Source organism: Citrobacter sp. SX206 (assembly GCF_024181025.1).
Classification (GTDB): domain Bacteria; phylum Pseudomonadota; class Gammaproteobacteria; order Enterobacterales; family Enterobacteriaceae; genus Citrobacter; species Citrobacter youngae.
Genome location: NZ_CP049738.1, coordinates 4,605,212 through 4,651,948 on the forward strand (window position 1 = coordinate 4,605,212; position 46,737 = coordinate 4,651,948).

General features: G+C 51.7%; 43 protein-coding genes and 1 rRNA gene (1 of these 44 running past the window's edge). 25 read left to right on the forward strand and 19 right to left on the reverse strand.

Features of this window, described 5'->3' with window-relative positions; translation table 11 throughout:
• Positions 1–460 (reverse strand): 16S ribosomal RNA (locus G8S19_RS22200) (it extends 1,082 nt beyond the left edge of the window).
• Positions 461–938: 478 nt separating this feature from the next.
• Here G8S19_RS22200 and G8S19_RS22205 point away from each other — a divergent pair.
• Positions 939–1,643: a FadR/GntR family transcriptional regulator gene (locus G8S19_RS22205; protein ID WP_048213796.1), complete on the forward strand. Its 705-nt coding sequence runs from the start codon at positions 939–941 to the stop codon at positions 1,641–1,643.
• 3 nt (positions 1,644–1,646) lie between these two features.
• Positions 1,647–3,074, forward strand: a complete 1,428-nt coding sequence (gene mdtD / locus G8S19_RS22210; protein WP_101742140.1) for a multidrug transporter subunit MdtD — start codon at positions 1,647–1,649, stop codon at positions 3,072–3,074.
• Here the strand turns inward: mdtD and rbsR are convergent.
• The 7 genes from rbsR to kup form a co-directional block, all read right to left on the reverse strand.
• Complete coding sequence (gene rbsR / locus G8S19_RS22215) at positions 3,040–4,032, reverse strand: ribose operon transcriptional repressor RbsR (RefSeq protein ID WP_101742139.1); 993 nt, start codon at positions 4,030–4,032, stop codon at positions 3,040–3,042. The genes mdtD and rbsR overlap by 35 nt on opposite strands.
• Positions 4,033–4,035: 3 nt before the next feature.
• Positions 4,036–4,965 carry a ribokinase gene (rbsK, locus tag G8S19_RS22220; RefSeq protein ID WP_115601252.1) on the reverse strand — a complete coding sequence of 310 codons (930 nt, stop codon included), beginning with the start codon at positions 4,963–4,965 and terminating at the stop codon, positions 4,036–4,038.
• A gap of 141 nt (positions 4,966–5,106) precedes the next feature.
• Complete coding sequence (gene rbsB, locus G8S19_RS22225) at positions 5,107–5,997, reverse strand: ribose ABC transporter substrate-binding protein RbsB (protein ID WP_003023760.1); 891 nt, start codon at positions 5,995–5,997, stop codon at positions 5,107–5,109.
• A 24-nt stretch (positions 5,998–6,021) separates the two neighbouring features.
• Positions 6,022–6,987, reverse strand: a complete 966-nt coding sequence (rbsC, locus tag G8S19_RS22230; protein ID WP_003826999.1) for a ribose ABC transporter permease — start codon at positions 6,985–6,987, stop codon at positions 6,022–6,024.
• A gap of 5 nt (positions 6,988–6,992) precedes the next feature.
• Positions 6,993–8,498, reverse strand: coding sequence for a ribose ABC transporter ATP-binding protein RbsA (gene rbsA, locus G8S19_RS22235; protein ID WP_003023764.1), 1,506 nt, complete (start codon positions 8,496–8,498; stop codon positions 6,993–6,995).
• A gap of 7 nt (positions 8,499–8,505) precedes the next feature.
• Positions 8,506–8,925 carry a D-ribose pyranase gene (rbsD, locus tag G8S19_RS22240; protein ID WP_003023766.1) on the reverse strand — a complete coding sequence of 140 codons (420 nt, stop codon included), beginning with the start codon at positions 8,923–8,925 and terminating at the stop codon, positions 8,506–8,508.
• Between the two features lie 192 nt (positions 8,926–9,117).
• Positions 9,118–10,986 carry a low affinity potassium transporter Kup gene (gene kup / locus G8S19_RS22245; protein WP_048213793.1) on the reverse strand — a complete coding sequence of 623 codons (1,869 nt, stop codon included), beginning with the start codon at positions 10,984–10,986 and terminating at the stop codon, positions 9,118–9,120.
• A gap of 331 nt (positions 10,987–11,317) precedes the next feature.
• On the opposite strand from kup, the gene ravA reads away from it, so the two are divergent.
• Together ravA and viaA are read left to right on the forward strand one after the other, a co-directional pair.
• Positions 11,318–12,814, forward strand: a complete 1,497-nt coding sequence (gene ravA, locus G8S19_RS22250) for an ATPase RavA (protein ID WP_124021880.1) — start codon at positions 11,318–11,320, stop codon at positions 12,812–12,814.
• A complete protein-coding gene (gene viaA / locus G8S19_RS22255) occupies positions 12,808–14,259 on the forward strand; it encodes an ATPase RavA stimulator ViaA (RefSeq protein WP_061066900.1) in 1,452 nt (483 codons plus the stop codon). Before ravA ends, viaA begins: the two co-directional genes overlap by 7 nt.
• A gap of 3 nt (positions 14,260–14,262) precedes the next feature.
• Here viaA and asnA read toward each other — a convergent pair whose 3' ends face one another.
• Entirely contained in the window at positions 14,263–15,255 is a 993-nt protein-coding gene (asnA, locus tag G8S19_RS22260) for an aspartate--ammonia ligase (RefSeq protein ID WP_101742136.1), read from the reverse strand.
• 151 nt (positions 15,256–15,406) lie between these two features.
• Between asnA and asnC the strand changes: the two genes are divergently transcribed.
• The 20 genes from asnC to phoU all read left to right on the forward strand — a co-directional run bounded on the left by asnC (position 15,407) and on the right by phoU (position 36,133).
• Positions 15,407–15,865 carry a transcriptional regulator AsnC gene (gene asnC / locus G8S19_RS22265; protein WP_003023780.1) on the forward strand — a complete coding sequence of 153 codons (459 nt, stop codon included), beginning with the start codon at positions 15,407–15,409 and terminating at the stop codon, positions 15,863–15,865.
• 88 nt (positions 15,866–15,953) lie between these two features.
• Positions 15,954–16,403, forward strand: coding sequence for an FMN-binding protein MioC (mioC, locus tag G8S19_RS22270; protein ID WP_048213790.1), 450 nt, complete (start codon positions 15,954–15,956; stop codon positions 16,401–16,403).
• Between the two features lie 372 nt (positions 16,404–16,775).
• Positions 16,776–18,665: a tRNA uridine-5-carboxymethylaminomethyl(34) synthesis enzyme MnmG gene (gene mnmG, locus G8S19_RS22275; RefSeq protein WP_061066899.1), complete on the forward strand. Its 1,890-nt coding sequence runs from the start codon at positions 16,776–16,778 to the stop codon at positions 18,663–18,665.
• 102 nt (positions 18,666–18,767) lie between these two features.
• Positions 18,768–19,391, forward strand: coding sequence for a 16S rRNA (guanine(527)-N(7))-methyltransferase RsmG (rsmG, locus tag G8S19_RS22280; protein WP_048213788.1), 624 nt, complete (start codon positions 18,768–18,770; stop codon positions 19,389–19,391).
• A gap of 614 nt (positions 19,392–20,005) precedes the next feature.
• The gene (gene atpI, locus G8S19_RS22285; RefSeq protein ID WP_124021881.1) at positions 20,006–20,386 is read left to right on the forward strand and encodes a F0F1 ATP synthase subunit I; all 381 of its coding nucleotides are present in this window, start codon (positions 20,006–20,008) and stop codon (positions 20,384–20,386) included.
• A gap of 8 nt (positions 20,387–20,394) precedes the next feature.
• Positions 20,395–21,210: a F0F1 ATP synthase subunit A gene (gene atpB, locus G8S19_RS22290; RefSeq protein ID WP_005121454.1), complete on the forward strand. Its 816-nt coding sequence runs from the start codon at positions 20,395–20,397 to the stop codon at positions 21,208–21,210.
• A gap of 46 nt (positions 21,211–21,256) precedes the next feature.
• Positions 21,257–21,496, forward strand: a complete 240-nt coding sequence (atpE, locus tag G8S19_RS22295) for a F0F1 ATP synthase subunit C (RefSeq protein ID WP_000429386.1) — start codon at positions 21,257–21,259, stop codon at positions 21,494–21,496.
• A 59-nt stretch (positions 21,497–21,555) separates the two neighbouring features.
• The gene (atpF, locus tag G8S19_RS22300) at positions 21,556–22,026 is read left to right on the forward strand and encodes a F0F1 ATP synthase subunit B (protein ID WP_040232304.1); all 471 of its coding nucleotides are present in this window, start codon (positions 21,556–21,558) and stop codon (positions 22,024–22,026) included.
• 14 nt (positions 22,027–22,040) lie between these two features.
• Positions 22,041–22,574: a F0F1 ATP synthase subunit delta gene (gene atpH / locus G8S19_RS22305; RefSeq protein WP_048213786.1), complete on the forward strand. Its 534-nt coding sequence runs from the start codon at positions 22,041–22,043 to the stop codon at positions 22,572–22,574.
• A gap of 12 nt (positions 22,575–22,586) precedes the next feature.
• Positions 22,587–24,128: a F0F1 ATP synthase subunit alpha gene (gene atpA, locus G8S19_RS22310; protein WP_003827026.1), complete on the forward strand. Its 1,542-nt coding sequence runs from the start codon at positions 22,587–22,589 to the stop codon at positions 24,126–24,128.
• Between the two features lie 50 nt (positions 24,129–24,178).
• Positions 24,179–25,042 (forward strand): F0F1 ATP synthase subunit gamma, encoded by an 864-nt coding sequence (gene atpG / locus G8S19_RS22315; RefSeq protein WP_005121458.1) that lies wholly within the window; start codon positions 24,179–24,181, stop codon positions 25,040–25,042.
• Positions 25,043–25,068: 26 nt separating this feature from the next.
• Positions 25,069–26,451 (forward strand): F0F1 ATP synthase subunit beta, encoded by a 1,383-nt coding sequence (gene atpD, locus G8S19_RS22320; RefSeq protein WP_003023806.1) that lies wholly within the window; start codon positions 25,069–25,071, stop codon positions 26,449–26,451.
• Positions 26,452–26,471: 20 nt separating this feature from the next.
• Positions 26,472–26,891: a F0F1 ATP synthase subunit epsilon gene (locus G8S19_RS22325; RefSeq protein WP_005121460.1), complete on the forward strand. Its 420-nt coding sequence runs from the start codon at positions 26,472–26,474 to the stop codon at positions 26,889–26,891.
• 648 nt (positions 26,892–27,539) lie between these two features.
• Positions 27,540–28,910, forward strand: coding sequence for a bifunctional UDP-N-acetylglucosamine diphosphorylase/glucosamine-1-phosphate N-acetyltransferase GlmU (gene glmU, locus G8S19_RS22330; protein ID WP_048213785.1), 1,371 nt, complete (start codon positions 27,540–27,542; stop codon positions 28,908–28,910).
• A gap of 346 nt (positions 28,911–29,256) precedes the next feature.
• Complete coding sequence (glmS, locus tag G8S19_RS22335) at positions 29,257–31,086, forward strand: glutamine--fructose-6-phosphate transaminase (isomerizing) (RefSeq protein WP_048213784.1); 1,830 nt, start codon at positions 29,257–29,259, stop codon at positions 31,084–31,086.
• Positions 31,087–31,420: 334 nt separating this feature from the next.
• The gene (pstS, locus tag G8S19_RS22340; protein WP_048213783.1) at positions 31,421–32,461 is read left to right on the forward strand and encodes a phosphate ABC transporter substrate-binding protein PstS; all 1,041 of its coding nucleotides are present in this window, start codon (positions 31,421–31,423) and stop codon (positions 32,459–32,461) included.
• Between the two features lie 262 nt (positions 32,462–32,723).
• Complete coding sequence (gene pstC, locus G8S19_RS22345; RefSeq protein WP_048213782.1) at positions 32,724–33,683, forward strand: phosphate ABC transporter permease PstC; 960 nt, start codon at positions 32,724–32,726, stop codon at positions 33,681–33,683.
• Positions 33,683–34,573, forward strand: a complete 891-nt coding sequence (gene pstA / locus G8S19_RS22350; RefSeq protein ID WP_101742132.1) for a phosphate ABC transporter permease PstA — start codon at positions 33,683–33,685, stop codon at positions 34,571–34,573. Before pstC ends, pstA begins: the two co-directional genes overlap by 1 nt.
• Positions 34,574–34,619: 46 nt before the next feature.
• Positions 34,620–35,393: a phosphate ABC transporter ATP-binding protein PstB gene (gene pstB, locus G8S19_RS22355; RefSeq protein ID WP_003023821.1), complete on the forward strand. Its 774-nt coding sequence runs from the start codon at positions 34,620–34,622 to the stop codon at positions 35,391–35,393.
• A 14-nt stretch (positions 35,394–35,407) separates the two neighbouring features.
• Positions 35,408–36,133: a phosphate signaling complex protein PhoU gene (phoU, locus tag G8S19_RS22360; RefSeq protein WP_003023824.1), complete on the forward strand. Its 726-nt coding sequence runs from the start codon at positions 35,408–35,410 to the stop codon at positions 36,131–36,133.
• A 114-nt stretch (positions 36,134–36,247) separates the two neighbouring features.
• Here phoU and yieH read toward each other — a convergent pair whose 3' ends face one another.
• Complete coding sequence (gene yieH, locus G8S19_RS22365; protein WP_115644232.1) at positions 36,248–36,913, reverse strand: 6-phosphogluconate phosphatase; 666 nt, start codon at positions 36,911–36,913, stop codon at positions 36,248–36,250.
• 166 nt (positions 36,914–37,079) lie between these two features.
• Here yieH and adeP point away from each other — a divergent pair, with 166 nt between their 5' ends.
• Positions 37,080–38,417: an adenine permease AdeP gene (gene adeP, locus G8S19_RS22370; protein ID WP_048213779.1), complete on the forward strand. Its 1,338-nt coding sequence runs from the start codon at positions 37,080–37,082 to the stop codon at positions 38,415–38,417.
• A 54-nt stretch (positions 38,418–38,471) separates the two neighbouring features.
• On the opposite strand, the gene G8S19_RS22375 is transcribed toward adeP, so the two are convergent.
• The 9 genes from G8S19_RS22375 to rpmH all read right to left on the reverse strand — a co-directional run bounded on the left by G8S19_RS22375 (position 38,472) and on the right by rpmH (position 46,131).
• Positions 38,472–39,038 (reverse strand): NADPH-dependent FMN reductase, encoded by a 567-nt coding sequence (locus G8S19_RS22375; RefSeq protein WP_048213778.1) that lies wholly within the window; start codon positions 39,036–39,038, stop codon positions 38,472–38,474.
• 30 nt (positions 39,039–39,068) lie between these two features.
• Positions 39,069–39,815, reverse strand: a complete 747-nt coding sequence (locus tag G8S19_RS22380; protein ID WP_253685887.1) for a 4'-phosphopantetheinyl transferase superfamily protein — start codon at positions 39,813–39,815, stop codon at positions 39,069–39,071.
• Between the two features lie 166 nt (positions 39,816–39,981).
• Positions 39,982–40,941: an HTH-type transcriptional regulator YidZ gene (yidZ, locus tag G8S19_RS22385; RefSeq protein ID WP_253685889.1), complete on the reverse strand. Its 960-nt coding sequence runs from the start codon at positions 40,939–40,941 to the stop codon at positions 39,982–39,984.
• A complete protein-coding gene (locus G8S19_RS22390; protein WP_101742129.1) occupies positions 40,910–42,091 on the reverse strand; it encodes an MFS transporter in 1,182 nt (393 codons plus the stop codon). The genes yidZ and G8S19_RS22390 overlap by 32 nt, the downstream gene beginning before the upstream one ends.
• Before the next feature lie 182 nt (positions 42,092–42,273).
• Positions 42,274–43,638, reverse strand: coding sequence for a tRNA uridine-5-carboxymethylaminomethyl(34) synthesis GTPase MnmE (gene mnmE, locus G8S19_RS22395; protein WP_003844431.1), 1,365 nt, complete (start codon positions 43,636–43,638; stop codon positions 42,274–42,276).
• Between the two features lie 105 nt (positions 43,639–43,743).
• A complete protein-coding gene (gene yidC / locus G8S19_RS22400) occupies positions 43,744–45,390 on the reverse strand; it encodes a membrane protein insertase YidC (protein ID WP_048213774.1) in 1,647 nt (548 codons plus the stop codon).
• 2 nt (positions 45,391–45,392) lie between these two features.
• Positions 45,393–45,650: a membrane protein insertion efficiency factor YidD gene (gene yidD / locus G8S19_RS22405; RefSeq protein WP_003023846.1), complete on the reverse strand. Its 258-nt coding sequence runs from the start codon at positions 45,648–45,650 to the stop codon at positions 45,393–45,395.
• On the reverse strand, positions 45,614–45,973 hold the full coding sequence (rnpA, locus tag G8S19_RS22410; protein ID WP_003844432.1) for a ribonuclease P protein component: 360 nt from the start codon (positions 45,971–45,973) through the stop codon (positions 45,614–45,616). The genes yidD and rnpA overlap by 37 nt, the downstream gene beginning before the upstream one ends.
• A 17-nt stretch (positions 45,974–45,990) precedes the next feature.
• The gene (gene rpmH, locus G8S19_RS22415; RefSeq protein ID WP_003023858.1) at positions 45,991–46,131 is read right to left on the reverse strand and encodes a 50S ribosomal protein L34; all 141 of its coding nucleotides are present in this window, start codon (positions 46,129–46,131) and stop codon (positions 45,991–45,993) included.
• Positions 46,132–46,737 lie beyond the last annotated feature (606 nt).

Sequence of the window (46,737 nt, forward strand, 5' to 3'; positions counted from 1 at the left end):
TCAACACCTTCCTCCTCGCTGAAAGTACTTTACAACCCGAAGGCCTTCTTCATACACGCGGCATGGCTGCATCAGGCTTGCGCCCATTGTGCAATATTCCCCACTGCTGCCTCCCGTAGGAGTCTGGACCGTGTCTCAGTTCCAGTGTGGCTGGTCATCCTCTCAGACCAGCTAGGGATCGTCGCCTAGGTGAGCCGTTACCCCACCTACTAGCTAATCCCATCTGGGCACATCCGATGGCAAGAGGCCCGAAGGTCCCCCTCTTTGGTCTTGCGACATTATGCGGTATTAGCTACCGTTTCCAGTAGTTATCCCCCTCCATCGGGCAGTTTCCCAGACATTACTCACCCGTCCGCCACTCGTCACCCAAGGAGCAAGCTCCTCTGTGCTACCGTTCGACTTGCATGTGTTAGGCCTGCCGCCAGCGTTCAATCTGAGCCATGATCAAACTCTTCAATTTAAGTTTGATGCTCGTGAATTAAACTTCGTAATGAATTACGTATGTTCACTCAGAGACTTGGTATTCATTTTTCGTCTTGCGACGTTAAGAATCCGTATCTTCGAGTGCCCACACAGATTGTCTGATAAATTGTTAAAGAGCAGTGCCGCTTCGCTTTTTCTCAGCGGCGCGGGGTGTGCATATTACGCCATCCCGCTACGAAGTCAAGCATTTAATTTCGCCTTCTTCGCCGGAGTTCTCAGTGGAACCCCGCTGACCCGGCGGCTTGCGTGCCGTTGTTCCGTGTCAGTGGAGGCGCATTATAGGGAGTTATTTCAGGCTGACAAGGGGAAATTTAAAATAACTTTCCGAATGCGTATTTTTTCACCAAAACCACCATTAACATGCCATAAAATAAGCAATTTGCCGTTTTTGCAGCCGCAATCACACTCCCTGATGGCATACTAATGAATAAGAAAAAGCGTAAGGAAGAACATTCATGCCTTTAAATGCCCAACAGATAGCTGCCCAAAAGAATCTTTCCTATGTTCTGGCAGAAAAACTGGCTCAGAGAATATTAAAAGGTGAATACGCACCCGGCGCTATCCTGCCAGGTGAAATTGAGCTGGGCGATCAGTTTGGCGTAAGCCGAACTGCGGTAAGAGAGGCAGTTAAGACATTAACGGCTAAAGGTATGGTATTACCGCGCCCACGTATTGGTACACGCGTTATGCCGCAGGCAAACTGGAACTTCCTCGATCAGGAGCTGCTCACCTGGTGGATGACGGAAGATAATTTTCCACAGGTCATTAAACACTTTCTGGTGATGCGTATTAGCCTGGAGCCTCAAGCCTGTTCACTGGCGGCGACGATTGGTACGGCAGAGCAGAAAGCCCATCTCAATACATTAATGGAAGAGATGGTCGAGCTGAAAAGAAACTTCAGACGCGAACGTTGGATTGAAGTTGATATTGCCTGGCATGAGCACATTTATGAAATGAGCGCGAATCCATTCCTGATATCCTTCGCATCATTGTTCCATTCCGTTTATCAGACCTACTTTACGTCGATTACCTATAACGATGTGGTCAAGCTGGATTTGCACCAGGCCATTGTCGATGCAATAGAAGATAGCGATGGCGAACGCGCTTTTGCCGCCTGTCAGGCATTGCTGATAGCACCGAACGAGCTCCCGGATAAATAATCTATGTCAGAAAAGAAATCGCGCAGTATGGCTGGATTGCCATGGATAGCCGCCATGGCCTTTTTTATGCAGGCATTAGATGCCACTATCCTCAACACGGCCTTACCCGCAATAGCACATAGTCTTAACCGCTCCCCGCTTGCTATGCAATCAGCCATTATCAGCTATACCCTGACAGTCGCTATGCTGATCCCGGTGAGTGGATGGTTGGCTGACAGATTCGGGACCCGGCGTGTATTTATGATTGCCGTTAGCCTGTTTACGTTGGGATCGTTGGCTTGTGCACTTTCCAGCTCATTAAGTGAACTGGTGGTTTTCCGCGTGATACAGGGTATCGGTGGCGCAATGATGATGCCTGTTGCCCGTCTGGCATTATTGCGTGCTTACCCGCGCAGCGAACTGCTCCCCGTACTTAATTTCGTGACCATGCCCGGTCTTGTTGGACCGATTTTAGGTCCGGTACTGGGTGGCGTGCTGGTAACGTGGGCCAGTTGGCACTGGATCTTCCTGATTAATATTCCCATCGGCATAGCCGGTATCTTCTATGCCCGCAAATATATGCCGAACTTCACCACACCACGCCGCGGCTTCGATATGACCGGTTTCTTTCTCTTTGGTCTAAGCCTGGTACTGTTTTCCAGCGGTGTTGAGCTGTTTGGCGAGAAACTTGTTGCCAGTTGGGTCGCACTTGGCATTATTCTCGCCAGCATTGTGCTACTGCTCGCCTACATTCGTCATGCGCGTCTCCATCCGACACCATTGATTGCGCTTCCTATTTTTAAAACGCGAACCTTTTCTGTTGGCATCGCCGGAAACCTTGCTACTCGCCTGGGAACGGGATGCGTACCTTTCTTAATGCCACTGATGCTGCAGGTAGGCTTTGGATACCCGGCACTCATTGCCGGTTGCATGATGGCTCCGACAGCGCTGGGCTCAATTCTGGCGAAATCGATGGTGACGCAGGTACTGCGCCGACTCGGCTACCGGACCACGCTGGTCGGTATTACAGTGTTTATCGGCCTGATGATTGCACAGTTCTCTTTGCAGTCTCCCGCCATGCCGGTCTGGATGCTAATTCTGCCACTGTTCATTTTAGGTATGGCGATGTCCACCCAGTTTACCTCAATGAATACCATTACTCTGGCCGATTTAACTGATGAGAATGCCAGCAGCGGAAACAGTGTTTTAGCCGTTACGCAGCAGCTGTCTATTAGTTTAGGGGTTGCCATTAGTGCCGCGGTTCTGCGTATCTACGAAGGTATGGAAGGAACCAATACGGTTGAACAGTTCCACTATACCTTTATTACAATGGGCGCGATCACCGTCGTATCGGCGCTGATGTTTATGCTGTTAAGAGCCAAAGATGGGCGCAATCTGATCAAAGATCGACATAAGCCTAAACCGACCCCCGCTCCATCAGAACAGGAGTAAGCTGCAAGCGCTGTTGCTGCAATTCGGGCTGTGCCATACGGTGGATTAACACATCAATGGCCAGTTCACCCAACTCATCTTTCGGTTGGTGAATAGTTGTCAGCGGCGGCGTCATATAGCGCGCCAGTTCTATATCATCATAACCGACTACCGCTATATCCTGTGGGATACGCAATCCAGACTGATATAAAGCCTGATATGCTCCAACCGCCATCGCGTCATTGCCGGTAAAAACAGCCTGTGGGCGGTCTTTATGCGACAACAGCGTTTGCATAGCTTCAAACCCACCGCCAAACTCGAAGTCACCGGTGATCTCGTAACCATCCGGGATAGCCAGCCCTGCACGCTTCATTGCCGCGCGATACCCTTCCAGGCGCAGACGCGCCGGTGTTTTATCCAGAGGGCCCGTGATGCAGGCAATGCGCGTAAACCCTTTTTCGATCAGATGTTGAGTGGCTAAATCCCCACCTAACAGGGAGTTATCCTGAATCAGATCGCTTTCACCATCAAAAGGCGACCAGTCCATCATCACGGTCGGTATAGAAGGGTAACGCTGCATGATTTCTCTGGAAGGCTGATGTGTTTCCGTGCAGAGCAGCAGCAAGCCGTCTACCCGCTTTTGCATCAACGTTTCCAGATTACGGTTCATACGCTGCTCGTCACCTTCGGTGTTGCACAGCACCAGGCTGTAACCGCGCTCAAAGCAGCTACGTTCAACACCACGAACCAGCTCAGAGTAAAAGGGATTAGTACTGGCTGTAATTAACATGCCAATAGTGCGGGTCTGATTCAGTTTGAGACTACGCGCCAACGCGGAAGGCGCATAGTTAAGCTCTTTGATTGCCGCATCAACTTTGTCAGTGATCGCCTCACTGACAAAGCGATCTTTATTAATGACGTGAGAAACCGTCGACGTGGAAACACCCGCCAGGCGGGCAACGTCCTTCATTGTAGCCAAGCGTTACCTCTGTTGACTTAAAAACGCTTCGATTTCTTCACGCCATGGAACGGAAGGCTGTGCACCTTTACGTGTGACCGCAATCGCTGCGGCAGCATGTGCAAAACGGATGGCTTCCGATAGCGGAGTCTCTTCCAGTAACGCTGTGATTAACGCACCGTTAAAGGTATCTCCGGCAGCGATAGTATCAACCGCGTCAACTTTAAAACCCGGTACTCGCTGACCTTCACCGTTTACACTGGCCCACACACCGCGACTCCCTAAGGTAATCAGTACAGTATGGATCCCTTTCGCGTGCAATGCCTGCGCCGCTTTAGCTGCATCTTCATCGTTTTCTACCCGGATCCCCGTCAGCTTTTCAGCCTCGGTTTCATTCGGGGTAATAATATCCACCAGCGCCAGCAGCTCGTCGGATAGTTCACGTGCCGGAGCTGGGTTAAGGGCGACCAGAGTCTTATTCTGATGCGCAATCTTTGCCGCAGCCTGTACGCTTTCGATCGGTGATTCTAATTGCATCAGTAACGCAGACGCCTGAGCAATACGGTCACGCTGTGCTTCTACCAACGCCGGAGAAAGAGCAGCATTCGCGCCGGCATGAATACCGATAACGTTCTCACCTTCGGCATTCACAAAAATCAGTGCCACACCGGTCGATTCACCCGAAATAACGCTAATCGGGGCAATATCAATATTATCGCGAGCTAACTGTTTACGAACACTTTCGCCAATATCGTCATCACCCGTACAGGCAATGAACGCGATATTCGCGCCACTACGCCCTGCAGCAACCGCCTGATTCGCGCCTTTACCGCCAAACGCCACCTGATATTGACTACCGGTTACGGTTTCACCCGGTGTCGGGAAAGAGTTAAGGTTGAGGATGTGATCGGCATTAATGCTGCCAAGAACAACGAGGTTGCCTGCGGTTTTCATGTTAGGTATTCCAAGTCAAAGTGCGCCACCGGGTTAGGGTGGCGCGTGCCCTGCTTTTCTTTTTACGCTTTCATCCTCAGAACAAGCTCCAGGGATGGCGTATTTATGTCTCCATCAGGTCGCGAGCGGCCTGAATCGGTATTACTGCTTGATAACCAGCTTCAGGTCAACCGGATATTTAGCCTGAACCTTCTCGCCTTTCAGGACTTTATCCGCAGTCTCAACGCCTTTCGCGCCGATCTGATCCGGCAGCTGAGCAATGGTCGCAGCCAGTTTGCCATCATTTACTGCTTTTTCGCCATCTGGAGTGCCGTCAAATCCAACCACCATCACATCAGATTTACCCGCCGTTTGCAGCGCACGCAGCGCACCCAGCGCCATTTCATCGTTCTGGGCAAATACGGCCTGCACGTCAGGATGCGCGGTCAGCAGGTTCTGCATAACGTTCAGACCTTTAGTGCGGTCGAAGTCTGCCGGCTGGCTGGCCAGTACGTTAAATTTGTGTGCCGCAACGGCCTGCTGGAAACCTTCGCCACGCTCACGCGCCGCAGACGTTCCGGCAATGCCCTGCAGTTCGATAACTTTCGCGCCTTCACCGGCTTTTTTCGCGATGTAATCACCCGCAATTTTTCCGCCCAGCACGTTATCAGACGCAATATGGCTTACCACTTCACCTTTAGACGCTACGCGGTCAAGGGTGATAACCGGAATCTTCGCCTGGTTAGCCATCTTCACGGCGTTACCCACGGCATCGGAGTCAGTTGGGTTGATCAGCAGGATTTTAGTCCCGCGAACCGTTAAGTCCTGAACGTTAGCCAGCTCTTTCGCCGGGTTGTTCTGCGAGTCCAGAATCACCAGGTTGTAACCCAGCTTATCTGCCTCTTTTTGCGCCCCATCCTTCAGGGAGACAAAGAACGGGTTATTAAGCGTGGAGACCACCAGCGCAATGGTATCTTTCGCCATCGCATTCGCGCTCACGGTGGCGCTCAGCGCAACAGCAGAAACCAGGGTAGCCAGTTTTTTCATGTTCATATTTAAGATGTCCTGTAATCGTTGTTACTGCTTTTTGTTGTCTACCAGTACCGCCAGCAAAATCACCACCGCTTTGACGATCATCTGGTAATAGGAGGATACACCTAACAAATTCAAACCATTATTGAGGAAACCAAGAATCAATGCGCCGATCAGCGTCCCAACAATGCGGCCTTTACCACCCGCCAGGCTGGTACCACCTAATACCACCGCGGCGATAGCATCCAGCTCATAGCCTGTACCTGCCGTCGGTTGTGCAGAGGAAAGACGCGCCACTTCAATGATGCCCGCCAGCGAAGCCAGCAGCCCACAGAGTGAATAGACGATAATTTTGATTTTACTGACGCTGATTCCGGACAGACGCGTTGCCGCTTCGTTACCGCCCAGCGCATAGATATAACGACCCAGACGCGTGTGGTGCAGCATGTACCACGCCGCGAGGAAAACAATCCCCATAATCCACACCGGCGTAGGGATGCCTAATGGACGACCAATCCCGAACCAGCCAAACAGATCGGCATTATCAGTAAAACCGGTGTTTACCGGACTGCCGTTGGTGTAGACCATGGTCACACCGCGCAGCAGCAGCATCATCACCAGGGTCGCGATAAACGCCTGCACGCGACCTTTCGCGACAATCACCCCGGTTACCGCGCCAATGGCAGCGCCGAGCGCCAGAGCAGCAGCAACAGCCACCAGCGCATTGACTTCAATCCCTACAATGGAAGCCGCAACCGCGCCGGTCAGCGCCAGTAAGGAACCGACGGACAGATCGATACCCGACGTCAGGATGACCAGAGTCATGCCGACCGCCATGATGGCGTTCACCGACGTTTGCTGAAGAATGTTGAACAGGTTATTAACGGTAAAAAAGTTGGGGCTCATGGTGGAAACAATCGCGATCAGCACTAACAGAGCGATAAGCGACTTTTGCTCCAGAAGCCATGCTTTAGTGAAATAACGGCGACCAGAAACAGCCTGGGTAGTCATCTTTTTTACTCCTGATTCACGCGATTAAGCTTGCCCACAGCGGCAGCCATTAATACTTCCTGAGTGGCCTGCTCGCGAGTGAATTCACCGCCGAGATGCCCTTCATGCATAACGATAATTCGATCGCTCATGCCCAATACTTCTGGCATCTCAGAAGAGACCAGAATGATACTCAGCCCATCAGCCTTAAACTGGTTGATAAGCTGATAGATTTCTTTCTTGGCCCCAACGTCAACGCCGCGCGTTGGTTCATCAAGGATCAGCACTTTTGGACGGGTCATCAGACCGCGCGCTATCGCTACTTTCTGCTGGTTACCGCCGGAGAGCAGGCCGATAGCCTGTTCCATCGATGGCGTTTTAACATTGAACAGGCGAATAAAATCTCCCACCGCCTGCTGCTCATCTTTATGTTTTAGGCTTCCGCCTGCACGGCTGAAATAGCGCAGCGCGGTCAGTGACATGTTCTCTTTCACCGACATACCGAGCACTAAACCATCGCGTTTACGGTCTTCAGAAATATAGACGATGCCGTTAGCCAGTCCATCCTGCGGCGAACGGGTAACCACTTCATGGCCATCAAGCGTGACGTAGCCGCTGGTGCGTGGCAATGCGCCGTACAACACTTTCATCAGCTCGGTACGTCCTGCACCCATCAACCCCGATACGCCAAGGATCTCGCCTTTACGCAGCGTGAATGACACATCGTTTACGCCAGGGCCGCACAAATTATCGACTTTCAGGCGAATATCACCCGGCGCTTTTTCCAGACGCGGGTACTGATCTTCCAGTTTACGTCCCACCATCATTTCAATCAGCGAGTCTTCGGTAAGCGATGCGACTTCACGCTCGGCAATAAACTGCCCGTCGCGAAAGACGGTTACGTCATCGCAAATCTCGAAGATCTCTTTCATGCGGTGAGAAATATAGACAATGCCGCGTCCCTGGGATTTCAGTTCGCGAATGACGCGGAACAGGGATTCGGTTTCAGTATCGGTGAGGGCATCCGTCGGTTCATCCATAATGATGACCTTCGATTCAAAGCTCAGCACTTTGGCGATTTCAACCATCTGCTGATCGCCTATCGACAGCTCACCGACCAGCCTGTCGCTTTTAAAGCGCAGATTGAGTTTGGCGAGCAGCAGATCGGCTTCGGCGTACATCTTCTTCCAGTCTATTTTGCCAAAGCGATTCACAAACTCGCGACCGAGAAAAATGTTCTCGGCAATAGTGAGTTGCGGGATCAGGTTCAGCTCCTGGTGGATGATACCGATTCCGGCTTCCTGGGAGGATTTCGGGCCGTTAAAGGTGGTCTCTTTACCCAGCCACAATAAGGAACCGGCATCACGGGTGTAGATTCCGGTCAGCACCTTCATCATGGTGGATTTGCCCGCGCCGTTTTCGCCCACCAGCGCCATTACGCGGCCTGGGTAGACATTCAGCGCGGCGCCGGATAGCGCTTTTACGCCCGGGAACGCTTTATCGATCCCTTTGAGTTGCAGTAATGCGTTCATGATGGCCTCAGAACGTGACGCCAGCACAGAGAATGATATTCGCATACGGAGAACATTCTCCGCTGCGAATTACCGCCTGACTGTCTGCGGTTTGTTTTTTGAATTGTTCATGCGTGGTGTAACGAATTTCTATGGTGTTTCCCTGGTGTTGTTGCAGTTGCTCAATGTGACTGAGCAACGTTTCGTGGAGTTGCGGATTATGTTGTTTAATTTCCGACGCGAGAATGGCCGCCTCGACCTGCATTTCACGTGTAACCACATCCAATACCTGCATAAAAGAAGGTACGCCCTGGGTTAATGCCATATCGATACGCGTTGTGCTGTTCGGGATGGGTAAACCTGCATCACACACCACCAGCGTATCGGTATGCCCCAGACGGGAGATCACCGATGAAATTTCAGAGTTGAGTACCGTGCCTTTCTTCATTTTCTTTCCCCACTAGCGAAACGTTTCGCTGAAGATAAGTGTAGTTCGAAGAGTGGACAGAAAACCACCGCGACGTTACGAAAATGTGATCACCATCGAAACGTTTCGCAAGGATTATCATGAGATGAAAAGAAAACTGAGAGGGGTCAAACAAAACGCCCCCTTTCACGATGAAAGAGGGCGTTAACAACATTAAATCTCGACCTGCGTACCGAGTTCAATAACCCGGTTCGGTGGGATTTCAAACTGGTCCGGCGCGCGCAGCGCATTGCGCTGTAGCAGCAGATACAGCTTGCCACGCAGGCGCAGATACCATGGTCGTTTGCCGACAATCAACGACTCGTGCGACATGAAGAAGGAGGTTTCCATCATCCGACAGCTTAAGCCTTCCAGACCGCAGCGGTGGAACACTTCTTCAACGTTTGGCGTTTCACGCCAACCGTAGCTGGCCACCACGCGCCAGAAGGTAGGCGACAATTGCTCAATCTGCACTCTACGTACATTGTGTACATAGGGCGCGTCTTCCGTACGCAGCGTCAGCAGAATAACGCGTTCATGCAGCACCTTGTTATGTTTCAGGTTATGCAGCAGCGCAAACGGGATGACGTTCAACGCACGGGACATATACACCGCCGTTCCTGGCACTCGCACCGGTGGGGATTTCTCCAGCGACGCAATCATCGCCTCCAGAGAGTTACCGTGCTCATGCATGCGACGCAACAGACGGAAGCGTTCGCTTTTCCAGGTCGTCATAATAGTGAACATCACCAGACCCAGCGAGAGCGGCAACCAGCCGCCTGAAACGAGCTTATCGAGGTTTGCAGAGAACAACGGAACATCGATGCACAGGAACGCAACCAGGATCAGGAAGACGAAGTATTTATTCCAGTGCCAGTTTTGCCGCGCCACGGTCGTCGACAGAATGGACGTCAGTACCATCGTTCCCGTTACCGCAATACCGTACGCAGCAGCCAGATTACTGGAGTGCTCAAAGCTCACGATCACAATAACCACGGCGAAATAAAGCATCCAGTTTACGAAAGGAATATAGATCTGACCCGATTCCATTTCTGAAGTATGGATAATCCGCATCGGCGATAAATACCCCAGACGCACAGCCTGGCGCGTCAGTGAGAATACGCCGGAAATAACCGCCTGCGAAGCGATTACCGTCGCCAGCGCGGCAAGGATCAGCAGCGGAATCAGCGCCCAGTCCGGTGCCAGCAGGAAGAACGGGTTTTTGATCGCTTCGGGATGCTTTAACAGCAATGCACCCTGACCAAAATAGTTCAAAACCAGCGAAGGCAATACGACGGAGAACCATGCAAGGCGAATCGGTAACTTACCGAAGTGGCCCATATCCGCATACAGCGCTTCAACACCGGTAATCGACAGCACCACCGCGCCCAGCGCAATAAAGGACAGCGTTTTGAATTCCAGGAAGAAATGAACAGCCCAATACGGATTTAGGGCATGCAACACTTCCGGATTTGCAATAATGCTGCGTACACCCAGCACGGCAAGTACCAGGAACCATATCAGCATAATCGGCGCAAACAGCTTACCGACCATGCCGGTACCGTGTTTTTGAATCAAAAACAGCAGGGTAAGTACGATTATAGAGAGAGGAACAATCCAGGTGTCCAGTTGTGGAGCAATAATCTCCAGACCTTCAATCGCCGACATCACCGAAATGGCTGGCGTAATCACCACCTCGCCATAGAAAAAGCTGCCGCCAATCAATCCCATAATCACCAGCATCGAGGTCGTTCGCGCCGACGTATTACGCCCGGCCAACGACATCAACGTCAGGATCCCACCTTCCCCGGCGTTATCAGCACGCATAACAAATGACAGATACTTAACGGAAACAACCAGAATCAGCAGCCAGAAAATCAGCGAGAGAAAACCAAACACGGCATCACGTTCAACGCCAAAACCAAACTGCCCGGACAAACATTCACGAAGCGTATAAAGTGGGCTGGTACCAATATCACCGTAGACAACCCCAATGGCCGCGAGGGTAATCGCAGACAATGATTGCTTATTATCAGTGCTCATAGACTCGTCTTTCGTTTATACACATCATCGTTCAAGCTACCTCCGCGTTGGCTGCATTCGTTATTCCGCCCATCCCAGGGAATAACTCCATTGCCGCCTTGGTGCAGCTTGATTGATATGGTGTATATATAAGAAATGTGTGCGTCGTCCCTTGGCCCACAAAAAGGCGCACAGTATGCACGATTAATCGCAAAATCGTACCCCTAAATGAGACCAGATTAATCTGGCTCAAAGAAAAATAAACGCGCCTTCAGTCTATTACAGCCCAGGGGCTAAACATCTATACTCGCTGTTTAACGCGGTACATTTGGCGAAAGGACGCCACTTCATTATGGCTCACCCACATTTATTAGCGGAAAGAATTTCCCGTCTGAGCAATGCGCTGGAAAAGGGACTTTATGAACGTAGTCACGCCATTCGCCTTTGTCTGCTGGCCGCGCTCAGCGGCGAGAGCGTCTTCTTATTAGGCCCTCCAGGGATAGCGAAAAGCTTAATCGCTCGCCGACTGAAGTTTGCCTTTAAAAATGCCCGTGCTTTCGAATATCTGATGACGCGCTTCTCGACACCTGAAGAGGTCTTTGGCCCGCTATCCATTCAGGCGCTTAAAGACGAAGGTCGATATGAGCGCTTAACAGCAGGCTATCTTCCTGAAGCCGAAATTGTTTTTCTCGATGAAATCTGGAAAGCAGGCCCGGCCATTCTCAACACCCTGCTGACCGCCATTAACGAACGCCACTTCCGCAACGGCGCACACGAGGAGAAAATCCCGATGCGCCTGCTGGTCGCGGCCTCCAACGAACTACCTGAAGCAGACAGCAGCCTGGAAGCATTGTACGACCGTATGCTGATTCGCCTGTGGCTGGATAAAGTACAGGACAAGGCCAACTTCCGGTCCATGCTGTTAAGCCAGCAGGATGAAAGTGACAACCCCGTTCCAACAACGTTACAAGTTACCGATGAAGAGTACTACCAGTGGCAAAAAGACATTGGCAAAATCACGCTTCCCGATCGTGTATTTGAATTGATTTTCACCCTGCGCCAGCAACTGGATGCGCTACCGAACGCCCCCTACGTATCTGACCGTCGCTGGAAAAAAGCAATCCGCTTACTCCAGGCCAGCGCCTTCTTTAGCGGGCGCGATGCCGTTGCGCCTATCGACCTTATTCTGCTGAAAGATTGCCTGTGGTATGACGCGCAAAGCCTGAATCTGATGCAGCAACAAATCGAAATATTGATGACCGGGCACGCCTGGCAGCAGCAGGCAATGTTGACTCGCCTTGGGGCAATAATGCAGCGTCGCATCCAGCTACAGCAGCAGCAAAGTGATAAAACGGCCTTCACGGTAATTCGTCAGGGTGGAATGTTCAGCCGCCGTCCTCATTATGATTTACCGCCGGAAGCCAACACTTCCGTACTGACGCTGCTACTGCAAAAACCCCTAAAACTGCACGATATGGAGGTTATCCATATTGCCTTTGAACGCGGCGCTCTGGAGCAGTGGCTGACTAAAGGCGGTGAGATCCGCGGAAAATTAAACGGTATCGGATTTGCCCAGACGCTGAATATGGAAGTCGACAGCGCTCAGCACCTGGTCGTGCGCGACGTCAGTTTGCAAGGTTCTCGCCTGGCACTAACCGGCGCATCAGAAGAAAGCATGCCCAGTGAGATAAAGCAGCAACTTGAAGCGCTCGACAACGAATGGCACCAGCAGCACAGCGAATTTAGTGAACAGCAAAAATGTCTGTTTATTCATAGTGACTGGTTAGGCCGCATTGAAGCCAGCCTGCAGGACGTCGGTACACAGATCCGACAGGCACAACAATGCTGACCCTTGATACGCTAAATATCATGCTGGCGGTCGGCGAAGAGGGGATGATTGAAGAGATGATCATCGCACTGCTGGCTTCCCCGCAGATGGCGGTCTTTTTCAAAAAATTTCCCCGGCTAAAAAAAGCGATTACTGACGATGTTCCCCGCTGGCGCGAAGCGTTACGTAACCGCCTCAAAGATACCCACGTACCGCCGGAGCTCACAGAAGAGGTCATGTGCTATCAGCAAAGTCAGCTCCTCTCCACTCCGCAGTTTATCGTCCAGCTACCGCAAATCTTAGCGCTCCTGCACCGACTCCACTCGCCATGGGCTGGGCAAGCGCAGCAACTGGTTGATGACAACAGTACTTTTACGCCTGCACTGCATACACTCTTTCTCCAGCGCTGGCGCCTGAGCCTGGTGGTGCAAACCACCACGCTTAATCAGCAGCTACTGGAAGAAGAACGCGAACAGTTGCTCAGTGAAGTGCAGGAACGGATGACGCTCAGTGGCCAACTGGAACCTGTGCTGGCGGAAAATGACAACGCAGCGGGTCGTTTGTGGGACATGAGCGCAGGTCAAATCAAGCGCGGTGATTATCAGCTAATGGTGAAATACGGTGAATTTCTGACGCAACAACCCGAACTCCAGCGCCTGGCCGAGCAGTTAGGTCGTTCCAGAGAGGCGAAATCCGTGCCGCGTAAAGATGCGCCAATGGAAACCTTCCGTACCCTGGTGCGCGAACCGGCAACCGTCCCGGAGCAGGTGGATGGCATCCAGCAAAGTGACGATATCCTGCGCCTGCTACCGCCAGAACTGGCCACGTTGGGCATTACCGAACTGGAATACGAGTTCTACCGCCGGCTGGTGGAAAAGCAACTGCTGACCTACCGCCTGCACGGCGAAGCATGGCGTGAGAAGGTAACAGAACGTCCGGTGGTGCATCAGGATTTTGACGAGCAGCCGCGCGGACCTTTTATCGTCTGCGTTGATACATCAGGATCGATGGGCGGATTTAATGAGCAGTGTGCGAAAGCCTTTTGCCTGGCGCTAATGCGCGTCGCCCTTGCCGATAACCGGCGCTGTTTCATTATGCTGTTTTCAACAGAAGTCGTGCGCTATGAGCTATCCGGTCCGGAGGGTATCGAACAGGCGATCCGCTTTTTAAGTCAGCGCTTTCGTGGCGGTACAGATATCGCCAGCTGTTTTCGCGCCATTATTGAACGCATGCAGGGTCGGGAATGGTTTGATGCCGATGCGGTGGTGATCTCAGATTTTATCGCTCAGCGATTACCTGATGAAGTTGTCAATAAAGTGGGGGAATTGCAGCGAGTGCACCAGCATCGTTTTCATGCTGTGGCGATGTCTGCACATGGCAAACCCGGCATCATGCGCATTTTCGATCATATCTGGCGCTTTGATACCGGGATGCGAAGCCGCCTGCTCAGACGCTGGCGGCGTTAATTTTTACAGCAGAGATGCGACGCTTTCACGGACCTGTGCAGGCCACACACCGCACTGAACCTGGCCAATGTGCGGCAACTGCAGCAGCAGCATCGTCAGGCGTGATTGCCCAATACCGCCACCAATGGTCTGCGGCATTTCACCGCGCAGCAGTGCCTGGTGCCACTCCAGACTCAGGCGATCTTCATCACCGGTCAGAGCAAGCTGGTGTTTCAGCGCATCGGCATCCACGCGGATCCCCATAGAAGACAGCTCAAACGCATCTTCCAGAACCGGGTTCCAGACCAGAATATCACCGTTCAGACCGGCATGACCCAGTTCGGACGCTGAACTCCAGTCATCATAATCCGGAGCACGAACGTCATGACGGTGGCCGTCACTAAGTTTGCCGCCGATCCCGACCAGGAACACCGCGCCCAGCTCTTTTGCGATCGCACGTTCACGACCTTTTGCGTCAAGCTCCGGATAACGAGATAACAGCTCCTGGCTATGCACAAAGTGGATCTGCTCTGGCAGGAACGGTGCCAGACCAAATTCTTTGCTTACCGCAGCTTCGGTGGCCTTAATTCCCGCCCAGATAGCCTCTACCGTGCTTTTCAGAGTGGAAAATTGACGCTCACCGTCGCCCATCACGCGCTCCCAGTCCCACTGATCAACATACACTGAGTGCAGCGGGGAGAGGCGATCTTCATCGGGACGCAGGGCCTTCATGTGCGTGTACAGCCCTTCGCCTGCGCTAAAGTCGTGTTGTCCTAACGTTTGACGCTTCCACTTCGCCAGGGAATGAACCACTTCGAATTGAGCGTCCGGCAATGCTTTAACCTTCACCTGCACCGCTTTTTCACAGCCCGACAAGTTATCCTGCGTGCCATCTCCTACGCGGCTGAGGATCGGTGCCTGAACTTCGATCAGACCTAAACGCTCTTCCAGCTGGCGAGAAAAATGAGATTTTACGAAGCTAATTTGACGTTGTTTGGCAATGTAAGCGGTTTTCATTATGTGTACTCCTGTGTCCTGTTGCCTATGATTAAGCAACAGAATGGAGGTAATATTCAATAATCCACAAACAAAAAGCCGACTTCAATTTTGATTCGTTAAAAATAACGTCTAAAATAGAGTGAATCATTAATCTACATAAGAAAAACCTATGGAAAATTATCAGATCGACAATCTGGACCGCGGCATTCTTGACGCCCTGATGGAAAATGCCCGTACCGCCTACGCTGAATTAGCTAAACAGTTCGGCGTCAGCCCGGGGACAATTCACGTTCGTGTAGAAAAGATGAAGCAGGCTGGGATTATTACCGGTGCGCGAATTGATGTCAGTCCAAAACAACTGGGCTATGACGTCGGCTGCTTTATCGGCATTATCCTGAAAAGTGCAAAAGACTATCCGTCAGCGCTGGCCAGACTGGAAAGTCTCGATGAAGTGACCGAGGCGTATTACACCACCGGGCACTACAGCATCTTTATTAAGGTAATGTGTAAATCTATCGATGCCCTGCAACAGGTACTTATCAACAAGATCCAAACAATTGATGAAATTCAGTCCACTGAAACCTTGATCGTCTTGCAGAACCCTATCATGCGTACCATCAAGCCCTGATCGCTTTTTTTAATCCCCTATTTTTCCACAGGTAGATCCCAACTCGCTCACAGCGTACAATGCTGCCTCTTCATCGAGGTAGCGATCAATGGCAGATATCACTCTTATCAGCGGCAGCACGCTTGGCAGTGCGGAATATGTAGCAGAACATCTGGCAGAAAAGCTGGATGACGCCGGTTTTTCCAGCGAAATACTGCATGGACCGATGCTCGACGAGGTTCCGACTCAAGGGGTTTGGCTGGTTATCAGCTCAACGCACGGTGCGGGAGACATTCCGGATAACCTGCAACCTTTATATGACGCATTGCGTGAGCAGAAACCGGATCTTTCGCAGGTACGCTTTGGTGCCATCGGCATTGGTAGCCGCGAATATGACACGTTCTGCGGTGCGATTGACAAGCTGGAAGCTGAACTGAAGGCCTGCGGGGCGAAACAGATCGGTGAAACGCTCAGGATCAACGTACTGGAACATGAGATTCCGGAAGATCCGGCAGAGATTTGGCTGGGATCCTGGCATCCATTGCTCAGAGATTTGTAAAGATCGTACTTTTTTATGTGGATAACTCTGGTTAAAAGCTTGGATCAACCGGTAGTTATCCAAAGAATAACTGTTGTTCAGTTTTTGAGTTGTGTATAACCCTTCATTCTGATCCCAGCTTATACGGACCAGGATCACCGATCATTCACAGCTAATGATCCTCAACAACCCGTTGATCTCATTCAAAGGATCGCCCTTATCCACAGATAGTTGCGATCCTAATAAGAGATCACAATAAAACAGATCTCTAAATAAAAAGATCTTCTTTTTAATACCCAGGATCCGAGGTCTTTCTCCATCGACTAAAGTTGAGTAGAATCCACGGCCCGGGCTTCAATCCATTTTCACACCGCGTTATGCGAGGCAATTACCATGTTTTATCAGGATCCTTTTGACGTCATCATCATTGGCGGGGGTCATGCAGGCACCGAGGCTGCAATGGCCGCGGCGCGAATGGGTCAACAGACCCTGCTGTTGACACACAATATCGACACTCTGGGACAGATGAGCTGTAACCCGGCGATTGGCGGCATTGGGAAGGGACACCTGGTAAAAGAAGTGGATGCACTTGGCGGCCTGATGGCAACCGCAATTGACCATGCTGGTATCCAGTTTAGAATACTAAACGCCAGCAAAGGCCCGGCAGTTCGCGCCACCCGTGCTCAGGCGGATCGCGTGCTCTATCGTCAGGCTGTACGTACTGCGTTGGAGAACCAGCCGAATCTGATGATCTTCCAGCAAGCGGTTGAAGATCTGATTGTTGAAAACGATCGTGTCGTGGGCGCAGTGACCCAAATGGGTCTGAAGTTCCGTGCCAAAGCGGTTGTATTAACCGTAGGGACTTTCCTCGACGGGAAAATTCACATTGGTCTGGACAACTACAGCGGTGGCCGTGCTGGCGATCCGCCGTCTATCCCACTGTCACGTCGCCTGCGTGAGCTACCGCTACGCGTTAGCCGTCTGAAAACCGGCACACCGCCGCGTATAGATGCGCGTACCATCGATTTCAGCGTACTTGGCCAGCAAAACAGCGATAACCCAATGCCGGTCTTTTCGTTCCTGGGCGATGTATCTCAACATCCGCGCCAGATGCCGTGCTACATCACGCATACTAACGAGAAAACCCATGATGTGATCCGTAATAACCTCGATCGTAGCCCGATGTATGCTGGCGTGATCGAAGGTATCGGCCCACGTTACTGCCCGTCGATCGAAGACAAAGTGATGCGCTTTGCCGATCGTAACCAGCACCAGATCTTCCTTGAACCGGAAGGACTGACGTCTAACGAAATTTACCCGAACGGTATTTCCACCAGCCTGCCGTTTGACGTGCAGATGCAAATTGTCCGCTCCATGCAGGGGATGGAAAATGCCAAAATTGTCCGTCCTGGCTATGCTATTGAATATGATTTCTTCGATCCACGCGATCTGAAGCCAACCCTGGAAAGTAAGTTCATTCAAGGTCTGTTCTTTGCTGGTCAGATTAACGGTACAACCGGTTACGAAGAAGCCGCTGCGCAAGGTTTGCTGGCGGGTCTGAACGCCGCACGCTTGTCCGCTGACAAAGAGGGGTGGGCACCTGCGCGTTCTCAGGCCTATCTTGGTGTGCTGGTGGATGACCTGTGTACGCTGGGCACCAAAGAACCGTACCGCATGTTTACTTCGCGTGCAGAATACCGTTTGATGCTGCGCGAAGATAACGCCGATCTCCGTCTGACCGAAATTGGTCGTGAACTGGGTCTGGTGGGGGATGAACGCTGGGCGCGCTTCAATGAAAAACTGGAACGCATCGAACAAGAACGCCAGCGTCTGAAATCTACCTGGGTGAACCCGCTTGCCGAATCTGCAGCAGAAGTGAATGCTCACCTTGCGACACCTCTGTCACGCGAGGCCAGTGGTGAAGATCTGCTGCGTCGTCCGGACATGACCTATGCACAGCTGACGTCATTGTCTGTATTTGCACCCGCGCTTGATGATCCTCAGGCGGCTGAACAGGTTGAAATTCAGGTTAAGTACGAAGGTTATATTGCCCGTCAGCAGGATGAAATCGAAAGACAACAGCGTAACGAGAATACGTTGCTGCCTGCGACTCTGGATTATCGTCAGGTTTCCGGTTTGTCGAATGAAGTTATTGCCAAGCTGAACGATCACAAACCGGTATCAATCGGCCAGGCATCGCGCATTTCAGGTGTCACGCCTGCCGCCATCTCCATTCTGCTGGTTTGGCTGAAAAAACAAGGTATGCTGCGCCGTAGCGCTTAATCACACTATTTGGGCGGGGGCGTTTCGCTTGCCCGCCCTGCAAATTTGTCGACCCGATAAGCTATAGCGTATCGGGTCATTGATTATTAACAGGTAACGACCGTGCTCAACAAACTCTCTCGTCTGCTGGCTGATGCTGGTATTTCTCTTACCGATCACCAGAAAAATCAGCTGATTGCGTATGTCGATATGCTGCATAAATGGAATAAAGCGTACAACCTGACATCGGTGCGGGATCCCAACGAAATGCTGGTGCGCCATATTCTGGACAGCATTGTTGTCGCCCCCCATCTGCAAGGCGAGCGTTTTATTGATGTCGGCACGGGACCGGGCTTACCAGGAATTCCTCTTTCTATCGTGCGTCCTGAGGCGCATTTTACTCTGCTGGATAGTCTGGGAAAACGCGTACGTTTTCTGCGTCAGGTACAACATGAACTTAAACTGGATAACATCACTCCAGTGCAAAGCAGGGTAGAAGAATTCCCTTCCGAGCCGCCTTTTGATGGCGTGATAAGTCGTGCTTTTGCGTCTCTTAACGACATGCTGAGCTGGTGCCACCATTTACCTGGTCAAAACGGGCGTTTTTATGCTTTAAAAGGGCAATTACCGGAAGATGAGATCGCCACATTGCCTGCGGCGTTCAGCGTCGAATCAGTTGTAAAATTACGGGTTCCACAACTGGATGGTGAGCGTCATTTGGTAGTTATTAAGCCAAACAAAATTTAATTTTTATCAAAAAAAATAGAAAAAAAACGGCTCTTCAGGTGTTAAAAGTCATAGGGAATAGTGTGGTTAAATGTCGTTACATTTCACTAATGTCTTACGGTTTTGCATCATAACTATAACGTACCGTTTTTTGTTAAAAGTGAAACAAGTCAACTGTGAAAATATCAGCCTGCTAAAAATAGAATCAAAGAATCACCGCTTGTGTTAATTTTTTATTATAAATGTCAATGGGTGGTTTTTTTGTTGTTATTCGCTATTTTTAAAACAGTAACGGATTTTAGGCTTAAATATCAAAAAGTTGAAATGGCATCATTTGCCAAGTAAATAAATAGTGCAGGGGCGAATATGCTTAATATGTGATCTGGTGCACGCTTTGCAGCCAGTGTTTACGCGGCTTTTGCAGTTTTGCATGATCGTTCACAGTTTGCCGAAAAGTAATAAATGTGGCCTGGAGAAAAATATTTAAACATTTATTCACTTTTTAGCTACTTATTGTTTGAAATCACGAAGCCGCACCGTATAATTTGACCGCTTTTTGATGCTTGACTCTAAGCCATAAAGAACGTTTTATACGACACGCGGCATACCTCGAAGGGAGCAGGAGTAAAAACGTGATGTCTATGTCGCTCTTGAGTCGAAACGTTGCTCGTAAGCTTTTGCTCACACAGCTTCTGGCGGTAATAGCAAGTGGATTGCTGTTTAGCCTCAAAGACCCTTTCTGGGGCGTCTCCGCATTGTGCGGGGGATTGGCAGTGTTACTGCCTAATATGTTGTTTATGATATTTGCCTGGCGTCACCAGGCACATACACCAGCAAAGGGCCGAGTGGCCTGGACGTTCGCTTTCGGCGAAGCCTTCAAGGTGTTAGCTATGCTGGTTTTGCTTGTGGTGGCGTTGGCGGTTTTGAAGGCGGTGTTCTTACCGCTGATCGTTACGTGGGTTTTGGTGCTGGTGGTTCAGATACTGGCACCGGCTGTAATTAACAACAAAGGGTAAAAGGCATCATGGCTTCTGAAAATATGACGCCGCAGGAATACATAGGGCACCATCTGAATAACCTTCAGTTGGACCTGCGTACTTTCTCGCTGGTAGATCCGCATAACCCCCCAGCCACCTTCTGGACGCTCAATATTGACTCCATGTTCTTCTCGGTGGTGCTGGGTCTGTTGTTCCTGCTTATGTTCCGTAGCGTTGCTAAAAAGGCAACCAGCGGCGTACCAGGGAAATTTCAGACCGCGATTGAGTTGGTAATCGGCTTTGTTCATGGCAGTGTCAAAGACATGTACCATGGCAAAAGCAAGGTTATCGCACCGCTTGCCCTGACGATCTTCGTTTGGGTCTTCCTGATGAACCTGATGGATTTACTGCCAATCGACCTGCTGCCGTATATTGCTGAGCATATACTGGGCCTGCCGGCGCTGCGCGTGGTTCCGTCTGCGGACGTAAACATCACCCTGTCGATGGCGCTGGGCGTGTTTATCCTGATTCTGTTCTACAGCATCAAAATGAAAGGCATCGGCGGCTTCGCGAAAGAGTTGACGCTGCAGCCGTTCAATCACTGGGCGTTCATTCCTGTCAACTTAATCCTTGAAGGGGTAAGCCTACTGTCCAAACCAGTTTCTCTTGGTCTGCGACTGTTCGGCAACATGTACGCTGGTGAGCTGATTTTCATTCTGATTGCTGGTCTGTTGCCGTGGTGGTCACAGTGGATTCTGAATGTGCCGTGGGCCATTTTCCACATACTGATTATCACGCTGCAAGCCTTCATCTTCATGGTTCTGACGATTGTCTATCTGTCGATGGCGTCTGAAGAGCATTAATTTACCAACACTACTACGTTTTAACTGAAACAAACTGGAGACTGTCATGGAAAACCTGAATATGGATCTGCTGTACATGGCTGCCGCTGTGATGATGGGTCTGGCGGCAATCGGTGCTGCGATCGGTATCGGCATCCTCGGGGGTAAATTCCTGGAAGGCGCAGCGCGTCAACCTGATCTGATTCCTCTGCTGCGTACTCAGTTCTTTATCGTTATGGGTCTGGTGGATGCTATCCCGATGATCGCTGTAGGTCTGGGTCTGTACGTGATGTTCGCTGTCGCGTAGTAAGCGTTGCTTGAATTAAGAGCAATATCAGAACGTTAACTAGATAGAGGCATTGTGCTGTGAATCTTAACGCAACAATCCTCGGCCAGGCCATCGCGTTTGTCCTGTTCGTTCTGTTCTGCATGAAGTACGTATGGCCGCCATTAATGGCAGCCATCGAAAAACGTCAAAAAGAAATTGCTGACGGTCTTGCTTCTGCTGAACGAGCACATAAGGATCTTGACCTTGCAAAGGCCAGCGCGACTGACCAGCTGAAAAAAGCGAAGGCGGAAGCTCAGGTAATTATCGAGCAGGCAAACAAACGCCGTGCTCAGATCCTGGACGAAGCTAAAACTGAAGCAGAGCAGGAACGTACTAAAATCGTGGCACAAGCGCAGGCGGAAATTGACGCCGAGCGTAAACGTGCTCGCGAAGAGCTGCGTAAGCAAGTTGCTGTCCTGGCTGTTGCTGGCGCCGAGAAGATCATCGAACGTTCCGTGGATGAAGCTGCTAACAGCGACATCGTGGACAAACTTGTCGCTGAACTGTAAGGAGGGAGGGGCTGATGTCTGAATTTATTACGGTAGCTCGCCCCTACGCCAAAGCAGCTTTTGACTTTGCCGTTGAGCACCAAAGCGTTGACCGTTGGCAGGATATGCTGACGTTTGCCGCTGAGGTGACGAAGAACGAACAAATGGCAGAGCTTCTCTCTGGCGCGCTGGCGCCGGAAACGCTCGCTGAGTCGTTTATCGCAATCTGCGGTGAGCAGTTGGACGAAAATGGCCAGAACCTGATTAAGGTAATGGCTGAAAATAACCGTCTTAATGCGCTCCCGGATGTTCTTGAGCAGTTTATTCACCTGCGTGCAGCCAGTGAGGCTATCTCTGAGGTAGAAGTCACTTCTGCCAATGCACTGAGTGATGAACAGCTTACGAAGATTAGTGCAGCGATGGAAAAACGTCTGTCACGCAAAGTTAAGCTGAATTGCAAAATCGATAAGTCTGTAATGGCAGGCGTAATCATCCGTGCGGGTGATATGGTCATTGATGGCAGCGTACGCGGCCGTCTTGAGCGCCTTGCAGACGTCTTGCAGTCTTAAGGGGACTGGAGCATGCAACTGAATTCCACCGAAATCAGCGAACTGATCAAGCAGCGCATTGCTCAGTTCAGTGTTGTGAGTGAAGCTCACAACGAAGGTACTATTGTTTCTGTAAGTGACGGTGTTATCCGCATCCACGGTCTTGCTGACTGTATGCAGGGGGAAATGATCTCTCTGCCGGGTAACCGTTATGCTATCGCACTGAACCTGGAGCGCGACTCCGTAGGTGCAGTTGTGATGGGTCCATACGCTGACCTCGCCGAAGGCATGAAGGTTAAGTGTACGGGTCGTATTCTGGAAGTTCCGGTTGGCCGTGGCCTGCTGGGTCGTGTGGTGAACACTCTGGGTTCCCCAATTGACGGTAAAGGTCCGGTTGATAACGATGGCTTCTCGCCAATCGAAGTTATCGCACCAGGCGTAATCGAACGTCAGTCCGTAGATCAGCCGGTACAGACCGGTTATAAATCCGTTGATGCCATGATCCCAATCGGTCGTGGTCAGCGTGAGTTGATCATCGGTGACCGTCAGACCGGTAAAACCGCGATGGCAATCGATGCCATCATCAACCAGCGTGACTCCGGCATCAAATGTGTGTACGTGGCTATCGGCCAGAAAGCGTCCACCATTTCTAACGTGGTTCGTAAACTGGAAGAACACGGCGCACTGTCCAACACCATCGTTGTTGTGGCGACCGCGTCTGAATCTGCTGCACTGCAATATCTGGCACCTTATGCTGGTTGCGCAATGGGCGAATACTTCCGTGACCGCGGTGAAGATGCACTGATCGTTTATGATGACCTGTCCAAACAGGCTGTTGCTTACCGTCAGGTTTCCCTGCTGCTCCGTCGTCCACCAGGACGTGAAGCATTCCCGGGCGACGTATTTTACCTCCACTCCCGTCTGCTTGAACGTGCTTCCCGCGTTAACGCGGAATACGTTGAGAAATTCACCAATGGTGAAGTTAAAGGTAAAACTGGCTCCCTGACCGCTCTGCCGATTATCGAAACCCAGGCGGGTGACGTTTCCGCGTTCGTTCCGACCAACGTAATTTCCATTACCGATGGTCAGATCTTCCTGGAAACCAACCTGTTCAACTCCGGTATTCGTCCGGCAGTTAACCCGGGTATCTCCGTATCCCGTGTAGGTGGCGCAGCGCAGACCAAGATCATCAAGAAACTGTCCGGTGGTATCCGTACCGCGCTGGCACAGTATCGTGAACTGGCAGCGTTTTCTCAGTTCGCTTCCGACCTTGACGAAGCTACGCGTAAGCAGCTGAGCCACGGTCAGAAAGTAACTGAACTGCTGAAGCAGAAACAGTATGCCCCAATGTCTGTTGCACAGCAGGGCGTGGTGCTGTTTGCGGCTGAACGCGGTTACCTCGAAGATGTGGAACTGGCGAAAATCGGTAGCTTCGAAGCCGCTTTGCTGGCTTACGTTGACCGTGATCACGCTCCGCTGATGCAAGAGATTAACCAGTCCGGTGGCTATAACGATGAAATCGAAGGCAAGCTGAAAGCTATCCTCGATTCCTTCAAAGCAACCCAGTCCTGGTAACGTCTGGCGGTCTGTCTTAGGGCGGACCGCAAGGCATTGAGGAGAAGCTCATGGCCGGCGCAAAAGAGATACGTAGTAAGATCGCAAGCGTCCAGAACACGCAGAAGATCACTAAAGCGATGGAGATGGTCGCCGCTTCCAAAATGCGTAAATCGCAGGATCGCATGGCGGCCAGCCGTCCTTATGCAGAGACCATGCGCAAAGTGATTGGTCACCTTGCGAATGGTAATCTGGAATATAAGCACCCTTACCTGGAAGAACGCGACGTTAAGCGCGTGGGCTACCTGGTGGTGTCGACCGACCGTGGTCTGTGCGGTGGCTTGAACATTAACCTGTTCAAAAAGCTGCTGGCGGATATGAAAACATGGTCCGATAAAGGCGTTCAGTGCGACATCGCAATGATCGGCTCTAAGGGCGTGTCTTTCTTTAATTCCGTAGGCGGTAACGTGGTTGCTCAGGTAACCGGTATGGGGGATAACCCTTCCCTGTCCGAACTGATCGGCCCGGTTAAAGTGATGCTGCAGGCCTACGATGAAGGTCGTCTGGACAGACTGTACGTTGTCAGCAACAAATTTATTAACACCATGTCTCAGGTTCCTACTCTCACTCAACTGCTGCCTTTACCGGCTTCAGAAGATGAAGAGTTAAAACAAAAAGCCTGGGATTACCTGTATGAACCAGACCCGAAACCGCTGCTGGATACCCTGCTGCGTCGTTACGTTGAATCTCAGGTTTATCAGGGCGTGGTAGAAAACCTGGCCAGCGAGCAGGCCGCACGTATGGTGGCGATGAAAGCCGCGACCGACAATGGCGGCAGCCTGATTAAAGAGCTGCAGTTGGTATACAACAAAGCTCGTCAGGCCAGCATTACTCAGGAACTCACCGAAATCGTCGGTGGTGCATCCGCGGTATAACCAGGTTAATTCGTAGAGGATTCAAGATGGCTACTGGAAAAATTGTCCAGGTAATCGGCGCCGTGGTTGACGTCGAATTCCCTCAGGATGCCGTACCGCGCGTGTACGATGCTCTTGAGGTTATGAATGGTAAAGAGAGCCTGGTGCTGGAAGTTCAGCAGCAGCTCGGCGGCGGTATCGTACGTACCATCGCCATGGGTTCTTCCGACGGTCTGCGTCGTGGTCTGGAAGTTAAAGACCTCGAGCACCCGATCGAAGTCCCGGTAGGTAAAGCAACGCTGGGTCGTATCATGAACGTTCTGGGTCACCCGATCGACATGAAAGGCGATATCGGAGAAGAAGAGCGTTGGGCTATTCACCGCGCAGCACCTTCCTATGAAGAGCTGTCCAGCTCTCAGGAACTGCTGGAAACCGGCATCAAAGTTATCGACCTGATGTGTCCGTTCGCTAAGGGCGGTAAAGTTGGTCTGTTCGGTGGTGCGGGTGTAGGTAAAACCGTAAACATGATGGAGCTTATTCGTAACATCGCGATCGAGCACTCCGGTTACTCTGTGTTTGCGGGTGTAGGTGAACGTACTCGTGAGGGTAACGACTTCTACCACGAAATGACCGATTCCAACGTTCTGGATAAAGTATCCCTGGTTTATGGCCAGATGAACGAGCCGCCGGGAAACCGTCTGCGCGTTGCGCTGACCGGTCTGACCATGGCTGAGAAATTCCGTGACGAAGGTCGTGACGTACTGCTGTTCGTCGATAACATCTATCGTTATACCCTGGCCGGTACGGAAGTATCCGCACTGCTGGGTCGTATGCCATCAGCGGTAGGTTACCAGCCGACCCTGGCGGAAGAGATGGGTGTTCTGCAGGAACGTATCACTTCTACCAAAACCGGTTCTATCACCTCCGTTCAGGCGGTATACGTACCTGCGGATGACTTGACTGACCCATCCCCAGCAACCACCTTTGCTCACTTAGATGCAACCGTGGTACTGAGCCGTCAGATCGCATCTCTGGGTATCTACCCGGCAGTTGACCCGCTGGACTCCACCAGCCGTCAGCTGGATCCGCTGGTTGTTGGTCAGGAACACTACGACACCGCGCGTGGCGTACAGTCCCTGCTGCAGCGTTATCAGGAACTGAAAGACATCATCGCCATCCTGGGTATGGATGAACTGTCTGAAGAAGATAAACTGGTGGTAGCACGTGCGCGTAAAATTCAGCGCTTCCTGTCCCAGCCGTTCTTCGTTGCGGAAGTATTCACCGGTTCTCCGGGCAAATACGTTTCCCTGAAAGACACCATCCGTGGCTTTAAAGGCATCATGGAAGGCGAATACGACCACCTGCCAGAGCAGGCGTTCTACATGGTTGGTTCTATCGACGAAGCCGTAGAAAAAGCCAAAAAACTTTAACGCCTTAATCGGAGGGTGATATGGCAATGACTTACCACCTGGACGTCGTCAGCGCAGAGCAACAAATGTTCTCTGGTCTGGTCGAAAAAATCCAGGTAACGGGTAGTGAAGGTGAACTGGGTATTTTCCCGGGTCACGCACCGCTACTCACCGCCATTAAGCCTGGTATGATCCGCATCGTTAAACAGTTCGGTCATGAAGAGTTTATCTATCTGTCCGGCGGCATTCTTGAAGTGCAGCCTGGCAACGTGACCGTACTGGCTGATACCGCGATTCGCGGGCAGGATCTCGATGAAGCGAGAGCCCTGGAAGCGAAACGTAAGGCTGAAGAGCATATTAAGAGCTCTCATGGTGACGTGGATTACGCTCAGGCATCTGCGGAACTGGCCAAAGCGATCGCGAAACTGCGCGTTATCGAGTTGACCAAAAAAGCGATGTAACACCGGCTTGAAAAGCACAAAAGCCAGTCTGGTTTCCAGGCTGGCTTTTTTTGTTTTGTTGCATAAAACATTTAAAGTGAAATCTGTTTTGTGATTTAGATCAAAAAAAGTTGATTGGTTAAAAAATGCGGCGTAGACTCTTTTTATGTGATGAATATCACATAATTAACTCAAATAAAAAGAGATGCCAACATGAAATTACTCAATAAAATCATCGCCATGTTCAGCAATATGAGCTTTTAGCTTTTACCTGCCCGTCCTGTGGCGCGATGCTTGATACGGTTTATCAGTCAGCGCCACTTGTTGTTATAGATCCTCTCTTCCTCCTCTTCTCCCTCAACTTTTTATTTTCGCGTACGCATTTTCGGTTTCTTACTGAATCACATAAATAAAATCGGACTTTGCATGTGTAACTCTTTATTCATGCGGTAAAAAAATAGCAAAAACATTAACCTAAGGCTTTAATAAGAGCATGCTCCTGGTTTTTGGGAGACAAAAGGCGCCGATATAGTCGAAAATAGTGAGTTAATAGTTAGGGATTTTCCCCTATTGAACGTTTTATCTTCGGCCCATTTCATGATGAAAAAAATGTAGTATTTTCAATATGAAAGGGTATAAATTCGTTCTCAAATGACAGTCAGGATGTGTATGTTGAATAATGCTATGAGCGTCGTGATCCTTGCCGCAGGCAAAGGTACACGTATGTATTCCGATCTTCCTAAAGTGCTGCACACTCTCGCAGGAAAAGCGATGGTGCAGCATGTTATTGATGCCGCTAATGAATTAGGCGCAACTCATGTACACCTGGTCTACGGGCACGGTGGTGATTTGCTTCAGCAGACGTTGAAAGATGGCAATCTGAACTGGGTTCTGCAGGCAGAGCAGTTGGGAACCGGTCATGCTATGCAGCAGGCTGCACCGTTCTTTGGTGATGACGAAGACATTTTAATGCTCTATGGCGATGTGCCGTTAATCTCCACTGAAACGTTACGCCGCCTGCGCGATGCTAAACCTCAGGGGGGTATTGGCTTATTAACCGTAAAACTGGACGACCCAACCGGCTATGGGCGCATTACGCGTGATAACGGCAGCGTTACTGGCATCGTTGAGCATAAAGATGCGACCGACGAGCAACGCAAGATCCAGGAAATTAACACCGGCATCCTGATTGCCAATGGCGCTGATATGAAGCGCTGGTTATCTAAACTGACCAACAACAACGTGCAGGGTGAATATTACATCACCGATATCATTGCGATGGCGTACCAGGAAGGTCGTGAAATTGCTGCGGTACATCCGGCACGTATTAGCGAAACCGAAGGGGTGAACAACCGCCTTCAGTTATCCCGTCTTGAACGTGTCTATCAGTCCGAACAAGCAGAGAAACTGCTGTTAGCTGGCGTTATGTTACGCGATCCCGCACGTTTTGATCTTCGCGGTTCGCTTATTCACGGGCGCGATGTTGAAATTGATACTAACGTTATCATTGAAGGTAACGTAACCCTTGGCGATCGCGTCAAGATTGGTACTGGCTGCATTATCAAAAATAGCGTAATTGGCGATGGCTGTGAGCTTAGCCCGTACAGCGTGGTGGAAGATGCCCATCTGGAAGCGGCCTGTACTATCGGGCCTTTTGCGCGTCTGCGTCCGGGTGCTGAGCTGCAGGAAGGCGCACACGTGGGCAACTTCGTCGAAATGAAAAAAGCGCGTCTGGGTAAAGGTTCTAAAGCCGGTCATCTGACCTATCTGGGCGATGCTGAAATTGGCGATAACGTGAACATCGGCGCGGGGACGATCACCTGCAATTACGATGGTGCTAATAAATTTAAAACCATTATTGGTGATGATGTGTTTGTGGGTTCGGATACTCAACTGGTGGCGCCTGTCACCGTGGGTAAAGGCGCGACGATCGCCGCTGGAACCACAGTGACGCGTAATATCGCTGATAACGAACTGGTATTAAGCCGTGTACCGCAGGTCCATAAACAAGGTTGGCAGCGCCCGGTTAAGAAAAAGTAAGTGATTTTTGCCGGATGGCGGCCTACGTGCGATGACGTTCTGTAGGCCTGATAAGCGTGAGTGCCATCAGGCAGACAAGAGATGAGGGGATAACATAATCCTCCGCTCAACAAGCAGTACCATAAAAATAACCCCACTCTCTACAAGGCTCGGGGCGCCCGGAAAGGGTATTACCCAAAGTATTTCGCGCTGTAGCAAGGCGGCAAGCTTGGGAATCTACGGGAGCTTACTAAAGTAAGTGACCGTAGTGAGCAAGCGTAGCCAACGTAGCTGCGGAGTGAAAGACGAAGGGGAAACAGGTCAGCGACAACGACAGGCATAATGCCTAAATTCGGAATCAAAAAATATGTGTGGAATTGTTGGCGCTATCGCGCAGCGTGATGTAGCTGAAATCCTTCTCGAAGGTTTACGTCGTCTGGAATATCGTGGTTATGACTCAGCCGGTCTGGCCGTCGTCGATGCTGAAGGTAACATGACCCGTCTGCGTCGTCTGGGTAAAGTGCAGATGCTGACTGCTGCTGCGGAAGAACATCCGTTGCATGGTGGTACAGGTATCGCTCATACCCGTTGGGCGACACACGGTGAACCTTCAGAAGCGAACGCGCATCCTCATGTTTCTGAACACATTGTGGTGGTGCATAACGGCATCATCGAAAACCATGAACCACTGCGTGAGCTGTTGAAAACGCGTGGCTATACCTTTGTTTCTGAAACCGACACCGAAGTGATTGCTCACCTGGTGCATTGGGAGCTGGAACAGGGCGGTACACTGCGTGAGGCGGTATTGCGTACTATTCCGCAGCTGCGCGGTGCCTACGGCACAGTGATCATGGATACCCGTAATCCAGAAACTCTGCTGGCGGCGCGTTCTGGTAGCCCGCTGGTTATCGGTCTGGGCATGGGTGAAAACTTTATCGCTTCCGACCAGCTGGCTCTGCTGCCGGTAACCCGTCGCTTTATCTTCCTGGAAGAGGGCGATATCGCCGAGGTAACGCGTCGTTCAGTCTCTATTTTTGACAAGACTGGCGCGGAAGTTAAACGTCAGGATATTGAATCTAATCTGCAATACGACGCGGGCGAAAAAGGTATTTATCGCCACTACATGCAGAAAGAGATCTATGAGCAACCGAACGCGATAAAAAATACGCTGACCGGGCGTATCAGTCATGGCGAAGTGGATTTAAGTGAGCTTGGCCCTAATGCCAATGCGTTGCTGTCTCAGGTCGAGCATATCCAGATTATTGCCTGCGGCACCTCATACAACTCAGGCATGGTATCCCGCTACTGGTTTGAGTCGCTGGCCGGCATTCCTTGTGATGTGGAAATTGCTTCTGAGTTCCGTTATCGCAAATCCGCTGTGCGTCGTAACAGTTTGATGATTACCCTGTCTCAGTCCGGTGAAACGGCGGATACCCTGGCGGGTCTGCGCTTATCTAAAGAGCTGGGCTATCTGGGGTCGCTGGCAATCTGTAACGTTCCAGGCTCTTCTCTGGTACGTGAATCTGACCTGGCGATGATGACCAATGCCGGGACCGAAATCGGCGTGGCCTCCACGAAAGCATTTACCACCCAACTGACTGTTCTGCTAATGCTGGTGGCGAAGCTGGCTCGTCTGAAAGGTCTGGATGCGACTATTGAACAAGAGATTGTTCACGGGTTACAGGCGCTGCCGAGCCGTATTGAGCAGATGCTGTCACAGGACAAGCGTATTGCCGCACTGGCGGAAGACTTCTCTGACAAACACCATGCACTGTTCCTTGGTCGTGGCGATCAGTACCCCATTGCGCTGGAAGGCGCCCTGAAGCTGAAAGAGATTTCTTATATTCACGCAGAAGCGTATGCCGCTGGTGAGCTGAAGCACGGTCCGCTGGCGCTGATTGACGCGGATATGCCGGTTATCGTGGTTGCACCGAACAACGAGTTGCTGGAAAAACTGAAATCCAACATTGAAGAAGTGCGTGCCCGTGGCGGCCAGTTGTACGTCTTCGCCGATCAGGATGCAGGATTTATCAGTAATGAAAATATGCATATCATCGAGATGCCGCATGTGGAAGAGGTGATTGCACCGATCTTCTATACCGTTCCGCTGCAACTGCTGGCGTATCATGTGGCGCTGATTAAAGGTACTGACGTGGACCAGCCGCGTAACCTGGCGAAGTCGGTTACCGTGGAATAAGCGATACCTCGCTGAACTGAAAATGCCCTGCTCAAAGCGGGGCATTTTTTTAAACGCGTTCTGTTTTTAATCAATTATCCCGCCTGTTTTATGTGACAAACCGTCATCTTCAGCTACTGTTTTCAGTGTCATAAAAAGAAAATTTTGCCGAAATATGATTGTCATACAATCTGTTAACTTACTGTTTTTATACAATTTTTAATTGTTCTTGGCGCATTATTTTTCATTGTCATAAAATTGTCATATTTCGTACATTTAACTGTCACCTGTTTGTCCTATTTTGCTCACAGTAGCAACTCAAACAACAATTTACGAAAACCGTGCAGGAGACATTATGAAAGTTATGCGTACCACTGTCGCAACTGTTGTCGCCGCGACCTTATCTATGAGCGCGTTCTCTGCCTTTGCTGCAGCGAGCCTGACAGGTGCTGGTGCAACTTTTCCTGCGCCAGTGTATGCCAAATGGGCTGATACTTATCAGAAAGAGACCGGTAGCAAAGTAAACTACCAGGGTATCGGCTCCTCCGGTGGTGTAAAACAAATTACCGCAAATACCGTTGATTTCGGTGCATCTGATGCGCCGTTATCTGACGAGAAGCTGGCTCAGGAAGGTCTGTTCCAGTTCCCGACAGTGATCGGCGGTGTGGTGCTGGCGGTGAATATCCCGGGCCTGAAGTCCGGAGAGCTGGTGCTTGATGGTAAAACTCTGGGCGATATCTACCTCGGCAAAATTAAGAAGTGGGATGATGAAGCCATCACCAAACTGAACCCGGGTCTGAAGCTGCCTTCTCAGAACATTGCCGTTGTACGTCGTGCAGATGGTTCCGGTACCTCCTTCGTCTTCACCAGCTACCTGGCGAAAGTGAACGAAGAGTGGAAATCTAAAATTGGCGCAGGCTCTACTGTGAACTGGCCGACCGGTCTGGGCGGTAAAGGTAACGACGGTATCGCTGCGTTCGTCCAGCGTCTGCCAGGCTCTATCGGCTACGTTGAGTACGCTTATGCTAAGCAGAACAACCTGGCATACACCAAACTGGTTACTGCTGATGGTAAGCCGGTAAGCCCGACAGAAGAAAACTTTGCTAATGCAGCTAAAGGCGCTGACTGGAGCAAAACCTTCGCTCAGGATCTGACTAACCAGAAAGGTGACAATGCGTGGCCAATCACTTCCACCACCTTCATCCTGGTTCACAAAGAGCAGAAGAAGCCTGAGCAGGGCGTTGAAGTGCTGAAGTTCTTTGACTGGGCGTACAAAAATGGCGGCAAACAGGCCAACGACCTGGATTACGCCAGCCTGCCGGACAGCGTGGTTGAGCAGATTCGTGCTGCATGGAAGACCAACGTGAAAGACAGCAGCGGTAAAGCGCTGTACTAAATACCCGTCATACTTCGAGCCGCAGCTGTGTTGGCTGCGCTTGTTCACTCCAGTCACATAGTAAATCTATGCTCCTGGGGATGAATGAGGGACATCCTTGTCCCTCACCGAAGGCAGCCTCCGGCTGTTCAAATTCGTTCCTGACGAATTTGTCACAAGCTTGCCGCCTTGCTGCAACTCGAATTATTTAGGGTATGGCATTACGTTAGCTGGGAAGCACGATAAAATGCGCGCTTCCTGGCCCAAACTTAAAGAGTGATTTATGGCTGCAACCAAGCCTGCTTTTAACCCACCGGGTAAAAAGGGTGACATGATCTTCAGCGCGCTGGTAAAACTGGCTGCGCTGATTGTGCTATTGATGTTGGGTGGCATTATTGTCTCTCTGATCATCTCCTCCTGGCCAAGCATCCAGAAATTTGGTTTCTCATTCCTTTGGACCAAAGACTGGGATGCGCCAAATGATATCTACGGCGCACTGGTACCGATTTACGGTACGCTGGTCACCTCACTTATCGCACTGCTGATCGCCGTCCCGGTGAGTTTCGGCATTGCTTTGTTCCTGACGGAACTTGCACCTGGCTGGCTGAGACGTCCGCTGGGTATCGCTATTGAACTGCTGGCGGCGATCCCGAGTATCGTTTACGGCATGTGGGGCCTGTTTATCTTTGCCCCGCTGTTTGCGACGTATTTCCAGGAGCCGGTCGGTAATATTCTTTCCAACATTCCGTTTGTTGGCGCACTGTTTGCTGGCCCGGCATTTGGTATCGGTATTCTGGCTGCTGGCGTGATCCTCGCCATCATGATCATCCCGTACATTGCGGCAGTTATGCGTGATGTGTTCGAACAAACGCCGGTGCTGATGAAAGAGTCGGCCTACGGCATCGGATGTACCACTTGGGAAGTTATCTGGCGTATCGTTCTGCCGTTCACTAAAAATGGTGTCATTGGCGGCGTAATGCTGGGTCTGGGTCGCGCGCTGGGTGAAACCATGGCGGTGACCTTTATCATCGGTAACACCTACCAGCTCGATAGCGCCTCGCTGTACATGCCGGGCAACAGTATTACCTCTGCGCTGGCGAATGAATTTGCCGAAGCGGAATCTGGGCTGCACGTTGCCGCGTTGATGGAGCTCGGTCTGATTCTGTTTGTGATCACCTTCATCGTGCTGGCGGCATCTAAGTTCATGATCATGCGCCTTGCGAAGAACGAGGGGGCACGCTAATGGCTACGCTTGAAATGCAAAACACCGCTCAGCTTGCGGAATCCCGCCGTAAAATGCAGGCGCGTCGTCGTCTGAAAAACCGCATCGCGCTGACGCTCTCTATGGCGACCATGGCGTTCGGTCTGTTCTGGCTCATTTGGATCCTGATGTCCACGATCACCCGCGGTATTGACGGTATGTCGCTGGCGCTGTTCACCGAAATGACGCCGCCGCCGAATACGGCAGGTGGTGGTCTGGCGAACGCCCTGGCCGGTAGCGGTCTGTTGATTCTGTGGGCGACCGTGTTTGGTACCCCGCTCGGTATTATGGCGGGTATCTACCTGGCTGAGTATGGGCGTAAGTCCTGGCTGGCTGAGGTCATCCGTTTTATCAACGACATTCTGCTTTCTGCACCATCCATCGTGGTCGGTCTGTTCGTTTACACCATCGTGGTAGCAAAAATGGAACACTTCTCCGGCTGGGCGGGCGTGATTGCGCTGGCGTTGCTGCAGGTACCTATCGTTATTCGTACCACTGAGAACATGCTCAAACTGGTTCCGGATAGCCTGCGTGAAGCCGCCTATGCGCTGGGTACGCCGAAGTGGAAGATGATTTCTGCAATCACCCTGAAGGCGTCTGTATCGGGCATTATTACCGGTATTCTGCTGGCAATTGCCCGTATTGCAGGTGAAACGGCTCCGCTGCTGTTTACGTCGCTCTCCAACCAGTTCTGGAGCACTGACATGATGCAGCCTATAGCCAACCTGCCGGTCACTATCTTTAAGTTTGCGATGAGCCCGTTTGCTGAGTGGCAGCAACTGGCCTGGGCCGGGGTACTGATTATTACCCTGTGCGTACTGCTGCTGAACATTCTGGCGCGAGTCATTTTCGCGAAGAAGAAACACGGTTAATTTTTACGGCGTGGCTGATGCGGCGCCGGATGAGGAAAAGATTGAAATGAGTATGGTTGATACTGCCCCGGGTAAAATTCAGGTTCGTGATTTGAACTTCTACTATGGCAAATTCCATGCCCTGAAGAACATCAACCTGGATATCGCGAAAAACCAGGTCACGGCGTTTATCGGGCCTTCTGGCTGTGGTAAATCGACGCTGCTGCGTACCTTCAACAAAATGTTTGAACTGTACCCGGAGCAGCGTGCGGAAGGTGAAATCCTGCTGGATGGTGACAATATTCTCACCAACACCCAGGACATCGCGCTGCTGCGTGCCAAAGTCGGCATGGTGTTCCAGAAGCCGACGCCGTTCCCAATGTCTATCTACGACAACATCGCGTTTGGCGTACGTTTGTTTGAGAAACTCTCGCGTGCGGATATGGACGAACGTGTGCAGTGGGCATTGACCAAGGCCGCACTGTGGAATGAAACCAAAGATAAATTACACCAGAGCGGGTACTCTCTCTCCGGTGGTCAGCAGCAGCGTCTGTGTATTGCGCGTGGTATCGCCATTCGCCCGGAAGTGCTACTGCTTGATGAGCCATGTTCAGCGCTCGACCCGATTTCTACCGGGCGTATTGAAGAGCTGATCACTGAGCTGAAAGAAGATTACACCGTTGTTATCGTTACCCACAACATGCAACAGGCAGCGCGTTGTTCCGATCACACGGCATTTATGTACCTGGGCGAGTTGATTGAGTTCAGCAACACGGACGATCTGTTCACCAAGCCCGCGAAGAAACAAACTGAAGACTACATCACCGGTCGTTACGGCTGATTCAGGAGCTTGTTGTGGATAACCTTAACCTTAATAAACATATTTCCGGCCAGTTCAATGCAGAGCTGGAAAGCATCCGTACCCAGGTGATGACTATGGGTGGCATGGTAGAGCAGCAGCTTTCTGATGCGATTACCGCCATGCATAATCAGGACAGCGAACTGGCGAAGCGCGTCATTGAAGGCGATAAAAACGTCAACATGATGGAAGTGGCGATCGATGAAGCCTGCGTGCGTATCATCGCCAAGCGTCAACCTACCGCCAGCGACCTGCGTCTGGTGATGGCGATTATCAAAACTATCGCTGAGCTGGAGCGTATTGGTGATGTGGCGGACAAAATTTGCCGCACCGCGCTGGAGAAGTTCTCGCAACAGCATCAGCCGCTGCTGGTAAGTCTGGAATCGCTGGGTCGTCACACCGTACAAATGCTGCATGACGTGCTGGATGCGTTTGCGCGTATGGATCTCGACGAAGCGGTACGTATTTATCGCGAAGATAAGAAAGTCGACCAGGAATATGAAGGCATTGTGCGCCAGCTGATGACCTACATGATGGAAGACCCGCGTACCATTCCAAGTGTGCTGACTGCGCTGTTCTGCGCACGTTCTATCGAGCGTATTGGTGACCGCTGCCAGAATATCTGCGAATACATCTTCTATTTCGTGAAGGGACAAGACTTCCGTCATGTGGGCGGCGATGAGCTGGATAAGCTGCTGGCGGGCAAAGATCCTAAAGAATAAGCGGTCCGCCGGGAACCCCCGGCGCCGCTGTTGTAGGCCGGATAAGGCGTTACGCCGCCATCCGGCATTCTGCGTAATGCTGCCTGATGGCGCTCCGCTTATCAGGCCTACGGTTTAACCGACGATGTTCCAACCCCGCGCCTTCCACAATTCCGGCAACTGTGCCAGATCGGTAAAGGTCGTGACTTTTGGGTTTTCGATCGGTTTATTATGCGGATCGGCACAGAAGTAGAACACTTCCATCCCGGCGGCAATTCCCGCCTGCGCGCCTGCGCTGGAATCATCAACCAGAATGCAGTTCTCAACGTTAACGTCCATTGCTTTTGCCGCATGGAACATCAGGGCCGGATCGGGCTTCCAGCGTTGGATATCGTAGCCGCTGAATAGTAAATCAGGAAAATGGTGCAGCATGCCCAGCTTACCCAGCGAATGCTGCATTTTGCTGACCGGACCGTTTGAGACCACGCACATTGGCACTGTCATGCTGTCCAGCAGAGCATTTGCCCCAGCGATAACCTCCAGTTCCGAGTCGAACAGGCGTGCGACCTCTGCGCGGTAAACGGGCTCTAAATCGGCTTTCGCCAGCGTAACGCCGTGCTCTTCGTTGATGATATCGATGATTTCGTAGAGTTTTACGCCTTTAAAGCGTTTAAACACCTCTTCGAGATCGAGTTTGATACCAAACTCCTGGAACATGGCGACATACGCCCGGGAACAGATCACTTCACTATCGACCAGCGTACCGTCGCAGTCAAAAAATACCGCTTCTATCTGGGACATGCCTTCCTCTTATCGCTAGTTTAACGTTTACGTCATGCTTATTTACGCCACGCAATCGTTGCCGTATAAGCAAAATCAATGAAAAAAGTTGCTCATAACCCAACCCTATTGTCGCATTTTGGTATAGGATAGCGACGAATTTTCCCTCCTTGTTCGGAAATTGATAATGAGTCAACAACACACAACCCAGGCTTCTGGCCAGGGGATGCTGGAACGCGTGTTCAAACTGCGCGAGCATGGCACAACGGCACGGACCGAAGTGATCGCCGGTTTAACCACCTTCCTGACGATGGTGTATATCGTTTTTGTTAACCCGCAAATTCTTGGCGTGGCTGGCATGGATACCAGCGCCGTCTTTGTTACCACCTGCCTTATTGCTGCATTTGGTAGCATCCTGATGGGGCTTTTTGCCAATCTGCCGGTTGCGCTGGCACCTGCTATGGGCCTGAACGCATTCTTTGCCTTCGTGGTCGTTGGCGCGATGGGCCTGTCATGGCAGATAGGTATGGGCGCAATCTTCTGGGGTGCGATAGGTCTGCTGCTGCTGACCATTTTCCGCGTACGTTACTGGATGATTGCCAATATCCCGGTGAGCCTGCGCGTGGGGATCACCAGCGGTATCGGTCTGTTCATCGGTATGATGGGGCTGAAAAACGCCGGCGTTATCGTCGCCAACAAAGACACGCTGGTATCTATCGGCAATCTGACGTCCCACAGCGTACTGCTCGGCATTCTGGGCTTCTTTATCATCGCGATTCTGGCGTCACGTAATATTCATGCGGCGGTGCTGATCTCTATCATCGTGACCACGCTGCTGGGTTGGATGCTGGGTGATGTCCATTACAGCGGGATCGTCTCCGCGCCGCCGAGCGTGATGTCGGTTATCGGGCATGTTGACCTGGCCGGTTCGTTTAACATTGGCCTTGCGGGCGTGATTTTCTCGTTCATGCTGGTGAACCTGTTTGACTCCTCCGGTACCCTGATTGGCGTGACGGATAAAGCCGGTCTGGCAGACGCGAAGGGCAAGTTCCCACGCATGAAGCAGGCGCTGTTTGTCGATAGCGTGTCGTCTGTTACCGGCGCGTTTATCGGTACCTCCTCCGTTACCGCCTATATTGAGTCTTCTTCCGGGGTTTCTGTTGGTGGGCGTACCGGCCTGACCGCGGTCGTTGTCGGTCTGTTGTTCCTGCTGGTTATCTTCCTGTCGCCGTTGGCGGGAATGGTGCCGGGATATGCCGCCGCAGGTGCGCTGATTTACGTTGGTGTCCTGATGACATCAAGCCTGTCGCGCGTGAAGTGGGATGACCTGACTGAAGCGGTTCCAGCGTTTATTACCGCCGTGATGATGCCGTTTAGCTTCTCGATCACCGAAGGTATTGCGCTGGGCTTTATCTCTTACTGCGTGATGAAAATAGGTACCGGACGTTTCCGCGATCTCAGCCCGTGCGTCATCGTTGTCGCGCTGCTGTTTGTACTGAAGATTGTGTTTATCGACGCGCACTAAAATATCGGTCTGGACAACGGCCCGCCAGGCATCGTTGCTGGCGGGCTTTTTCTTTTAGGCTTTCACGCGCTGAATGTAGTCGCCAAATGCGGTCAGCTGACCGGTCAGATGGTCCAGCGTGCTTTGGTCGATCACTTCACCCGCCTGCGGGTCCACTTTATTCTGAATCACGCCGCCCATAAATTCCGGCTTGTTCATTACCATCGCGTCGAGGAACACCAGGATTTGACGCAGATGATACTGGCAGCGCGCGCCGCCAATGGCGCCCATGGAGCTGGTCTGGATCAGCACCGGTTTGCCGGATAATGGTTGATCGGGCAGGCGGGATAGCCAGTCGATGGCATTTTTCAGCCCGCCAGGAACAGAATAGTTGTATTCCGGTGTGACGATAACGACGCCGTCAGCCTTCCTGATTTGTTCCGCCAGCGCTTCTACACTTGCCGGAAAACCCTCTTCCTGCTGGAGGTCGGCATCGTACAGAGGAATATCCCCAATCGACGGTAATGCATTCACTTCCATCCCCGCGGGGGCAATTTTTGGCAGCGTACGGGCAACCATTCCATTAAACGAACCCTTGCGCAGGCTCCCCAGTAACGTAACAACATTCAATGTTTCAGACATGGTTACTCCTGTTTCATCATGAAGGTTAAATCAAAGCGTATGGCTCTTCGCTGCGCATAATTGTGAGAACCGGATCAGGCGACCCGTTGGCTCATTGGCGCGTGTCTGGATATCAGGCAAGCTTTTCCAGTCCTGTTTACCATCAAACTCCCAAACGTTGAGTTTTTCAATGGTTGGCGTGACCGCGACCGACCACACCAGCACATCTTCGGCATCGCAAATGGCTTCTATCTGCGTAACGTGAGCACATCTCAGACGGCCCGCACCCGGTAACAGCTGGAGTTCACGTGGATCGTCATTGCACACGTCGCCAGTGAGCTTGAGAACGCTCTGGCGTAACGTTATGAGCTGCGCACGCGCTTCATTGGGGTCGTTTTGATTATTGATCCACAGGTTTTCGTTACTGGAAAAGCGGTAGGAATCTGTGGCATTCGGGGTATGGAACCCGCGAGTTGCCCGCTGAAGCTCCATATCCAGACCGCATGAACCTTCTGTGGTAAGCGCGACGCCGACAATATTCCCGGCATAGGAAATCGAAAAGCCAGGCAGGTTTTTATCGCGAAAAACGGGCTTACCTTTCGCCTCAGTAACAATCTCGGGCAATGTGCTGGTGCCGTATAGCATGAACATCAGTTCTGCGAGAAGACTTCGGGAGGCCAGGAAGCGTGTTCGGCGGTGAGCGGGCAGATCTCTTGCTTCAATGTGACATGGAGTAGGGAGACGAACTGAAACCAGGTGTCCCTCCGTAAGAATCCCTCTGGCAAAATGTGTCGCCATTTTTCGCTCCGTGATTAATGGTCCGTGATTATTATCAGAGTAACATTTACGCGGCTTCCAGGCAGGCTTTACTGCCCAAAAAGTAAACGGAATCGGGATACATTACGCGACATTTACATTTCCAGCGCCAGGGAGGTTAATAAAACAACAATATAGCAAAGGATCTTCATGACATCTCGCGATAGAGTGCCTTGATCGTCTCTTTCAGCCATACGATCTTAGGATTGTGGCTGTTGCGTTTATGCCAAAGTAGGGTGAACGGGACGCGCATTTTTTCCAGTTGCGCCGTATCAAATGGCATCGGCCGCGCAACGAGCGGAAGCTGGTGGAGTTGATTGTAACGCTGACAATAGACCGGGGCGGTGGCTATCAATGCGTGATCGGGCTGCGCGGCCATAAACAGCGACTGCTCAAAGCCTGGCAGACACAATGCGATGTTACGCGCACGCCCCATCTCCTGAAGCACATCGTCCAGCGCCCAGGTGTCGCTCTGCTCCCAGCTAATGCTGATATGGGGATAGCGCAGGAATGTTTCCAGATTCCACTCTTCCTGTAATGCCGGGTGGTCTTCACGCAACCAGACGCAGGGGAGATCGGAAAACAGGACCTCGTGGTCGATCGATAACGGTAGCAGACTCAGTAATTCACGCGAGCGCGGGTGACTTTCACGTCCGGTAAAGCCGATATCCACCTCGCCACGGATAATGGCATCCAGCGAATCGTAATCCCAGTTGCGCACTTTGATCGTTGCCTGTGGATAACGTTGGTAGATCTGTTGGGAGAGCGCGTTAAACATGATCATCACCAGCGGCGTTTCAGCCACTAAATCAAACTTCAGCCCACGTGGTGCTTCATGGTGTGGCTTATCGAGCAATTGATTGCCCATCTGCATCCACTCCGCCAGGCTCTGTTCCATGTTGAGCATCAGCGGCGTTGGCGTCAGCCCAAGCGGGGTATTCACAAACAATGGATCGTCAAACCAGGCTCTCAGCTTCGACAGCGATTTGCTGACCGCCGACGGCGTGACGTTCATCCGTTTGGCGGTTTTAGTGACGCTGCGTTCCTGCATCAGGAGTTGCAGGCAGAGCAGTAAATTAAGATCGAGACTGCTGAGGGATTTCTTCATGAGTTGGTGTGGGCCGGTTTGGTGCAACAGTGATAATCAGCATGATACTCACTATGCTACAGCCAATCAGAATCCCGATCAGCATATTCAGTGCGTCGAGACCGAGGATGGCAGCCAACCAAATCCATAGCGATGAACCGCAAACCTGGGCAATGCCTAATGCCGAGCTGGCGACGCCTGCGCGCAGCGAGAACGGCCCCAGCGCCTGGCTCATGGCAACGCCGAAACCGACCGAGAATCCGGCGCAGATTAAGGTTAACCCGAACAACGTTACCGCGTGCGTACTGGCAAGGATTAACACGATGCCCGCAGCCAGGAACAAGACCTGTGAAGTCAGCATCAGGATGCGGGGTTTAAAAATACTCAGTGCGAATGGCGTAGAGAAAGAGACCGCCATACTGATGCCTGCGGTCATGGCCATGGTAGTGGCGTACTCGCCGCGGTCGAAGCCCATAACTTCCATCAGCAGCACCGGAGACGTATTCACGAAGGTCAGGATCACCGACACGCTGAGGGTGGTAATGGCCAGACGGCTTAAGAAAAAACGGTTTACCAGCGACTCTGCGCGATGATCGCTCTGCGTAGAGGTCGAGAGCGTCGCTGGGCGCGATTCTCGCAGGATAAACACCGACAGCAGGCAAACGACCACGCCCATGCCCATCATCGTGTAGAACAGGCTCTGCCACGGGTATTTGAGCATGATCAGATGCCCCATCACCGGAGCCAGCACCGGCACGATACAGGTAATACCGTTCAACAACGACAGTACCTTCGCCCGGCGACGATCGTCGAGCGTATCGCGCAGGATGGCGAAAGCCACCACATAACAGCAGCCGGCGCCCACACCCTGAATAAAGCGGCCTGCGAGAAACGGGGTACCGCTTTCGGCGAACGAACACAGCGAGGAGGCGACAATAAAAATGAGGGCACCGACAATGGCGACCGGTTTACGACCCGACTGGTCAGCAATTTTTCCGGCGAACAACATCGCCGTCGCCATTCCCGCCAGATAAACCGAAAACGCGATATGCAACTGCGCCTCGCTGGCCTGTAAATCGGCAGCAATACGGGGCAATCCCACCAGATACATATCAATACCGGCGGGATAGAGGAGAACCAGGGCAAAACTGCAGATTAGAAAGCGTGTCATAGCGACCTCATGAGGAAAGTGGCGCTAAGAATACGGGGAGAGGGTTGTCTGTGCGAGTTGCCATTTGGACAACAGTGATTTCCGCATGGGAAATTGTTGTTGCCGGATGGCGGTATAAACGCCTTATCCGGCCTACGGGGCCTGTGGGCCCGGTAAGCATCGCGCCACCGGGCAATACAACATTACTTACCAATACAGAAGCTGGAGAAAATCCGTCCCAGCAGATCGTCGGAGGTAAATTCCCCGGTGATCTCACTGAGGTTTTGCTGCGCCAGACGCAACTCCTCTGCCAGCAATTCTCCGGCCCATGCGCCAAGCAGTTGAGCTTTACCCTGCTCGAGATGCTCCGCCGCTTCTGCCAGCGCCTGCAGGTGACGACGACGCGCCAGGAAGCCACCTTCCATATTGGTTTCAAAGCCCATGCTCTGTTTGAGATGGTTACGCAGTACGTCAACACCTTCACCGGTACGTGCGGAGAGGCGAACCAGTGAGTGGCCATTTACTTCGCTAAGGCCCAGCGTCTCACCGGTAATATCCGCTTTGTTACGTACCACGGTAATTGGCAGTTTGGCTGGCAGACGGGCAATAAAGTCTGGCCAGATGTCAGCCGGGTCCACGGCGTCGGTGGTGGTGCCATCCACCATAAACAGCACACGGTCGGCTTGTTCGATTTCCTGCCACGCACGTTCGATACCAATGCGTTCAACTTCATCGCTGGCATCGCGCAAACCAGCAGTGTCGATGATGTGCAGCGGCATACCGTCGATATGAATATGCTCACGCAGCACGTCGCGAGTCGTCCCCGCAATATCGGTCACAATAGCCGCCTCACGGCCAGCCAGCGCGTTCAGCAGGCTCGATTTCCCGGCGTTAGGGCGACCGGCAATGACTACCTTCATCCCTTCGCGCAGCAGGCTGCCCTGACGCGCTTCGGCACGAACGGCATCAAGATCGCTGATAACGCTATTGAGCTGGGCTTCAATCTTGCCGTCAGACAGGAAGTCGATTTCTTCATCCGGGAAATCAATCGCCGCTTCGACATAGATGCGCAGGTGAGTGAGCGCTTCCACAAGATGATTTACCCGTGCGGAAAATGCGCCCTGCAACGAATTCAGCGCCGAGCGAGCGGCTTGCTCTGAGCTGGCATCGATCAGGTCGGCAATGGCCTCGGCCTGGGCTAAATCGAGCTTATCATTGAGAAAAGCTCGCTCGGAGAATTCACCTGGTCTGGCAATGCGTAGCCCGGGAATGGTCAGAATACGTTTGAGCAGCAGGTCAAGAATCACCGGACCTCCGTGGCCCTGAAGCTCTAAAACGTCTTCGCCGGTAAAGGAGTTCGGGCCGGGGAACCACAGGGCAATCCCCTGATCCAGCGTGCTGCCATCCGCGTCTTTAAACGGCAGATAATCGGCATAACGCGGTTTTGGCAGTTTCCCCAGTACGGTTTCTGCGACCTCGCGCGCCTTCAGGCCGGAGATACGCAGGATACCCACGCCACCACGTCCCGGTGGGGTGGCCTGAGCGACGATGGTGTCGTTATGGCTCATGGTTTGTCTCTTCTTAATGCAATAAAAAAGGCGGTCTAATGACCGCCCTTTACTTTATGTTCCGTTTGCCGGATGGCGGCTTCGCCTAATCCGGCCTACACCGAATCAGGAGTTTTTCTTCTCGCGGCTATGCAGGCCACGCTTCTCCAGACCACGGTAAATCAGCTGCTGCTGAATAATGGTTACCAGGTTGCTGACGATATAGTACAGCACCAGACCTGACGGGAACCACAGGAAGAACACGGTGAAGATGACCGGCATAAAGGTCATGATCTTCTGCTGCATCGGGTCGGTCACGGTGGTCGGAGACATCTTCTGAATGAAGAACATCGTCACGCCCATCAGGATCGGCAGGATGTAGTACGGGTCCTGTGCGGACAGGTCATGGATCCACAGCGCGAACGGCGCATGACGCAGCTCAATGGAGCCCATCAGCATGTAGTACAACGCCAGGAAGATTGGCATCTGGATGATCAGCGGGAAGCAGCCGCCCAGCGGGTTAACCTTCTCAGCTTTGTACAGGGCCATCATTTCCTGGCTCTGACGCTGTTTGTCATCACCCAGACGCTCACGCATTGCCTGAATCTTCGGCTGCAGCATACGCATCTTCGCCATGGAGGTGTACTGCGCTTTGGTCAGCGGGTACATGATGCCACGAACGATAAAGGTGATAACGATGATGGAGAAGCCCCAGTTACCCAGGAAGCTATGGATCCATTTCAGCAGTTTGAACAGCGGCTGAGAGATGAACCACAACCAGCCGTAATCCACGGTCAGATCCAGGTGCGGTGCAACGGCCGCCATTTTATCCTGAATTTCCGGGCCGACCCACAGGGTGCTGGTCATCGCGCCAGTCTGACCAGGCTGTACCAATACCGGCTGTGATTTATAGCCGATAGCGGCAATGCCGTTACCCAGGTTAGCGGTATAGAAGTTGTTGGTGCCGTCGTTACGCGGAACCCATGCCGTGGCGAAATACTGTTGCAGCATTGCAACCCAACCGTCTTTAGCATTGACGTTCAGGTTTTCGTTGTCAGCAATGGTGTCGAATTTGTATTTCTCATACTTCTCATCTGGCGTGGAGTACGCCGCGCCACGGAAGGTGTGCAGCGCAAAGTTGCTGCTACCGGTGTCACGATGAGATGGCAGATTGATGGATTGCTTCAGCTGACCAAAGGTGGAGACTTCCAGCGGTTTTTCGCCGGCGTTCTGCACGCTGTAGTTAACGTTGACAGCATATTCACCACGCTTGAGTACAAACGTTTTAGTGAATGTGTTACCCGCTGCGTCAGTATAGGTCATCGGGATCTGCAGTTCGTTCTGACCGTCAGCCAGTACAAACGCGTCTTTTTCGACGTTGTACAGCGGACGCGGGCCGTTAGCCGGGTTATCCGGGCCGTCACGACCTGTCAGGCCACTTTGTGCCTGGTAGATGAACTGTGGCGTGGTTTCCAGTAACTGGAACGGTTCGGTAGAACCCAGTTCTTTCGGGTAAGCTGGCAGTGAAGCCTGTTCCACATCACCACCACGGGTGTTGATGGTCAGATCAAGCACGTCAGTTTTAACCGTAATCAGTTTCCCCTGGCCACTGGCCGGTACGCCCTGGTCGGCGGCGCTACCCGCTGCGGTGGTCGTTGTCTGCGTGGTCTGTTGGGCCTGAGGTTGCGGATTTTTATCCTGCTCCCAGGCTTGCCAGATCATGAAAGACACGAACAGCAAAGCGATGACTAAAAGATTGCGTTGCGAATCCATCGTTAGTGTTCTCTGGTATCAAATGGTCCGGGCGGGACGGGATCGTCACCACCAGGGTGTAAAGGGTGGCATTTTAATACGCGTTTCACCGTCAACCAACTGCCTTTTATCACTCCAAACCTGCGCAATGCCTCAATTCCGTAGCTCGAACAGGTTGGAGTGAAACGGCAATGCGGCCCAAGCAGCGGACTGATCAGGCGTTGATAGACCCGAATGAGGGCTATCAGGACCCGCGAGCCAGGCGACAATGGCGACGCCATAATTTTTCCAACGCTTCCGAGAGAGCACGGTTATCGAGGTCAGCAACCCCTTTTTTCGCCACCACCACGAAATCCATTGCTGGAAGCTCGTGCTGACGTAAACGGAAGCTTTCACGCGTCAGACGTTTAATCCGATTACGTTCATGCGCACGTTTAACATTTTTCTTGGCGACGGTAAGACCGATACGGGGATGCCCCAGCGAATTCAGGCGGCCGAGGATGGTGATTTGCGGCGTGCCAGCCCGTTGTGGCTGCTGGAAGACGAATGTGAAATGAGTGGGAGTTAACAAACGTAACTCCCTGGGAAATGCGAGCTTAACCACTCAGGGGCTAGCTTTTATTACTTAGAAACGGTCAGACGAGAACGGCCTTTAGCACGACGACGTGCCAGAACCTGACGACCATTTTTATTTGCCATACGAGCACGGAAGCCGTGAGAACGGTTGCGCTTCAGTACAGACGGTTGAAAAGTGCGTTTCATGGCGATTTCTACCTAAACTTGAATAAATTCACTGACTTTTGCGTATACCCGAACGAATTTCGAACGACTTACGCCACAGTGTGGGTGATTAAAGAGGCCGGATTGTAATAATTGTACACTCCGGAGTCAATTCTCTTTCCTTATATCCCGTTTTTTTTCACGTGGTTTTGTGTAAAAAACAGGCAGCGTTGACGCCGTAAGGCGACCGTTACTCGCTGGGGGTAAGAATTATACGGGCTGGTGGATAAAGCGCAAGGATCGCACGGGATCTTTATTAGATCGTTTAAGCAGTAAAGCATCTTTACTCATTAATTTTTTCAATATGCGCGCGAAAACCTGCAGCACTTCTCCAGGATCGTTTACACTTAGCCGATTCTGGATCATCCTGTGGATAAATCGGGAAGAATCTGTGAGAAACAGAAGATCTCTTTCTCAGTTTACGCTATGATCCGCGGTCCCGATCGTTTCAATGGATCCTGATCGGGTAAAAATTGCAGATAGCAATTCGCACGTCACCCTTTGCATAGGGTCTTGTCGATGTGCGTCAACAATCATGAATGTTTCAGCCTTTGTCATTTATCGACTTTTGTTCGAGTGGAGTCCGCC

What these genes read in the sequence shown, in the direction of transcription:
- G8S19_RS22205 (WP_048213796.1), top strand. Translation starts at nt 939, where the DNA reads ATGCCTTTAAATGCCCAACAGATAGCTGCCCAAAAGAATCTTTCCTAT.
- mdtD (WP_101742140.1), top strand. Translation starts at nt 1,647, where the DNA reads ATGTCAGAAAAGAAATCGCGCAGTATGGCTGGATTGCCATGGATAGCC.
- rbsK (WP_115601252.1), bottom strand. Translation starts at nt 4,965, where the DNA reads ATGAAAACCGCAGGCAACCTCGTTGTTCTTGGCAGCATTAATGCCGAT.
- rbsB (WP_003023760.1), bottom strand. Translation starts at nt 5,997, where the DNA reads ATGAACATGAAAAAACTGGCTACCCTGGTTTCTGCTGTTGCGCTGAGC.
- rbsC (WP_003826999.1), bottom strand. Translation starts at nt 6,987, where the DNA reads ATGACTACCCAGGCTGTTTCTGGTCGCCGTTATTTCACTAAAGCATGG.
- rbsA (WP_003023764.1), bottom strand. Translation starts at nt 8,498, where the DNA reads ATGAACGCATTACTGCAACTCAAAGGGATCGATAAAGCGTTCCCGGGC.
- rbsD (WP_003023766.1), bottom strand. Translation starts at nt 8,925, where the DNA reads ATGAAGAAAGGCACGGTACTCAACTCTGAAATTTCATCGGTGATCTCC.
- kup (WP_048213793.1), bottom strand. Translation starts at nt 10,986, where the DNA reads ATGAGCACTGATAATAAGCAATCATTGTCTGCGATTACCCTCGCGGCC.
- ravA (WP_124021880.1), top strand. Translation starts at nt 11,318, where the DNA reads ATGGCTCACCCACATTTATTAGCGGAAAGAATTTCCCGTCTGAGCAAT.
- viaA (WP_061066900.1), top strand. Translation starts at nt 12,808, where the DNA reads ATGCTGACCCTTGATACGCTAAATATCATGCTGGCGGTCGGCGAAGAG.
- asnA (WP_101742136.1), bottom strand. Translation starts at nt 15,255, where the DNA reads ATGAAAACCGCTTACATTGCCAAACAACGTCAAATTAGCTTCGTAAAA.
- asnC (WP_003023780.1), top strand. Translation starts at nt 15,407, where the DNA reads ATGGAAAATTATCAGATCGACAATCTGGACCGCGGCATTCTTGACGCC.
- mioC (WP_048213790.1), top strand. Translation starts at nt 15,954, where the DNA reads ATGGCAGATATCACTCTTATCAGCGGCAGCACGCTTGGCAGTGCGGAA.
- mnmG (WP_061066899.1), top strand. Translation starts at nt 16,776, where the DNA reads ATGTTTTATCAGGATCCTTTTGACGTCATCATCATTGGCGGGGGTCAT.
- atpI (WP_124021881.1), top strand. Translation starts at nt 20,006, where the DNA reads ATGTCTATGTCGCTCTTGAGTCGAAACGTTGCTCGTAAGCTTTTGCTC.
- atpB (WP_005121454.1), top strand. Translation starts at nt 20,395, where the DNA reads ATGGCTTCTGAAAATATGACGCCGCAGGAATACATAGGGCACCATCTG.
- atpE (WP_000429386.1), top strand. Translation starts at nt 21,257, where the DNA reads ATGGAAAACCTGAATATGGATCTGCTGTACATGGCTGCCGCTGTGATG.
- atpH (WP_048213786.1), top strand. Translation starts at nt 22,041, where the DNA reads ATGTCTGAATTTATTACGGTAGCTCGCCCCTACGCCAAAGCAGCTTTT.
- atpA (WP_003827026.1), top strand. Translation starts at nt 22,587, where the DNA reads ATGCAACTGAATTCCACCGAAATCAGCGAACTGATCAAGCAGCGCATT.
- atpG (WP_005121458.1), top strand. Translation starts at nt 24,179, where the DNA reads ATGGCCGGCGCAAAAGAGATACGTAGTAAGATCGCAAGCGTCCAGAAC.
- atpD (WP_003023806.1), top strand. Translation starts at nt 25,069, where the DNA reads ATGGCTACTGGAAAAATTGTCCAGGTAATCGGCGCCGTGGTTGACGTC.
- G8S19_RS22325 (WP_005121460.1), top strand. Translation starts at nt 26,472, where the DNA reads ATGGCAATGACTTACCACCTGGACGTCGTCAGCGCAGAGCAACAAATG.
- glmU (WP_048213785.1), top strand. Translation starts at nt 27,540, where the DNA reads ATGTTGAATAATGCTATGAGCGTCGTGATCCTTGCCGCAGGCAAAGGT.
- glmS (WP_048213784.1), top strand. Translation starts at nt 29,257, where the DNA reads ATGTGTGGAATTGTTGGCGCTATCGCGCAGCGTGATGTAGCTGAAATC.
- pstS (WP_048213783.1), top strand. Translation starts at nt 31,421, where the DNA reads ATGAAAGTTATGCGTACCACTGTCGCAACTGTTGTCGCCGCGACCTTA.
- pstC (WP_048213782.1), top strand. Translation starts at nt 32,724, where the DNA reads ATGGCTGCAACCAAGCCTGCTTTTAACCCACCGGGTAAAAAGGGTGAC.
- pstA (WP_101742132.1), top strand. Translation starts at nt 33,683, where the DNA reads ATGGCTACGCTTGAAATGCAAAACACCGCTCAGCTTGCGGAATCCCGC.
- pstB (WP_003023821.1), top strand. Translation starts at nt 34,620, where the DNA reads ATGAGTATGGTTGATACTGCCCCGGGTAAAATTCAGGTTCGTGATTTG.
- yieH (WP_115644232.1), bottom strand. Translation starts at nt 36,913, where the DNA reads ATGTCCCAGATAGAAGCGGTATTTTTTGACTGCGACGGTACGCTGGTC.
- adeP (WP_048213779.1), top strand. Translation starts at nt 37,080, where the DNA reads ATGAGTCAACAACACACAACCCAGGCTTCTGGCCAGGGGATGCTGGAA.
- G8S19_RS22375 (WP_048213778.1), bottom strand. Translation starts at nt 39,038, where the DNA reads ATGTCTGAAACATTGAATGTTGTTACGTTACTGGGGAGCCTGCGCAAG.
- G8S19_RS22380 (WP_253685887.1), bottom strand. Translation starts at nt 39,815, where the DNA reads ATGGCGACACATTTTGCCAGAGGGATTCTTACGGAGGGACACCTGGTT.
- yidZ (WP_253685889.1), bottom strand. Translation starts at nt 40,941, where the DNA reads ATGAAGAAATCCCTCAGCAGTCTCGATCTTAATTTACTGCTCTGCCTG.
- G8S19_RS22390 (WP_101742129.1), bottom strand. Translation starts at nt 42,091, where the DNA reads ATGACACGCTTTCTAATCTGCAGTTTTGCCCTGGTTCTCCTCTATCCC.
- mnmE (WP_003844431.1), bottom strand. Translation starts at nt 43,638, where the DNA reads ATGAGCCATAACGACACCATCGTCGCTCAGGCCACCCCACCGGGACGT.
- yidC (WP_048213774.1), bottom strand. Translation starts at nt 45,390, where the DNA reads ATGGATTCGCAACGCAATCTTTTAGTCATCGCTTTGCTGTTCGTGTCT.
- yidD (WP_003023846.1), bottom strand. Translation starts at nt 45,650, where the DNA reads ATGGCGTCGCCATTGTCGCCTGGCTCGCGGGTCCTGATAGCCCTCATT.
- rpmH (WP_003023858.1), bottom strand. Translation starts at nt 46,131, where the DNA reads ATGAAACGCACTTTTCAACCGTCTGTACTGAAGCGCAACCGTTCTCAC.